At 63.8% G+C, this 56,040-nt stretch carries 52 protein-coding genes, 5 tRNA genes and 2 pseudogenes (1 of these 59 only partly in view); 29 read left to right on the top strand and 30 right to left on the bottom strand.

The genetic code is table 11. The annotated features are described in order from the left end of the window. From BLW02_RS12875 to pstS, 3 genes are all read left to right on the top strand, one after another. On the top strand, nt 1-998 hold the 3' portion of the coding sequence (locus BLW02_RS12875; protein ID WP_092699188.1) for a hypothetical protein. The gene continues 952 nt to the left of window position 1, outside the view; 998 of the gene's 1,950 nt are visible here — the last part of the coding sequence; the start codon falls outside the window, past its left edge; its stop codon occupies nt 996-998. Next, nucleotides 995-2,626, top strand: coding sequence for a PEP/pyruvate-binding domain-containing protein (locus BLW02_RS12870; protein WP_092699186.1), 1,632 nt, complete (start codon nt 995-997; stop codon nt 2,624-2,626). Before BLW02_RS12875 ends, BLW02_RS12870 begins: the two co-directional genes overlap by 4 nt. A gap of 168 nt (nt 2,627-2,794) precedes the next feature. Further along, nucleotides 2,795-3,985: a phosphate ABC transporter substrate-binding protein PstS gene (pstS, locus tag BLW02_RS12865; protein ID WP_244273689.1), complete on the top strand. Its 1,191-nt coding sequence runs from the start codon at nt 2,795-2,797 to the stop codon at nt 3,983-3,985. A gap of 248 nt (nt 3,986-4,233) precedes the next feature. Here pstS and BLW02_RS12860 read toward each other — a convergent pair. The 5 genes from BLW02_RS12860 to BLW02_RS12840 all read right to left on the bottom strand — a co-directional run bounded on the left by BLW02_RS12860 (nt 4,234) and on the right by BLW02_RS12840 (nt 8,374). Next, nucleotides 4,234-4,323 (bottom strand) — tRNA-Ser (locus BLW02_RS12860). 33 nt (nt 4,324-4,356) lie between these two features. After that, on the bottom strand, nt 4,357-5,673 hold the full coding sequence (gene serS, locus BLW02_RS12855) for a serine--tRNA ligase (protein WP_092699182.1): 1,317 nt from the start codon (nt 5,671-5,673) through the stop codon (nt 4,357-4,359). 33 nt (nt 5,674-5,706) lie between these two features. Further along, nucleotides 5,707-6,648: a threonine/serine dehydratase gene (locus BLW02_RS12850; RefSeq protein ID WP_092699180.1), complete on the bottom strand. Its 942-nt coding sequence runs from the start codon at nt 6,646-6,648 to the stop codon at nt 5,707-5,709. A gap of 262 nt (nt 6,649-6,910) precedes the next feature. Then, the gene (gene ispH, locus BLW02_RS12845) at nt 6,911-7,906 is read right to left on the bottom strand and encodes a 4-hydroxy-3-methylbut-2-enyl diphosphate reductase (RefSeq protein WP_092699178.1); all 996 of its coding nucleotides are present in this window, start codon (nt 7,904-7,906) and stop codon (nt 6,911-6,913) included. A gap of 3 nt (nt 7,907-7,909) precedes the next feature. Next, nucleotides 7,910-8,374 (bottom strand): FKBP-type peptidyl-prolyl cis-trans isomerase, encoded by a 465-nt coding sequence (locus BLW02_RS12840; RefSeq protein ID WP_092699176.1) that lies wholly within the window; start codon nt 8,372-8,374, stop codon nt 7,910-7,912. A 97-nt stretch (nt 8,375-8,471) separates the two neighbouring features. Here BLW02_RS12840 and radC point away from each other — a divergent pair, with 97 nt between their 5' ends. Further along, the gene (gene radC / locus BLW02_RS12835) at nt 8,472-9,185 is read left to right on the top strand and encodes a RadC family protein (protein ID WP_092699174.1); all 714 of its coding nucleotides are present in this window, start codon (nt 8,472-8,474) and stop codon (nt 9,183-9,185) included. A gap of 50 nt (nt 9,186-9,235) precedes the next feature. After that, on the top strand, nt 9,236-9,886 hold the full coding sequence (locus BLW02_RS12830; RefSeq protein ID WP_092699222.1) for a Smr/MutS family protein: 651 nt from the start codon (nt 9,236-9,238) through the stop codon (nt 9,884-9,886). 154 nt (nt 9,887-10,040) lie between these two features. Here BLW02_RS12830 and BLW02_RS12825 read toward each other — a convergent pair whose 3' ends face one another. Further along, complete coding sequence (locus BLW02_RS12825; protein WP_092699172.1) at nt 10,041-12,101, bottom strand: bifunctional 2',3'-cyclic-nucleotide 2'-phosphodiesterase/3'-nucleotidase; 2,061 nt, start codon at nt 12,099-12,101, stop codon at nt 10,041-10,043. A gap of 181 nt (nt 12,102-12,282) precedes the next feature. On the opposite strand from BLW02_RS12825, the gene BLW02_RS12820 reads away from it, so the two are divergent. Further along, nucleotides 12,283-12,370, top strand: a tRNA-Ser gene (locus tag BLW02_RS12820). A gap of 241 nt (nt 12,371-12,611) precedes the next feature. On the opposite strand, the gene arsB is transcribed toward BLW02_RS12820, so the two are convergent. The 4 genes and pseudogenes from arsB to BLW02_RS12800 all read right to left on the bottom strand — a co-directional run bounded on the left by arsB (nt 12,612) and on the right by BLW02_RS12800 (nt 15,213). Then, a complete protein-coding gene (gene arsB / locus BLW02_RS12815) occupies nt 12,612-13,637 on the bottom strand; it encodes an ACR3 family arsenite efflux transporter (protein ID WP_092699170.1) in 1,026 nt (341 codons plus the stop codon). A 192-nt stretch (nt 13,638-13,829) separates the two neighbouring features. Continuing rightward, nucleotides 13,830-14,315 (bottom strand): arsenate reductase ArsC, encoded by a 486-nt coding sequence (locus BLW02_RS12810; protein WP_092699220.1) that lies wholly within the window; start codon nt 14,313-14,315, stop codon nt 13,830-13,832. Between the two features lie 108 nt (nt 14,316-14,423). Next, a pseudogene (locus tag BLW02_RS12805) lies at nt 14,424-14,873 on the bottom strand (ArsI/CadI family heavy metal resistance metalloenzyme); the annotation flags it as partial. Between the two features lie 16 nt (nt 14,874-14,889). Beyond that, the gene (locus BLW02_RS12800; protein WP_092699168.1) at nt 14,890-15,213 is read right to left on the bottom strand and encodes an ArsR/SmtB family transcription factor; all 324 of its coding nucleotides are present in this window, start codon (nt 15,211-15,213) and stop codon (nt 14,890-14,892) included. A gap of 270 nt (nt 15,214-15,483) precedes the next feature. On the opposite strand from BLW02_RS12800, the gene BLW02_RS12795 reads away from it, so the two are divergent. After that, nucleotides 15,484-15,807: an I78 family peptidase inhibitor gene (locus BLW02_RS12795; protein ID WP_244273687.1), complete on the top strand. Its 324-nt coding sequence runs from the start codon at nt 15,484-15,486 to the stop codon at nt 15,805-15,807. A 125-nt stretch (nt 15,808-15,932) separates the two neighbouring features. Here the strand turns inward: BLW02_RS12795 and hemW are convergent, their stop codons facing one another. The 5 genes from hemW to BLW02_RS12770 form a co-directional block, all read right to left on the bottom strand. Beyond that, on the bottom strand, nt 15,933-17,177 hold the full coding sequence (hemW, locus tag BLW02_RS12790; protein WP_092699164.1) for a radical SAM family heme chaperone HemW: 1,245 nt from the start codon (nt 17,175-17,177) through the stop codon (nt 15,933-15,935). Nucleotides 17,178-17,336: 159 nt separating this feature from the next. Then, entirely contained in the window at nt 17,337-17,939 is a 603-nt protein-coding gene (gene rdgB, locus BLW02_RS12785; protein ID WP_092699162.1) for an RdgB/HAM1 family non-canonical purine NTP pyrophosphatase, read from the bottom strand. 45 nt (nt 17,940-17,984) lie between these two features. Beyond that, nucleotides 17,985-18,713, bottom strand: coding sequence for a ribonuclease PH (gene rph, locus BLW02_RS12780; protein WP_092699160.1), 729 nt, complete (start codon nt 18,711-18,713; stop codon nt 17,985-17,987). Nucleotides 18,714-18,908: 195 nt separating this feature from the next. Continuing rightward, entirely contained in the window at nt 18,909-19,811 is a 903-nt protein-coding gene (locus tag BLW02_RS12775; RefSeq protein WP_092699158.1) for a PP2C family protein-serine/threonine phosphatase, read from the bottom strand. After that, on the bottom strand, nt 19,808-20,824 hold the full coding sequence (locus BLW02_RS12770; protein ID WP_092699156.1) for a serine/threonine protein kinase: 1,017 nt from the start codon (nt 20,822-20,824) through the stop codon (nt 19,808-19,810). Before BLW02_RS12770 ends, BLW02_RS12775 begins: the two co-directional genes overlap by 4 nt. Before the next feature lie 75 nt (nt 20,825-20,899). Between BLW02_RS12770 and BLW02_RS12765 the strand changes: the two genes are divergently transcribed. From BLW02_RS12765 to BLW02_RS12750, 4 genes are all read left to right on the top strand, one after another. Further along, the gene (locus tag BLW02_RS12765) at nt 20,900-21,817 is read left to right on the top strand and encodes a YicC/YloC family endoribonuclease (RefSeq protein WP_208859730.1); all 918 of its coding nucleotides are present in this window, start codon (nt 20,900-20,902) and stop codon (nt 21,815-21,817) included. Between the two features lie 36 nt (nt 21,818-21,853). Beyond that, a complete protein-coding gene (gene gmk, locus BLW02_RS12760) occupies nt 21,854-22,474 on the top strand; it encodes a guanylate kinase (RefSeq protein ID WP_092699152.1) in 621 nt (206 codons plus the stop codon). Between the two features lie 16 nt (nt 22,475-22,490). After that, entirely contained in the window at nt 22,491-22,694 is a 204-nt protein-coding gene (gene rpoZ, locus BLW02_RS12755; RefSeq protein ID WP_005794722.1) for a DNA-directed RNA polymerase subunit omega, read from the top strand. Between the two features lie 94 nt (nt 22,695-22,788). Next, nucleotides 22,789-25,068, top strand: coding sequence for a RelA/SpoT family protein (locus BLW02_RS12750; protein WP_092699150.1), 2,280 nt, complete (start codon nt 22,789-22,791; stop codon nt 25,066-25,068). Between the two features lie 29 nt (nt 25,069-25,097). Here the strand turns inward: BLW02_RS12750 and greB are convergent, their stop codons facing one another. The 4 genes and pseudogenes from greB to mdeB form a co-directional block, all read right to left on the bottom strand. Beyond that, nucleotides 25,098-25,667, bottom strand: coding sequence for a transcription elongation factor GreB (gene greB / locus BLW02_RS12745; protein ID WP_092699148.1), 570 nt, complete (start codon nt 25,665-25,667; stop codon nt 25,098-25,100). Between the two features lie 79 nt (nt 25,668-25,746). Further along, nucleotides 25,747-25,823, bottom strand: a tRNA-Arg gene (locus tag BLW02_RS12740). Between the two features lie 174 nt (nt 25,824-25,997). Then, nucleotides 25,998-26,138, bottom strand: a pseudogene (locus tag BLW02_RS12735) (biotin/lipoyl-containing protein); the annotation flags it as partial. Continuing rightward, nucleotides 26,135-28,741, bottom strand: coding sequence for an alpha-ketoglutarate dehydrogenase (mdeB, locus tag BLW02_RS12730; protein ID WP_244273686.1), 2,607 nt, complete (start codon nt 28,739-28,741; stop codon nt 26,135-26,137). The pseudogene BLW02_RS12735 and the gene mdeB, both read right to left, overlap by 4 nt. A gap of 107 nt (nt 28,742-28,848) precedes the next feature. Between mdeB and BLW02_RS12725 the strand changes: the two genes are divergently transcribed. Then, entirely contained in the window at nt 28,849-29,331 is a 483-nt protein-coding gene (locus tag BLW02_RS12725; protein WP_092699144.1) for an Lrp/AsnC family transcriptional regulator, read from the top strand. A gap of 63 nt (nt 29,332-29,394) precedes the next feature. On the opposite strand, the gene BLW02_RS12720 is transcribed toward BLW02_RS12725, so the two are convergent. Then, nucleotides 29,395-29,473: transfer RNA gene (locus tag BLW02_RS12720), tRNA-Ile, on the bottom strand. Nucleotides 29,474-29,677: 204 nt separating this feature from the next. Then, nucleotides 29,678-30,682, bottom strand: coding sequence for a heat-inducible transcriptional repressor HrcA (gene hrcA, locus BLW02_RS12715; protein ID WP_092699142.1), 1,005 nt, complete (start codon nt 30,680-30,682; stop codon nt 29,678-29,680). 28 nt (nt 30,683-30,710) lie between these two features. Here hrcA and BLW02_RS12710 point away from each other — a divergent pair, with 28 nt between their 5' ends. Genes BLW02_RS12710 through rapZ form a run of 3 tightly spaced genes read left to right on the top strand, consistent with a single transcriptional unit; the run spans nt 30,711 to nt 34,143 of the window. Further along, nucleotides 30,711-31,607 carry an NAD kinase gene (locus BLW02_RS12710; RefSeq protein ID WP_026437150.1) on the top strand — a complete coding sequence of 299 codons (897 nt, stop codon included), beginning with the start codon at nt 30,711-30,713 and terminating at the stop codon, nt 31,605-31,607. 2 nt (nt 31,608-31,609) lie between these two features. Beyond that, nucleotides 31,610-33,274, top strand: a complete 1,665-nt coding sequence (recN, locus tag BLW02_RS12705; RefSeq protein WP_092699140.1) for a DNA repair protein RecN — start codon at nt 31,610-31,612, stop codon at nt 33,272-33,274. A 5-nt stretch (nt 33,275-33,279) separates the two neighbouring features. Then, entirely contained in the window at nt 33,280-34,143 is an 864-nt protein-coding gene (gene rapZ / locus BLW02_RS12700) for an RNase adapter RapZ (RefSeq protein WP_092699216.1), read from the top strand. A gap of 31 nt (nt 34,144-34,174) precedes the next feature. Here rapZ and mutY read toward each other — a convergent pair whose 3' ends face one another. From mutY to mutM, 3 genes are all read right to left on the bottom strand, one after another. Beyond that, complete coding sequence (gene mutY / locus BLW02_RS12695) at nt 34,175-35,227, bottom strand: A/G-specific adenine glycosylase (protein WP_092699139.1); 1,053 nt, start codon at nt 35,225-35,227, stop codon at nt 34,175-34,177. Then, complete coding sequence (locus BLW02_RS12690) at nt 35,224-37,185, bottom strand: dynamin family protein (RefSeq protein ID WP_092699214.1); 1,962 nt, start codon at nt 37,183-37,185, stop codon at nt 35,224-35,226. Before BLW02_RS12690 ends, mutY begins: the two co-directional genes overlap by 4 nt. Before the next feature lie 105 nt (nt 37,186-37,290). After that, nucleotides 37,291-38,106: a bifunctional DNA-formamidopyrimidine glycosylase/DNA-(apurinic or apyrimidinic site) lyase gene (gene mutM / locus BLW02_RS12685; protein ID WP_092699137.1), complete on the bottom strand. Its 816-nt coding sequence runs from the start codon at nt 38,104-38,106 to the stop codon at nt 37,291-37,293. Nucleotides 38,107-38,135: 29 nt separating this feature from the next. On the opposite strand from mutM, the gene BLW02_RS12680 reads away from it, so the two are divergent. The 7 genes from BLW02_RS12680 to pth all read left to right on the top strand — a co-directional run bounded on the left by BLW02_RS12680 (nt 38,136) and on the right by pth (nt 43,969). After that, entirely contained in the window at nt 38,136-39,914 is a 1,779-nt protein-coding gene (locus tag BLW02_RS12680) for a tetratricopeptide repeat protein (protein ID WP_092699135.1), read from the top strand. Further along, nucleotides 39,914-40,450, top strand: coding sequence for a lipoprotein insertase outer membrane protein LolB (locus tag BLW02_RS12675; protein WP_092699133.1), 537 nt, complete (start codon nt 39,914-39,916; stop codon nt 40,448-40,450). The genes BLW02_RS12680 and BLW02_RS12675 overlap by 1 nt, the downstream gene beginning before the upstream one ends. A gap of 9 nt (nt 40,451-40,459) precedes the next feature. Beyond that, entirely contained in the window at nt 40,460-41,323 is an 864-nt protein-coding gene (ispE, locus tag BLW02_RS12670; RefSeq protein ID WP_092699131.1) for a 4-(cytidine 5'-diphospho)-2-C-methyl-D-erythritol kinase, read from the top strand. A 22-nt stretch (nt 41,324-41,345) separates the two neighbouring features. Then, nucleotides 41,346-41,422: transfer RNA gene (locus tag BLW02_RS12665), tRNA-Gln, on the top strand. A gap of 46 nt (nt 41,423-41,468) precedes the next feature. Beyond that, entirely contained in the window at nt 41,469-42,443 is a 975-nt protein-coding gene (locus BLW02_RS12660) for a ribose-phosphate pyrophosphokinase (protein WP_026437159.1), read from the top strand. Nucleotides 42,444-42,622: 179 nt separating this feature from the next. Then, entirely contained in the window at nt 42,623-43,261 is a 639-nt protein-coding gene (locus BLW02_RS12655) for a 50S ribosomal protein L25/general stress protein Ctc (RefSeq protein ID WP_092699129.1), read from the top strand. A 99-nt stretch (nt 43,262-43,360) separates the two neighbouring features. Next, complete coding sequence (gene pth, locus BLW02_RS12650) at nt 43,361-43,969, top strand: aminoacyl-tRNA hydrolase (protein ID WP_092699128.1); 609 nt, start codon at nt 43,361-43,363, stop codon at nt 43,967-43,969. 84 nt (nt 43,970-44,053) lie between these two features. Here the strand turns inward: pth and BLW02_RS12645 are convergent, their stop codons facing one another. Next, the gene (locus BLW02_RS12645; protein ID WP_092699126.1) at nt 44,054-44,311 is read right to left on the bottom strand and encodes a YfhL family 4Fe-4S dicluster ferredoxin; all 258 of its coding nucleotides are present in this window, start codon (nt 44,309-44,311) and stop codon (nt 44,054-44,056) included. Between the two features lie 214 nt (nt 44,312-44,525). On the opposite strand from BLW02_RS12645, the gene BLW02_RS12640 reads away from it, so the two are divergent. From BLW02_RS12640 to BLW02_RS12610, 7 genes are all read left to right on the top strand, one after another. Further along, complete coding sequence (locus BLW02_RS12640) at nt 44,526-45,488, top strand: ABC transporter permease (RefSeq protein WP_092699212.1); 963 nt, start codon at nt 44,526-44,528, stop codon at nt 45,486-45,488. Continuing rightward, nucleotides 45,485-46,366 (top strand): ABC transporter permease, encoded by an 882-nt coding sequence (locus tag BLW02_RS12635; protein WP_092699124.1) that lies wholly within the window; start codon nt 45,485-45,487, stop codon nt 46,364-46,366. Before BLW02_RS12640 ends, BLW02_RS12635 begins: the two co-directional genes overlap by 4 nt. A gap of 29 nt (nt 46,367-46,395) precedes the next feature. Then, nucleotides 46,396-47,403, top strand: coding sequence for an ABC transporter ATP-binding protein (locus BLW02_RS12630; RefSeq protein WP_092699210.1), 1,008 nt, complete (start codon nt 46,396-46,398; stop codon nt 47,401-47,403). Beyond that, a complete protein-coding gene (locus tag BLW02_RS12625) occupies nt 47,400-48,350 on the top strand; it encodes an ATP-binding cassette domain-containing protein (protein WP_092699122.1) in 951 nt (316 codons plus the stop codon). Before BLW02_RS12630 ends, BLW02_RS12625 begins: the two co-directional genes overlap by 4 nt. Nucleotides 48,351-48,423: 73 nt before the next feature. After that, nucleotides 48,424-49,914, top strand: coding sequence for an ABC transporter substrate-binding protein (locus BLW02_RS12620; protein ID WP_092699120.1), 1,491 nt, complete (start codon nt 48,424-48,426; stop codon nt 49,912-49,914). Nucleotides 49,915-49,933: 19 nt separating this feature from the next. Continuing rightward, nucleotides 49,934-51,343, top strand: coding sequence for an amidase (locus tag BLW02_RS12615; RefSeq protein ID WP_092699118.1), 1,410 nt, complete (start codon nt 49,934-49,936; stop codon nt 51,341-51,343). 7 nt (nt 51,344-51,350) lie between these two features. Continuing rightward, on the top strand, nt 51,351-51,977 hold the full coding sequence (locus BLW02_RS12610) for a hypothetical protein (protein WP_092699116.1): 627 nt from the start codon (nt 51,351-51,353) through the stop codon (nt 51,975-51,977). Here BLW02_RS12610 and BLW02_RS12605 read toward each other — a convergent pair. The 5 genes from BLW02_RS12605 to folE all read right to left on the bottom strand — a co-directional run bounded on the left by BLW02_RS12605 (nt 51,964) and on the right by folE (nt 55,832). Then, nucleotides 51,964-52,653, bottom strand: a complete 690-nt coding sequence (locus BLW02_RS12605; protein WP_092699114.1) for a histidine phosphatase family protein — start codon at nt 52,651-52,653, stop codon at nt 51,964-51,966. The genes BLW02_RS12610 and BLW02_RS12605 overlap by 14 nt on opposite strands. Before the next feature lie 138 nt (nt 52,654-52,791). Continuing rightward, nucleotides 52,792-53,439, bottom strand: coding sequence for a LysE family translocator (locus BLW02_RS12600; protein ID WP_092699112.1), 648 nt, complete (start codon nt 53,437-53,439; stop codon nt 52,792-52,794). Nucleotides 53,440-53,621: 182 nt separating this feature from the next. Further along, the gene (locus tag BLW02_RS12595; RefSeq protein ID WP_244273685.1) at nt 53,622-54,461 is read right to left on the bottom strand and encodes a DUF429 domain-containing protein; all 840 of its coding nucleotides are present in this window, start codon (nt 54,459-54,461) and stop codon (nt 53,622-53,624) included. Nucleotides 54,462-54,682: 221 nt separating this feature from the next. Then, nucleotides 54,683-55,105 carry a BLUF domain-containing protein gene (locus BLW02_RS12590; RefSeq protein WP_005799771.1) on the bottom strand — a complete coding sequence of 141 codons (423 nt, stop codon included), beginning with the start codon at nt 55,103-55,105 and terminating at the stop codon, nt 54,683-54,685. A 1-nt stretch (nt 55,106) separates the two neighbouring features. Then, nucleotides 55,107-55,832, bottom strand: coding sequence for a GTP cyclohydrolase I (folE, locus tag BLW02_RS12585; RefSeq protein ID WP_092699110.1), 726 nt, complete (start codon nt 55,830-55,832; stop codon nt 55,107-55,109). Between the last annotated feature and the right edge of the window lie 208 nt (nt 55,833-56,040).

The following is a 56,040-nucleotide window of genomic DNA, read 5'->3' as shown; positions in this document are numbered from 1 at the left end:
GCATCGTCTTCGTGATCGACTGGAACCGGGCGCGCAAGCGCCTGCAGCATTTCGTGAACAAGCCCCGGGCGCAGCAGCTGCTCGCGCAGGCAGCGCGCAGCGACTGGGGCCACATGGCCTGGCTGCAGGCCGGGGCCGAGCGCCTGGTCTATAACGCCATGCAGGCCGTGGACAGCGAAGCCTTCCACGTCGGCGACCGGCTCGATGACGTGCTGGGTGAAGCCGCCGCCAGCGCCTACCTGCTGGAGCTGCTGCGCATTTCCAGCATGCTGCTGCGCCAGCAGCAGCCCGTGTCGCTGGTGGCCGATGAAGCCCGTCTGCTGCTGGCCCGCGTGCTGCGCCAGCGCACCTTCGAATTCGACCTGCTGGCCGAGCACGCCGCCTTCACGCACGCGCTGGCCGAGGGCCTGTGCGATGCCCTGGAAAACCCCGGCGATGCCGCCCAGACCCAGGCCCAGGTGCTGCGCGCAAAAAACTGGGAACGCCAGGCCGACCACCTGCTCATGGACGCCCGCCAGCGGGCCGAGCGCCGGCCCCGCTGGCTGCCGGTGGTGGACTGCCTGGCCCAGGCCGATGATGTGGCCGATGCGCTGGAAGAAGCCACCTTCATGCACTCGCTCACCCTCATCCATCCGGCGCCAGGCCTGCCCGCCGAAGTGCGCGCCGCACTGTGCCAGCTGGCGGCCACCACGCTGTCGGCCATCCAGGATCTGGTCAAGGCCATCGAAATCGCCCGCCAGGTCAGCCAGCGGGCCGACGGACCCGACAGCGAACTGTTCCTGCAGACGCTGTGGCGCATGCTGCGCGCCGAACGCCAGTGCGACGATCTGTTTCGCCAGGCCCGCACCACCATGGTCAAGAGCCTGCGCAGTGCCCCGGTGGACCTGATGCTGGCCAACGACCTGGCCGCCACGCTCGAAAAAGCCACCGACAAGCTGCTGCGGGTGGGCTACGCACTGCGCCAGATGGTGTTCAACAAAACCGGAATGTCGGCATGAAATCCAGCTCCAGTCTGCCAAAGCATCTGTACCTCATCGCACAGCCGGCCAGCCCGAACCTGCACAAGCCCTCGCCGGAAACCATGGGCTCCAAGGGTTTCAATCTGCACCGCATGACCCAGGCCGGGCTGAACGTGCCCGTGGCGCTGGTGATTGGCACGCACTACACCCACGCCCCGCAGGACTGCTTTCTGCCGGTGTTCTCCGTGGGCCTGCACGCGCTCGAAGAGAGCACCGGCCTGCTGTTTGGCGACGAGCGCAACCCGCTGATCCTGTCGGTGCGCTCGGGCGCACCGGTATCGATGCCGGGCATGCTCGAAACCCTGCTCAACATCGGCCTGAACGACCACACCCTGCCCGGCCTGGTGCGCCAGACCGGCAACCCCCGCATGGTCTGGGATGCCTACCGGCGCCTGGTGGCCAGCTACGGCGAGGTGGTGCAGGGACTGCCGGCCGCGCTTTTTGAAACCGAGATCGAACGCGTCACCCAGGGCCAGGACGAGCGGCTGCTCGACTTCAGCCAGCTGCGCCAGCTCACACGCAGCTTTCTCGCCCTTTATGAAACCCATGCCGGCCGGGCCTTTCCGCAGGACGCGCGGGAACAGCTCTCCGGCGCCATCGGGGCGGTGTTTGCCTCGTGGAATGCCGACAAGGCGGTGGCATACCGGCGCATCCACCAGATCGACCATGGCATGGGCACCGCCGTGATCCTGCAGCGCATGGTGTTCGGCAACACCGGCGGGCATTCTGGCGCCGGCGTGGGCTTCACGCGCGACCCCAGCACCGGAGAAAACCGCCTGTGGGTGGACTTTCTGGCCAATGCGCAAGGCGAAGACGTGGTTTCGGGCCGGCGCAACGCGCACGGCCACGCCACCCTGGCTGCCGTGGCGCCCGATGCCTGGCAGCAGCTGCAGGCCTCGGCCCAGGCACTGGAGCAGCATTTCAAGGACATGCAGGATTTCGAGTTCACCGTGCAGGACAGCGTGCTGCACCTGCTGCAAACGCGCGCGGGCAAGCGCACGCCGCTGGCCACCGTGCGCATTGCCCTGGACCTGCTGGACGAAGGCCTGATCGACAGCACCGAGGCCTTGCGCCGCACCGAATCCATTCACGAAGACGCGCTGGGCACCGTGCGCATGGTTGCCAGCGACGACACCGACAGCACGCCAACGCCCCTGGCCCTGGCCAACCCGGCCTGTTCTGGCGTGGTGTCGGGTGCCGTTGCGCTGGATGCGCAGGCGGTCGAACGCCTGGTGCAGCGCGGCGTGCCGGCCATCCTGGTCCGCCAGGACGCCGAAACCAGCGACATTGCCGCCATGCAGGGCACGCAGGGCCTGCTGACCCAGCGCGGCGCCCGCACATCGCACGCCGCCGTGGTGGCCCGGCAGATGGGAAAAACCTGCCTGGTCGGCTGCACAGCATTGCACATCAACGAAGCAGCGCGCACCCTGCACCTGGGCACCCAGACTCTGAACGAGAACGACATGATCACGCTGGACGGCAACGACGGTGCCATCTATGCAGGCCAGGCGACCAGCGCCCTGGTGCCCGACACCGCGCTGCGCGCGCGGCTGTCAGAACTGCGCAGCCAGCACGCGGGCAAGAAAGCACGCCGCCCGCAGCACTGATGGCGGCAGGCTGACGACCGCAGGCGCACCCCTCGCTGCACTGCGCCGCGATGGGCGCTGGAAACCATCTGCAGCCCCCTTGTTTCCCGGTCTCACCGGGGGAAACAGGGCGTCTGCTACGATTCGTTTGCTGGTCATTCTCATGATCAGGAATTTCAATGCCCCTCCATGCCCGCATGGCATTCCACTGCACAAGATGCAGCTGGCCTCGCATTGAAAACTGCCCCCTTCGGCTTCCGCAAAAAACTCTCTGGGTTGATTCCACTTCAATCGCAGAGAAAACCCAACGTCATGACTCGCATTTTTTTCGCATTGGTTTGTATTTTTTCCACCCTGGGTTCCATGGGTGCCATGGCCCAAAGCATTACCGGTGCCGGCTCTTCGGCCGCCGCACCCATTTACCGCAGCTGGGCCAAGGCATACAACCGTTCGACGGGGGCCATCGTTGAATACGATCCCGTGGGCTCCTCGGGCGGCATCAAGAAGATTCGCCAGAACGAGGTGGGATTCGGAGCATCGGATGTGGCGCCTTCCACCAAGGAACTCACCGAGGGTGGTCTGGTCACCTTCCCGGTGGCCATCACCGGAATATCGCCCGTATTCCACCTGGCCAAAATAGCCGACGGCCAATTGCGCCTGTCTGGCGAGGTATTGAGCCGCATTTTCATGGGCGAAATCAGCCGATGGAATGCACCAGAAATCACCGCCCTCAATCCCGGCCTGGCCCTGCCCAATGAGGCCATCAAGGTCATCGTGCGCTCGGACGGCTCCGGCACCACCTACAACTTTACGGATTATCTCGGCAAGGTGTCTGCCAAATGGAAGAGTGCCTACGGCGCCAAAACAAGCATCCAATGGCCCGAAGGCTTTATCGGGGCCAAGGGCAGCGATGGCGTTGCCAAGGCACTCCAGGAAAATCCAGGCTCCATTGCCTATATCGACCACGGTTATGTGAAGGAATATGGACTGGCCGCTGCCCAGATGAGAAATGCACAAGGCGAATTTGTCCACCCCTCGGTCAGCTCATTCAAGGCCGCACTGGCCAACAGTGAATGGGCCACCTCCGGCTCCTTCTCGGAAACGCTGACCCAAAAGCCCGGAAAAGGCTCCTGGCCCATCACCATGGGTACTTTCGTTGTCGTCCCCAAGGTAGCGAGCAACCCCGGGCAAACATTGGCAGCGCTCAAGTTCTTTGCCTGGGCATTCCTCAATGGCGATACGCTGGTGCAGGAAAACAATTTCGTCCGCCTGCCAGACCGCGTGCAGGCGGCGGCCTTCAAGGCCATTACGTCCGTCAAGGACAAGTCGGGCGCTCCCATTGGCATGGCCCTTATCTCCTCGCTGCTGGGCGGCAAATAAAACAGCGGTACGGAGAGCCCCCTGACCAGGCCGGTCCGATAAGTGACCGGTGGCGGCGCTCCCGGCGCTGCCGCAATGGCGGCCCTGCTGCCCCCCACCTTCGTGGCGTTGTAGGGCGCATCCTCCGCGAATTCCGGTGGCGTCCCCATGGACAGAATCAGCGGCCAGACCTGCCCGCTACATGCCAGGACACCAGAAAGCAAAAAAGGTTTGCTGCTATTTTCATAGCAACAAACCCTTGTGCATACTGGCGGAGAGGGTGGGATTCGAACCCACGGTAGTGTTGCCACTACGCCTGATTTCGAGTCAGGTACATTCGACCACTCTGCCACCTCTCCTGTGTGTCGAAGCCTGCGAGTATAGCAAGGTTTTCAGGGAGTGAGCACGGCCATGCCGCCCAGATAGGGGCGCAGCACCTCGGGCACCACCACGCTGCCATCGGCCTGCTGGTAGTTCTCCAGCACGGCCACCAGGGTGCGGCCCACGGCCAGGCCCGAGCCGTTGAGGGTGTGCAGCAGCTCGTTCTTGCCTTGTGCGTTCTTGAAGCGGGCCTGCAGGCGGCGGGCCTGGAAGGCTTCGCAGTTGCTCACCGAGCTGATCTCGCGGTAGGTGTTCTGCGCGGGCAGCCACACTTCCAGGTCGTAGGTCTTGGCGGCGCCAAAGCCCATGTCGCCGGTGCACAGGCTCATCACGCGGTAGGGCAGGCCCAGCTTCTGCAGCACGGCTTCTGCGTGGCGGGTCATTTCTTCCAGCGCTTCGTAGCTCTTGTCGGGGTGCACGATCTGCACCATCTCGACCTTGTCGAACTGGTGCTGGCGGATCATGCCGCGCGTGTCGCGGCCGTAGCTGCCGGCTTCGGAGCGAAAGCACGGCGTGTGGGCGGTGAGCTTGATGGGCAGCTCGGTTTCGGCCACCACCACATCGCGCACAAAGTTGGTCAGCGGCACTTCGCTGGTGGGGATGAGGTACAGGGCCGCGTTGTCGGGCACGGGCTCGCCGTCCTGGCCGCCCTTCTTGGCGGCGAACAGGTCGCCCTCGAACTTGGGCAACTGGCCGGTGCCCTTGAGCGAATCGGCATTCACGGCGTAGGGCACATAGCACTCGGTGTAGCCGTGCTCCTGCGTCTGCACGTCCAGCATGAACTGGCTGAGTGCGCGGTGCAGGCGGGCAATGGGGCCCTTCATCACGGTGAAGCGCGAGCCCGAGAGCTTGACGCCCATGTCGAAGTCCAGGCCCAGCGGAGTGCCCACGTCCACATGGTCCTTCACGTCGAAGGCGAAAGTGGCGGGAGTGCCCCAGCGGCGCACTTCCACATTGCCGGCCTCATCGCTGCCCACGGGAACCGATGCGTGCGGCAGGTTGGGTACGGCCGCCAGCATGGCCTGCAGCTCGGCCTGGATCTGGTCCAGGCGGGCGGCGGATTGTTCCAGTTCTGCCTTGCCCGCAGCCACCTGGGCCTTGACGGCTTCGGCGCCGTCCTTGTCACCCCGGCTCATCAGCATGCCGACCTGCTTGGACAGCTGGTTGCGCTGGGCCTGCAGCTCTTCGGTGCGGGTCTGCAGCGTCTTGCGCTCGGCTTCCAGAGCCTGGAAAGCGGAAACGTCCAGGAAGGCCTGGGGCTTTTTGCGGGTTTCCAGGCGCGCGATGGCGGTGTCGAGGTCTTTGCGGAGGAGAAGGATGTCAAGCATGGGCTGGATTTTAAAGGGGCGGTCGGTGCCGGCTCAGGCAAGCGTTCCAGGGTCGAAGTTGGCGCCGCACAGGATGAGGGCCACCGTTTCCTGCGGCTGGGGCCGGTAGGCGCCGGTCTGCAGCGCCGCCAGGCCCAGCGCGGCAGCGGGCTCCACGGCCAGCTTCAGCTCCTTCCACAGCCAGCGCTGGGCAGCGCGAATCGCGTCGTCGGGCAGCAGCAGCGCATCGTGCACATGCCGCTGGCTCACTTCCCAGCCGATGGCGCCGATGCGGCGGGCACCCAGCGAGTCGGCGGCCACGCCACCCACCTCTACGTCCACCGGCTGGCCCGCGGCACGCGCGGAGTGCAGTGTGGGCGCGCGTTGGGGTTCCAGCGCCACTACATCGGCGCGGCTCTCCACCCACGCAGCCACACCGCCGATCAGGCCGCCGCCGCCCACGCTGACCAGCACGCTGTCGGGCAGACGTCCGGCCTGTTCCTCCATCTCCAGCGCCAGCGTGCCAGCACCCGCCACCACCTCGGGCTGGTCGTAGGCGTGGGCCTGCAGGGCGCCGGTGACCTGCTGGCGGACCACGCAGGCTGCAAACGCCTCGGCATAGGCCGCACCCGTGACGACCACCTCCGCTCCCAGGTCGCGCAGGCGTGCACGCTTGGCCTCGGGCGAGGTCTCGGGGACGAAGACCTCGCAGCGCACGCCCAGGGCCCTGGCGGCAGCGGCCACGGCAATGCCGGCGTTGCCGCCGGATGCGATGATCACGCCGCTCTCGGGCAGGGGGTTGGCCAGCAGGCGGTAGAGCATGCCGCGCGCCTTGAAGCTGCCGCCCACCTGCAGGTGTTCCAGTTTCAGCCAGACCTCGCCGCAGCCCACCCCCAGGGATCGACCCGGCACGCGCATCAGCGGCGTGGTGCGCAGAAAATCAGGCTGGGCGGCCAGTTGGCGGCGGGCAGCGGCAATGGCGTTGCGGTCGATCATGCAGGAGCTCCGGACGGGCAAAGACAGGCAGTTTAGAGGGTGGGGCAGCGCGAAGCCGGGCAGAGCAGACCCACAAACCGGCGCCCCCAAGCTCTGCGCACGCGCAGCGCGGAAGTGAGCGGCATGCCGCCGCTGGATCTGTGGCGCGGGCCGGCAGTGCCGCTGTAGCAAGCGGGGTGCCGCATTTGAATCAACAAGACCGCCAGCGCATGTCCATCAAACGCAAGAGCTTTCAATCAAGAAGCAATCGCCAAGCAATCACTCAATGCCCCGCCGGCCCCGTCTCGGGCAGGCGCTCGGAAATTTCCAGGCCGGTGGCTGCATCGATCTTGAGGCCCTTGGGCAGCGGGAACTTGATGGTTTCCTCGATGCCCTGCATCTTGCGCACCGACACCGCGCCCAGCGCCTTGATGCGCTCGATCACCTGTTGCACCAGGATTTCGGGGGCCGAGGCACCGGCCGTGAGGCCCACGCGCGCAATCCCGTCGAACCATTCGTGGCGCAGCTCGTCCACGCTGTCCACCATGTAGGCCGTGGTGCCCAGGCGGGCCGCCAGCTCGCGCAGGCGGTTGCTGTTGGAGCTGGTGGGACTGCCCACCACGATCACCAGGTCCACCTGCGGGCTCAGCAGCTTGACGGCGTCCTGCCGGTTCTGCGTGGCATAGCAGATGTCCTGCTGCTTGGGCTCGCGCACCTTGGGAAAGCGCGCACGCACGGCGGCGGTGATCTCGGCGGCGTCGTCCACCGAGAGCGTGGTCTGCGTGACCACGGCCAGCTTGTCGGTCTGCGCGGGCTGTACCAGGGCCACATCGGCCACTTCTTCCACCAGGTGGATGCCATGGTCGAGCTGGCCCATGGTGCCTTCCACCTCGGGGTGGCCCTTGTGGCCGATCATGATGAACTCGTAGCCCTCTTTCGCGAGCTTGGCCACCTCGACATGCACCTTGGTCACCAGCGGGCAGGTGGCGTCAAAAATGCTGAAGCCGCGCGCCTGGGCCTCCTGCTGCACCGCACGGCTCACGCCGTGGGCGCTGAACACCAGCGTGGCACCGGGCGGCACGTCGGACAGCTCTTCGATGAAGATCGCGCCCTTGGCCTTGAGGTCGTTGACCACATAGGTGTTGTGCACGATTTCATGGCGCACGTAGATGGGGCGGCCAAACTTCTGCAGCGCGCGCTCGACGATCTCGATGGCGCGGTCCACGCCGGCGCAAAAGCCGCGCGGCTCGGCCAGCAGGATTTCCTGGGGTTTGTTCATGGTTCAGAGCACGCCGATGATCTGCACTTCAAACGTCACCGGCTGGCCCGCCAGCGGGTGGTTGAAGTCAAACAGCACGGCGCCGTCATCGCGCACCTGCATCACCGCGCCGGCGTAGCTGCCCTGCCCGTCGGGGGTGGGAAACTGCACCACGTCGCCCACGTTGTATTTCTCGTCCGGATCGCCCAGCTCGGTCAAAAGCTTGCGCGCCACCCATTGCTGCATGTCGGCATTGCGCTCGCCAAAGGCCTCGCCGGCGGCCAGCTCGAACGTGGCGTGCGTGCCTTCGGGCAGGCCCAGCAGGCGCTGCTCCATGGCAGGCGACAGCTCACCCGTGCCCAGCGACAAGGTGGCGGGCTTGTCCTCGAAAGTATTGATCACATCCCCGGCCGGACCGGCCAGGCGGTAGTGCAGCGTAAGGAAAGAGCCCGGCTGGACGGCGGGAAGGGGGGTGGCAGTAGTGGTCATGAAAGTCCCGATAAACTGCCCCGATTGTAGAAAACCGGGCAAACCCCTACCGGCAGCACCCACCGGTGCACAGCCCCGTACGCACTTTCCTCGCGCCATGCCCCTCAAAGACCTGCCCGCCGATGCCCAGCCCCGCGAAAAACTGCTGGCGCGCGGCCCCGCCGCACTGGCCGATGCCGAGCTGCTGGCCATCTTGCTGCGCACCGGCATCGTGGGCAAGGGCGTGCTGCAGATGGCGCAGGAGCTGCTCGATCCGCCCGGCATGGACCCGGCGACGGGCGGCATCACCGGCGGCTTCGGCGGCATAGCCGGGTTGCTGCACACCAGCGCGGCCGACCTGGAGCGCATCAAGGGCCTGGGCCCCGCTAAGCGCGCCGAACTGGTGGCTGTGCTCGAACTGGCGCGCCGCGCCCTGGCACAGCAGCTGCGCGAGCGCGAGGTGTTCGACTCACCCGACGCCGTCAAGCACTACCTGCAGCTGCACCTGGGCGCCAAGGGCCATGAGGTGTTTGGCGTGCTGTTCCTCGACAGCCAGAACCGCCTGCTGGCCATGGAAGAACTCTTCAGGGGCACGCTCACGCAGACCAGCGTGTACCCGCGCGAGGTGGTGCTGCGCGCCCTGCACCACCAGGCCGCCGCCGTGGTGCTGGCGCACAACCACCCCAGCGGCAGCGTGCAGCCCAGCCGCGCCGACGAGGCGCTGACCCAGACCCTCAAGACCACGCTGGCGCTGGTGGACGTGCGCGTGCTCGACCATGTCATCGTGGCGCCGGGCCAGGCCTTGTCGATGGCCGAGAAAGGGCTGGTGTGACGCCACCAGCCAAGGCCCAGCACACCCCGACCCGCCCGCGCCGCCCCAGCCTGCGCCTGCATGACCTGAGCGACCTGGCGGCTGTGGGCCGCCGCCTGCGCGAGGAGCAGCAGCGCGCCGCAGCCGAGGCCCAGGCCCGCCGCGAAGCCGCCGCCCGTCAAGAGGCCGAGCGCACCCTGTTCAGCCGCAGCGTCGGCCGCATCACGCCCCTGCGCCAGCCCAATCTGGCGCAGCTGCAGCCGCTGCAGCCCCCGCCCCTGCCAGTGCAGCACTGGCTGGACGAAGAGCGGGTGCTGCTCGAATCCATCAGCGATGACTTTGATGTGAGCACCTTGCTCGACACCGATGATCAGCTGAGCTTTCGCCGCCCGGGCATCGGGTTGGAGATCACCCGCCGCCTGCGCTCGGGCCACTGGAGCATCCAGCGCCAGCTGGACCTGCACGGCCTGCGCGTGGACGAAGCCCGACAGGCCCTGGGCGATTTCATCCGCCTCGCCCACAAGACAGGCCTGCGCTGCGTGCGCGTGGTGCATGGCAAGGGCCTGGGCTCGCCCGGCAAAAACCCGGTGCTCAAGGGCCGCGTGCAAAGCTGGCTGGTGCAAAAGAAAGAGGTGCTGGCCTTTGTGCAGGCCCGCCCCCTCGACGGCGGCGCAGGGGCGCTGCTGGTGCTGCTGCAGCCTGCGGCTGGGCGCAACGCCTGAAGGACGCAGGCATTCAGGCCAAAAGCGGCTCTACTGCCCGGCCAACAAGCGCAAAAAGCTATTATTTAGATGACAAAAAACACCCCGCAGATGCCCACGGGGTGGCTTGAATGACGCGGCCTGCCCGACCCATGGGGTAAGCAGGCCCGTCTGCTTACTTGGACAAGTCCACCGCGTACTTGGACGTTCCCTTGCCGCTGCCGTCGTCGGCGGCCACCAGGCTCACATTGTTCAGACCTGCGGCCTGTGCCACGGCCAGCGCGTTGGCGCCCGAGCTGAACACCACCGGCCCGGCCACGCTCACCGAGGCAAAGCGCCAGCTCTTGGCTGCGCCGTTGGCGGCGCGGGTCACGGCGGGGTTCTTGCGGATGTAGTCGATCACCACGTCGCGGTTGGCATCGGGCGAGGCCCAGATGGTGCCCGAGCCGTCGAGCTTGTCGCTGAAACTCCTGCCGCTGGTGGCGCGGTAGTTGTTGGTGGCGATCACGAACTCCTGCGCGGGATCGATGGCCTTGCCCAGGTACATGAGGTTCTTGATGCGGCTGCCCCTGGCCTGCGTCACATCAATCTCATACTGCACGTCGGCCGTGGTGAACATGTCGAAGTTGTAGCCCGGGAAGGTGCTGATGAGCGCCTGCTCGGTGGTCTTGGCCGGGTCGATCTGGTTGAAGCGCTGGGCTGCGGCCTCCAGCCAGTTCTTGATGTCGGCGCCGTTCACCTTCACCGCATACACGGTGTTGGGGTACAGGTACAGGTCGGCCGCGTTGTTGATGGCCAGGGGACCCACGGCCACATCGGTGTAATCCGACCCGCCCTGGAAGCCCGACTTGAACGGCGCGCTCACCGACAGCACGGGAAGCTGCGCGTACTGCGGCAGGCTGGCCTGGATGTAGGCCGCCACGTAGGTCTGCTGGGCCTGGTTCACGATCTGGATGGCACCGGGGTCGCCCACGTCGGCAAACAGCGTGCTCATGCGAAAGTCGGTCTGCCCGATGGGCGTCTTCACATACTGGATGGCGGCCTGGTGCTGCGTCTCGATCAGCGGCGCCACGGTGGCATCGGGGTCGACATAAACCGTGGTGCCGGCAGCGTTCTTGCTCTGGATGTTGCGCAGCTCGCTCTTGCTGGCCGCCTTGTTGACGGCCCACTTGGTGCCGTCCCACTGCAGCGACAGCTGGATCACGCCCAGCGCCTTGCCCCAGGAACTGGCCATGACGGCGGGCACGCCATTGATGGTGCCGGCGTTGTTGTCCACCCCAGCCTGGCTATAGGCGGGCTTGGCCGCCGTGTCGGGGAACACGCTGTGCTGGTGGCCCATCACCATGGCATCGATGCCCGCCACCTTCGACAGGTACAGGCCGGGGTTCTCCATGGTGGGCGAGTAGGCCGAGCTGTCCAGCCCGCCGTGCAGCAGAGCCACCACGATGTCGGCGCCCTTGGCGCGCAACTCGGGCACATACTTGCTGGCGGCCTCCACAGCGCCTTCGGTATAGACCTTGCCTTCGAGGTAGCGCTTGTCCCAGTTCATGATGCCGGGGGTGGTGAAGCCGATCACACCCACCTTGATGGGCAGCTTCACTTCCTTGCCATCGGTGCCCTTGGCAATGAGGGAGCGCTCCAGCAGCATGTAGGGCTGCACCAGCGGCTTTTGGGTCTTGCTGCTGTACACATTGGCCAGCGCCATGGGATAGCCGGCGCCCGCGCATTTCTTGCTGGCGTCCACGCCCTCCACGTCCAGCCCACCGCCCAGCACCTGGTTCAGGAAAGGCAGGCCGTAGTTGAACTCGTGGTTGCCCAGCGTGCCCGCATCAAAGCCCAGCGCGCCCATGGCCTTGTACATCGACAGCTGCTGCGTGCAGGGGATGGGGCTGATCGTGGCCTCGTAATCGGCCAGCGCCGTGCCCTGGATGGTGTCGCCGTTGTCCACCAGCAAGGTGTTGGCAAATTCCTTGCGGGCGGCGCGCACCAGCGTGGCGGTGCGCTCAAAACCGTAGGTCTTGTCTTCGGCCAGCTTGAAATAGTCGTAGCTGCGCACATTGAAGTGCAGGTCGGTCGTCTCCAGCACGGCCAGCGTGGCGGTGGCACCAGCATTGGAGGAACCGTCACCGCCGCAGGCGGTCAGGAAGGCCGCCGCGGCGACCACGCCGAGGGTGGCCACACGGCGCGAAATACGGAACGGGTCGCGGAAAGAGGGTTCCAGCATGAAAAGGCCCATGGGTTGAAGAAGGGCCTGAGTGTCTGGACACTGTTTGACAGGGCTGTGACCTGCGCAAACGCAGGCGCCGAAATGCCCCTGCCCCCGGTGCCCGCCAGCGACACCAACGCACTGCTCGGGTCACTGGGCATGCCACGCCAATGGACTGCGGCGGGCGGGCTAGAATACGCGGCTTCCAACTGGAGACTTGGGTGAGTGGTTTAAACCAGCAGTCTTGAAAACTGCCGACGGGCAACCGTCCGTGAGTTCGAATCTCACAGTCTCCGCCAGACAGCAAACAAAGAATCCCACCAAGGCTGAGCGTCGATCACCAGTCAAGTCGACGAGGACACACCGCACCCGGTTTTATATCTGCGGAGAGTTCGCACCACTTGGTAGAGCGCAACACAGAGCGCCGATCCGCCGGTCAAGGCGATGGTGTTGTGCGTGGATGAGCAGAGCCAGATCCAGGCGCTGGATCGCACTCGGTTTTCGAAGCGATGAAACGCGTCAGCCCAAGCACTCGCCAACTCATGCGCGAGGCGTGTGAACACGGGGCCGCCAGGCATTGACGATCGCCACCAGCGAGAGCATCACAGGCACCTCGACCAATACCCCGACCACCGTGGCAAGGGCAGCGCCCGAGTTGAGGCCGAAAAGCGAAATCGCCACTGCCACTGCCAGCTCAAAGAAGTTGGAGGTACCAATCAGGCAGGCAGGGCCGGCGACATCGTGGGGCAGCTTGAGCAGCTTGGCGCCCCACCAGCTGATGAAGAAGATGCCGTAGGTCTGCAGCACCAGGGGAATGGCGATCAAGCCGATGACCGCTGGTTTTTCAATGATGGTTCCCGCCTGGAAGCCGAACAGCAGCACTACGGTGGCAATGAGACCCACGATGGACCAGGGCTTGAGCTTCGCCACCAAGGCGCCTACCGCCAGGGGAGATCTCCTGGCCAGCAGGTGGCGGGTCGCCATGCCGGCGGCCAAGGGCAGCACCACATACAGCACGGTGGACAGAACCAGGGTTTCCCAAGGCACGGTGACGTTGGTCACACCCAGCAAGAACGCGGCAATGGGCGCAAACGCCACCACCATCACCAGATCGTTCACCGACACCTGGACCAGCGTGTAGTTCGCGTCGCCTTTGACGAGCTGGCTCCACACGAACACCATGGCGGTGCAAGGCGCAACGCCCAGCAAGATCATGCCGGCGATGTATTCGCTGGCCGATTGGGGGTCCACCCAGGGGGCGAAAAGGTGCTGAAAGAAAAGCACGCCCAGTGCAGCCATGGTGAACGGCTTGATGAGCCAATTGACCACCAGTGTCAGCAGCAGGCCTTGCGGTTTCTTGCCCACATCCTTGATGGCGGCCCAGTCAATCTGGATCATCATCGGATAAATCATCACCCAGATGAACACCGCCACCACAAGATTGACCTGCGCCAGCTCCAGACCCGCGACGGCCTGAAAAAAATCTGGAAGAACCAGTCCCAGCGCCACGCCGGCGGCAATGCCCAGCGCGACCCAGATCGTCAAATACCGCTCAAACAGCCCCATGGTGACCCTCTTCCTCATTCAATCCAAAAAACTGAACCCTGCACGGCGTTGAACACCTGGTTCACTGCCGCCCCATCCGATTACTCCGCAACGGGAGCTCAACGTCCCCAGCGCACGCCGGCATTGCGCAGCTCCACACAGCCTGTGCGCAGAAAACCAAGCCAGCCCACGCGATCACGGTGCCGCACGGGGTCAGTGCACGGCGAGCGCACGCGCGGCGCCTTGCAGAGCGGCTTTCTCCAGCTTGTCACCGGGCAGGTGGATCAACAGCTCCAGACGCTGATGGAGCATGTGCATCGTCTTGCGGAAAGCTTCCATTTTTTGGGCTTCAGGCGCATCACCCTCGGACGGGTCGGGGTAGCCCCAGTGGGCAGAGGCGGGATGCCCCGGCCAAACGGGGCACACCTCGCCGGCTGCGTTGTCGCAGACGGTGATGATCAGGTCCATGTGCGGCGCATCGGGCCGGGTGAACTCGTCCCAGCTTTTGCTGCGCAACCCTTCAATGGAGATGCCCGCTTTCTGCAACAACTGCAGGCCCAGGGGATGGGGCTGCTGGTTCTGACGGGGGCTGCTGCCTGCCGAATAGGCCTTGAAACGGCCCTGCGCCATCGAATTGAGCAATGCCTCGGCCAGGATGCTTCGCGCCGAATTGTGCGTGCATAGAAACAGCACATTCAGGGGTTTGCGGGTGGGCTCCGTGGAGGGGGTCGGGGCACAGCAAGCAGGCTTTTCTGCCTTGACGGCAGGCGTGCAGCAGGCAGAACCGGCATCGCCGGCCTCAGGAGAGCAGCACGCGGATGCCACCGTCTCGAGGCCCGACGCCGGGGTGCAACAGGCACCCGTGGCCACAGCAGTGCCGGCCTCGTTGAACACCGGGATATTGCCCAGCGTGTGGAAATGCTCCCATGCAATGCCCTGCGGGTCGGTGATCCAGTGCTTCTCGCTGCGGGCATAGCAGCAGCTGGTGGCACCCTCGTCCAGCAGCGCCATGTCGGCCGATTCCGCCTGGGCCTTCAGTTGCGCCAGCTCGGCGGTGTCGTCCACCTGGAAACCCAGGTGATCCAGCCCGGGCTGGTTGCCCCGGGTGGAGATGGCAAAGTTCACGCGCGGGTCGTCCAGCATCCACTTGGCGTAATCGGCTTCAACGCGTGCGGGCTCGGCCGCAAAGAGCCTGGAATAGAACGCAATGCTCTTGGCGAGGTCATCGACATGGATGTGGACGTGGAATCTTTTCATGGGGTTTCCTTGATTTTCAGCAAGCGCAGGACCTTGCCTGGGGCGCCAGGCAGTCCGCGCCCTGGCAGCAGTTTTCGGTGAGAAATCCCAGCAACTCGTTCATGGTGGTGATCGAGGCGCGGTAAATCAGGTTGCGGCCCTGGCGCTCCTGGCTGACCAGGCCCGCATGGGTGAGCTCCTTGAGATGGAACGACAAGGTATTGGGTGCCACCTCCAGCAACTCCGCCAACGCACCGGGTGTCAGCCCCTCATTGCCGGCAACGACCAGCGCACGAAACACCCGCAGGCGCACTTCCTGGGCCAGGGCTGCGAGGGAACGGACAGCATCGATTTCGTTCATTCGACAAATATACAACAATTATCGAATTATTGAACAATTATGGGTATTCCCCCCCTGCACACCTCGCGTCTCGGCCGGCCCCGCATCCCAGTGCGCGCGACCACGGCCCCGGAACCACAACGTCTTGGCCAGAACTGCGCACCGTCGGAGCAAGGGAGGCGAAAATCCAGACCGCACCGGTTACCCATGGTGACAGCCACAGGCTCTGGCGCAAGATAAGGTGTCCCCTCACCCGGCGTGCCACGCCCCAGATTCCCACCGGAGAAAACCATGCCAATGCGCCGAACCTTCACCCTGACCACCTGCCTGTGCGCCGCCTTGCTGGCGGGCTGCTCGGGCTTGCCAGGCGGGGCGACGCCTCCGGCCTCGGTGGGCCCTGGGCCACGGGGTGGCGTGTGCAATGCGGCGCCCGCCCAGGGGGTGATCGGCAAGCAGGGCACGCCCTCGGTGATCGAACAGGCCCGGGTGGCTTCGGGCGCCGCCATGGCACGCCTGCTGCACCCACGCCAGCCGGTGACGCAGGAGTTCAACGCCGAACGCCTGAACCTGGTGGTGGACAGCAATGGGCGCATCACGGCGGTGCGCTGCGGCTGAACAACGCTCTGCCTCCAGAGGTACCACGGGGGCCATCGCCCTTTTGCTCCCGTTGAAATGGCCTAAAGCGCTTTAGGCCATTTCATGCCAACACCTCTCACAGAATGGGACGGTGTACCAGGCGGTCAGTCGGCCAGAAACAGCGCCTGCAGATCGTTCAGAAAATCAAACCCACGCTCGGTGGGGCGCACATGGGCCATGTCGCGGGTGATCAGGCCCTTGCGCTCGGCTTCCTCCAGCGCCTTGGCAATGGCGGTCAGGGGCAGGCCCGTGCGTTCCACAAAATCCTGCAGCGCAAAGCCCTCGCGCAGCCGCAGTGCATTGAGCATGAACTCGAACGGCAGATCGGCGCGGCGCACCTCCTCGTCCTGCGCCAGGGCGTGGCCCGCCAGTGCGTTGTCCATGTACAGGCGCGGGTCGCGAAAGCGCGTCTGGCGCACCACGCGGTGGGCAAAGCTGAGCTTGCTGTGTGCGCCCGCGCCCAGCCCCAAGTAGTCGCCAAACTGCCAGTAGTTGGTGTTGTGAAAACACGCATGGCCCGGCCGGGCGTAGGCCGAAATCTCGTAGCGTGCCAGCCCGGCTTGCGCCGTCATCTCGGTGATGCGGTCCAGCATGGCGTAGGCGTCATCGTCCGCAGGAATGGCGGGCGGAAACTTGGCGAAGTAGGTGTTGGGCTCGATGGTCAGGTGGTAGATGGAGATGTGCTGCGGCGCCAGCGCCAGCGCCGTGGCCATGTCCTGCTCCAGTTCGGGCAGCGTCTGGCCCGGCAGCGCGTACATGATGTCGAGGTTGAAGGTGTCGAAAGCGCTGGCCGCCTCCTGCACGGCGGCCAGGGCCTGGGCGCGGTCGTGCACCCGGCCCAGGGCCTGCAGGTGCCTATCGTTGAAGCTTTGCACGCCCACCGACAGGCGCGTGACACCCGCCGCGCGAAAGGCGCGGAACCGGTCTTTTTCGAAGGTACCGGGGTTGGCCTCCAGGGTGATCTCGCAATCGGCGGCCAGCGGCAGGCGCGCGCGGATGTCACCGATCAGCCGGTCGATGGACCGGGGTGAAAACAGGCTGGGCGTGCCACCGCCGATGAAGATGCTGTGCACGCTGCGCCCCCACACCAGGGGCAGCGCCGCCTCCAGGTCGGCCACCAGGGCATCCAGGTAGCGGGCCTCGGGCAACGCGCCCGCAGTGCCCGTCTCGCGCCACTCGTGCGAGTTGAAGTCGCAGTAGGGGCATTTCTTCAGACACCAGGGCAGGTGCACATACAGGGCCAGCGGCGGCAGGCTGGTGAGCTGCAGCAGCCCCGGTCGCATGTAGTGCTGGATGTCGCGCACCACGGCGGGGGCGGCATCCGTTGCAGGAAGGATGGGAATAGCCATTGAAAGCATCAAAAGTTCAGAGCACTCACGCCGCAGCCGCCGCTTGTAGCGCGAGCGGCCCTACGCGCGACCGCCGCACAAGGGCCGCCAATGCATCGGCGTACATGCGCTGGCGGTGTCCCCCTGGGGGGAAGGCGCGAAGCGACTCAGAGGGGTACTTCATACACACCAGCGCTCGCGCATCAACGCCAGCATCTGCTGTGCCGCACGGCCGCGGTGGCTGTGGGCGTTCTTGACTTCGGTGGGCAGCTCGGCAAAGGTCTGGCCAAACTCAGGGATGAACATCACGGGGTCGAAGCCGAAGCCATTGCTGCCGCGCGGCGCGCGCGTGATCTCGCCCACCACGCGGCCCACGGCAATCAGGGGCTCGGGGTCTTGCGGGCTGCGCACGGCCACCAGGGTGCTGACCATGGCTGCGCGGCGGTTGTCCTGGCCCTGCATCTGCTCCAGCAGGGCGCGCACGTTGGTGTCGTCGCCCTTCTCGTAGCCGAACTGGGTGGCGTAATAAGCCGTGTCCACACCGGGCAGGCCGCCAAAGGCGTCCACGCACAGGCCGGCGTCGTCGGCCAGCGCGGGCAGGCCGGTGTGCGCGCTGGCAAACCGCGCCTTGGCCAACGCGTTCTCGACGAAGGTGCGGTGCGGCTCTTCGGCCTCACCCACGCCCAGGTCGGCCTGGCGCACCAGCTCAATGCCCAGCGGCGCCAGCATGGCCTGCAGTTCGACCAGTTTGCCGCGGTTGTTGGAGGCAAGAACGAGTTTCATAGTAAAAATGGTCTGTAGCGCTTGTGCATGAATCGCAATTAGCTATTATTTTAATAGCGATTGTTGTTGCAGACTCACCAGTTCGGCAACACCCTTGTCGGCCAGTGCCAGCAGCTGGTCCATCTCGGCCCGGGTAAAGGCCACACCCTCTGCCGTTCCCTGCACTTCCACGAAGTGGCCCGCCCCCGTCATGACCACGTTCATGTCGGTGTCGCAGCCCACATCCTCCACATATTCCAGATCCAGCAGCGGCGTGCCCTGCACGATGCCCACCGAGATGGCGGCCACCGGCCCCAGGATGGGGCTCGCCGCGATCTTGCCGCTGGCCAGCAGCTGGCTCACGGCGTCCTGCGCCGCCACCCAGGCGCCGGTGATGGCGGCGGTGCGCGTGCCCCCGTCGGCCTGGATCACATCGCAGTCGAGCTGAATGGTGCGCTCGCCCAGCAGCCTCAGATCAAATACCGCCCGCAGCGAGCGGCCAATCAGGCGCTGTATCTCCTGTGTACGACCGCTCTGCTTGCCCTTGGCCGCCTCGCGGTCGCTGCGCCGGTGCGTGGCGCGGGGCAACATGCCGTATTCGGCGGTCACCCAGCCCTCGCCCGTGCCGCGCTGGTGCGGCGGCACTTTGTCTTCCACCGAGGCCGTGCACAGCACCTTGGTATTGCCAAACTCGATCAGCACCGAGCCCTCGGCATGCATGGTGTAGTGGCGCGTGATGCGCACGGGGCGCAGCTGGTTGGCGGCGCGGCCGTCGGTGCGGTTGAAAGTGGTCATGTGGTTTCCGGTGTCAAAAATGGGCAGAACTCCTGCATGGCCCCCAAGGCCCATGTCAACGAGCCCGTCCGTCAGACCAGGCCCCTGCAATGCACGCGGCCCAGGCCTGCAACCGCCGCGCTGGCGGTGCCCCCTATCCCGAACGGCCCCGCAAATCGGGAGAAGGGGGAAGGTGCGCAGCGACTCAGGGAGTTGTCATGCTTTGCGTGCAGCGGACTGGCGGATGGCTTCGTTGATCTCGGCAATGGATCGCTCAATGGCATCATCGTCGAGATCATCCACCAGCCCATCGAGCGGGCCGGCCTGGATGGTCGAGGCAAAAACATCGTCGCTGATGCTGTCGGTCGACACACCTTGCGTGGACTCGAAGGTGTCAGGGGTTTCCCACTCGAACGCGACCACGGTGACGTTGTCACTGCCCTCGCCTGCCTTGCGCAAAGCGTTCTCGACCAGATCGGGCACCGCATGCGACACCGTCTGCTGGCTGAGCTGGGTGGCAATGTCCTCATCGCTGAGCGAACCCCACAGGCCGTCCGAGCACAGCAAGATGCGATCACCCTGCTCCAGGTAAACGGGGCCGGTGACGTCGTAAATGGGCTTGGTGGGCGAGCCCAGGCAGGTGAACAGCACGTTGCGATTGATGCGGTCCAGCCCCGGCGGCGGGGCATTGCGCAATTCGAGGTAGGAGTGGTCGCGCGTGCGGCTCAGCAACTCTCCACCGCGCACCATGTACAGGCGCGAGTCGCCGCAATGGATCCACGAGGTGGCGCCGGCCTGCACCACGGCAGCCACCAGCGTGGTGCGCGGCGTGTCGAGCATGCCTTTGTCGGAGGCATAGCGCAGGATCTGGTGGTGGGCCGCCAGCAGGGCGGACGACAGGAACTCCTGCACATTGTCGAGCTGCGGCTTGGCTTGGCGCTGGAACAAGGACGAAATGGTTTGCAGCGCTATCTGCGCAGCCACCTCGCCCTCGGGGTGCCCGCCCATGCCGTCGGCCAGCACGAACAGGCCCGCTTCGCGCGTGTAGCAGTAACCCATGCGGTCTTCGTTCTTCTCGCGTCCCCCGCGGCGGCTGATCTGGAATACAGAGAATTTCATTTGGGTTTGGCCCCGATTCCCGTGGCTTCACCCACTTTTTGCACATTTTTCTTGGTGTCGGACACCAGGGTGTCGAGCTGCAGACGCATTTTCTCGGTCACAGAAAGCTTGGTATAGCGACGTTCACCTTCACGGCTGAGCTCTTTTTGCAGCGCAAACACCGACTGCGGGCGCGACAGCGGATCGAGCGCCATGCACCATTCCACCACCTCGATGAGGTTGTCCGAATACACGCCACGCAGCTTGGTCAGCGCCAGCGACAGGCGGTCTTTCTCGATGCGCTGGGGCGCCTCGTTGGGCGGAAAGCCCTGCATGCAGGCGTAGATGCAGGCGCCAATCGCATAAATATCGGTCCAGGGGCCCATGGACGAATCGCGCCTATACATCTCGGGCGCGGCAAAGCCGGGGGTGTACATGGGGCGGATGAAGTTGCCCTCTTTGGACAGCACCTCGCGCGCGGCGCCGAAGTCGATCATCACGGCCTTGTTGTCGTCGGTGATGAAGATGTTGGCGGGCTTGATATCCAGGTGCAGCATCTTGTGCTGGTGCACGATGCGCAGGCCGCGCAGCACCTCGTCAAACAGCGAGCGGATGGTGGACTCGCGAAACACCTTCTGCGTCTTGAGGTCGCGCGCGGTGATGATGAAATCCTGCAGGGTGGCCCCTTCCAGGTAGTTCATCACCATGTAAACGGTTTCGTTTTCACGGAAGAAGTTGAGCACGCTGACCACCGAGGCGTGCGAGATCTGAGCCAGCGCGCGGCCTTCTTCAAAGAAACTCTTGAGACCCAGGCGGTAGAGCGACAGCTTTTCGGGTGGCACCTTGGGCAGCAACTCCCCCGGGGCACGGGTGGCCAGGGAGGATGGCAGATACTCCTTGATGGCGATCTGCTGGCCTTCGGCATCCAGCGCCAGATAAACCACGCCAAAACCGCCGGAGGACAACCGGCGGACCACACGGTAGCCCCCAATGGTGGTGTCGGGAGGCAAGGGCGCCGGCTTGATTTTTGACATATTTTGCGAAGATGACGCGGGTGTAGAGCGGAACCCGGATAATCGCCGGATCGCAAGCAACCATCAAAAAGTCCAATGCCAGTTTACAGCATGACCGGATACGCCAGCGCTCAGCATGGCGCCTCTGCCACTGGCGCTGATACCGACACCCGCGCCCCCCACGGCCGCCGGCTGGGGCTTGAAATCCGATCGGTCAACAGCCGCTTTCTGGACCTGTCATTCCGGCTTCCCGACGAACTGCGCGCCCTGGAACCCGTCTTGCGCAGTCTGCTGACCGCGCAGCTCAAGCGAGGCAAGGTGGAAGTGCGTGCCGCGCTGGAAAACGACGATGGCAGCAGCCTCCAGGATCCGGCGCCGCGCCTGCTGCAACGCATCAACTCGCTGCAGGATGCCGTGAAATCCTGGCTGCCCCAGGCCGCGCCCCTGACTGTCGCGGATGCGCTGCGCCTGTGCGCCAATGCCGGCGCCGGCCCCGAGGACTGGAGTGAGGCCGTGCCCCCTCTGGCGGAAGAGGTACTCGCACAATTGCTGGCGGCACGCGCACGCGAAGGCGAGCGCCTGGCCGCCATGCTGCACGACCGGCTCGGCCAGCTGCGCAGCCTGGCGCAACAGGCGGGCCCCATGGTGCCCCTGCTGGTCGAGCAGCAACGCCAGCGTTTCATGGAACGCTGGAAAGAAGCCATGGCCCTGACCGACGGCTCCACCCTGCCAGAAGCGGCACGCGACCGCGCGCTCACCGAGGCCACGGCCTTTGCCATCCGCATCGACGTCGCAGAAGAAATCACGCGCCTGAACTCGCACCTGGACGAAATCGAGCGCTTGCTCCAAAAAGGCGGCGAAGTCGGCAAACGCCTGGATTTTCTGATCCAGGAACTGCACCGCGAAGCCAACACCCTGGGCTCCAAATCGGCAGCCCTGGACCTCACCCGCATCAGTGTCGACATGAAGGTGTTGATCGAGCAGATGCGCGAGCAAGTGCAGAATATCGAGTGATACTCATTTTTTGATAGCACCCAGCGAACATCAACCATGGATTACCCTGGAAATCTCTTTGTAGTGGCTGCTCCCAGCGGTGCTGGCAAATCCAGCCTGGTCAAGGCACTTCTCGAACTCGACTCCCACGTTCACCCATCCATTTCGCACACCACCCGTGCACCGCGCGGGCAGGAAAAACATGGCCGCGAGTACTTTTTTGCGTCAGAACCGGAGTTCGACGCCATGGTGCAGGGCAACGCCTTTGTGGAATGGGCCAGGGTGCATGGCAACCGCTATGGCACCTCCAAGAAGGCCATCGAGGAGCGCATCGCACAGGGCTCGGACGTGATCCTGGAAATCGACTTTCAGGGGGCGCTGCAGATCAAGAAAGCTTTTGCCAACGCCATCCTTGTCTTCATCCTGCCGCCCAGCTGGGAAGAGTTGCGCTCGCGCCTGGAACGGCGGGGTGAAGATTCGGCGGATGTCATTGAAGTTCGCCTCAAGAACGCAGCCATAGAGATGGCCCAAGTGAGCAAATTCGACTTCGTTATAATCAACGAGTTGTTTGAGCGCGCGCTTTTCGACCTGAAAGCCGTAGTTCACGCCCAGCGACTCAAGTACGCCGCCCAGCGCCGCGCCCGTGCTGACACCTTCCAGTCGCTCAATATCACCTGATTCCCGGAGAACACCGATGGCACGCATCACCGTAGAAGACTGTCTGGAAAAGATTCCCAATCGCTTCCAGCTCGTGCTCGCCGCCACATACCGCGCGCGCATGCTGAGCCAGGGCCATGCCCCGCGCATCGAAAGCCGCAACAAACCCGCCGTGACGGCCCTGCGCGAAATCGCCGAAGGCAAGGTTGGCCTGGAAATGCTGAAGAAGGTTCCCGGTTGATTGTTCAACCGGCACCTTGGACAAAAAGCACCGCACAGCGGTGCTTTTTTTTGCGCTATGGGCGTCTCCCGCACTGCCGCGCTACATTTAAGGCATGAACGCGGTGCTCAATTCATTTTCCGCAACGCAAATTCGGCCCGACGACAACCCCGTTTCGGGCACGGTCAGTGCGTCAGCGGCAGCCGCCAATGCAGCGGCGGCCAGTTTTGCCGCGCTCACAGACCGCCTTGATTACCTGGACCCCGCCAGCATCGAACTGGTGCGACAGGCCTACCGCTTTGCCGACGAAGCACACCTGGGCCAACTGCGCAACAGCGGCGAACCCTATATCACCCACCCGATCGCCGTGGCTGCGTTATGCGCCAGCTGGAAGCTGGACGCCCAGGCATTGATGGCGGCACTGCTGCACGACGCCATGGAAGATTGCGGCGTGACCAAGGCCGATCTGATTGACCGCTTTGGTGCCCCTGTGGCCGAACTCGTGGATGGACTCACCAAGCTCGACAAGCTTCAGTTCAATACGCGCGAGGAAAACCAGGCCGAGTCCTTCCGCAAGATGCTGCTGGCCATGGCGCGCGACGTTCGCGTGATTTTGATCAAGCTGGCAGATCGCACGCACAACATGCGCACGCTGTCCGACATGCCGCGCACCAAATGGAGCCGGATTTCCTCTGAAACGCTGGAGATCTATGCACCGATTGCCCACCGGCTGGGATTGAACCAGACGTATCGCGAGTTGCAGGACCTGGCCTTCCGGCATTTGCATCCATGGCGTTATCACACCCTCTCCAAGGCGATCAACAAGTCGCGCAACCGGCGCCGTGATCTGGTGCAGAAGGTGCAGGCGGAAGTGGATGCTGCATTTTCCCGCATTGGCATGTCGGTTCGCCTGGCAGGGCGCGAGAAAACGCTGTATGCCATCTACCAGAAGATGGATCTCAAGCATCTGAGCTTTGCACAGGTTACGGACATCTATGGCTTTCGGGTGATTGTCCCCAACGTCACGGACTGCTACACGGCCCTGGGCATCCTGCACCAGATGTACAAGCCGGTGCCCGGAAAGTTCAAAGACCACATTGCCATTCCCAAGCTCAATGGCTACCAGTCACTGCACACCACCCTGGTGGGCCCTTCGGGCGTGAACATCGAGTTCCAGATGCGCACGGACGAAATGCACGTGGTTGCGGAGGCAGGCGTTGCGGCACACTGGCTTTACAAGGCCCAGGACAGCGACGGCAACGCGGCCGAGCGCCTGGGCACGAAGTGGCTTCAATCGCTGCTGGATATTCAGAATGAAACCCGTGATGCCGCCGAGTTCTGGGATCACGTCAAGGTCGACCTGTTCCCGGATGCCGTGTATGTCTTCACGCCCAAAAGCCAGATCATGGCCATGCCACGGGGCGCGACCGTTGTCGATTTCGCTTATGCCATCCATAGCAACGTGGGTGACCGCACCACTGCGGGCAAGATCAACAATGAATTGGTGCCGCTGCGCACCGAGCTGAAAAATGGCGATGTGGTGGAAATCATCACGGCCCCCGTCTCTACACCCAATCCGGCATGGCTCGGATTTGTACGAACGGGCCGTGCACGCTCCAAGATACGTCACTATCTCAAGACCCTGGCGCAGACAGAATCGGAAAGCCTGGGCGAGAAGTTGCTGACCCAGGCCCTGCGTGCCGAAGGCCTGGTGAGCCTCCCACCCATGGATGCCGAAACCCAGCCCATGTGGGACAAGTTGCTGCGCTTCACCGGAAACCGTACGCGCAATGAGCTGATGACAGACCTGGGCCTCGGCAAGCGCATCGCCAGCATTGTGGCCAAGCGCCTCATGGTTCTGATGTCGGAGCATGGACACCGGCCCGATGCGCTGCTCATGACCCGCGAACGCTATACATCCCATGAAACATTGTCTCAGGGTGCGGTGACGCTGGATGGCAGCGAAAATGCTTCAGTCCAGTACGCACACTGTTGCCGCCCCGTCCCCGGGGACAGCATTGTCGGATACCTCGGCCGCGGAGAGGGTCTGGTGGTTCACAATGCGCATTGCAGCGTAGCCAAACGGCTGCAGCACAAGGACAGCGAACGCTTTATCGCCGTGGACTGGTCAGACGAACCCGCTCGCATGTTTGAGACGGGAGTGGTGGTTACTGTAAGCAACGGCAAAGGTGTGCTGGCACGCGTGGCCGCAGAACTCGCCAATTCGGAAGCCGATATCACCCACGTGGACATGGACGACGAGGCAGCGCTGGACACCACAGATCTGCGCTTCGTGGTGGCGGTGCGGGATCAAGCCCATCTCGAAACAGCATTGCGGGGCCTGCGGCGCACACAGGCCGTGATTCGAGCGTCTCGCGTCATCCCGCAGGCCTGATGAAACAACGGAACATCGGCAATACAGTGTCAGATCCCCTTTTGCACTGGTTTGCCGGGGTACCGAACGTCCAGCACTTCCAGGCGATGCAAGCCGCTCGGTGCGGCCAGTGAAATTTCGTCACCCACCCTGGACTTCAGGAGCGCACGCGCTACCGGGGATATCCAGCTGACCTGACCACGTTTGCCATCGGCCTCATCAATCCCCAGGATGGTGACAGTACGCTCCACACTGCCATCTTCCAGGTACGTAACGGTTGCACCAAAAAACACCTGGTCGCCTCCTTGGTGGATGGCTGGATCCACGATCTCAGCGATCTCCAGGCGTTTGGTCAGAAACCTGATACGCCGGTCAATTTCGCGCAACCGCTTCTTGCCATAGAGATAGTCCCCGTTCTCGGAACGATCGCCATTGCTGGCAGCCCAGTGAACGATGTCCACGATCTTGGGGCGCTCGGTGTCGATCAACGCCAAGAGCTCCGACCGCAGTCGAGCGTAACCTTGCGGGGTGATGTAGTTTTTTCCACCGACCGGAAGCGGTGGTGAAGTCAGATCACCATCGTCGTCGGCATCCGCTTCCTTGGTAAAGGCTTTGCTCATGGCTGCATCTTGCCCGAAAGAAGAAAAGCAATCGGCAAATGAAAAAGCCTGCAACTTTTCAGTTGCAGGCTTTAAACATTGGTGCGGCTGGCAGGAATCGAACCCACGACCCCTTGGTTCGTAGCCAAGTACTCTATCCAGCTGAGCTACAGCCGCTAAGCTTTGAATTATAGCATGAAAATCAGATTTATCTGAACTTCACACTATTTTTGACAACCACTCACAGCATCATCTGCTGTCAGTGTTCGCTCATTCAAATCACAGCTGCGATTGTAATGCAACCGGAAGGGTCCCTCCCCCAGATTCATGAACTTTCTCATACAAGAAAGCTTGGGTCGAGGCCTTGCCAGACTCCACGGTGATCAGACTTTGCCCGGCCTTGATGGTGTCGCCGGGTTGAACCAGCACTTCGATGATGGCCACTTCGTCGATGTCGCCAATGTCCGGGACCCTCACTTCTACGATGCTCATGCTTTCACTCCCATGTCGGCCAGGGCGCGCGCCACGATGCTTTCCGCATCGACCTTGAAGAAAGAGCGCAAGGCCGCGCGCGTGTCGCTACGGCCAAAGCCGTCGGTGCCCAGCGTGCTGTAGCGCCGGCCCTGCGGCATGAAGGCGCGCACGCTCTCGGGCACGGCGCGCACGTAGTCGGTGGCGGCCACAATGGAGCCTGCGCTGGCGGCCAGCAATTGCGCCACATAGGCATCAGCTCCGTGGGCCTCCTGCGCCATGCCGTCGCGCGCCAGCTCGCTCCAGCTGGTGATGCTGAACACGTCCACGCCAATGTTGTGGTCAGCCAGCTGCTGGGCGGCCTGAACCACTTCGGTGACGATGGCACCCGAGCCCAGCAAGGTGACGCGCTCGCCACCCTGTGGCCCGTAGCTGCCGAAGTGGTAGCCACCGCGCAGCACGCCCCCGGCCGCGCCTTCTGGCAGGTCGGGGTTGGCGTAGTTCTCGTTCATGAGCGTGACGTAATAGAACACGTCCTGCTGCTCGACCAGCATCTCGCGCATGCCCGCGTCGATGATCACGGCCAGCTCTCCCGCAAACGCCGGGTCGTAGGCCTTGCAGTTGGGAATGGTGGCAGCCACCAGGTGGCTGCTGCCGTCCTGGTGCTGCAGACCTTCGCCGCTTAACGTGGTGCGGCCCGATGTGGCCCCCAGCAGGAAGCCGCGTGCGCGCTGGTCGGCAGCGGCCCAGATGGCGTCGCCCACGCGCTGGAAGCCGAACATGGAGTAGTAGATGTAAAACGGCAGCATGGCCAGGCCGTGCACGCTGTAGCTGGTGGCTGCAGCCGTCCAGCTGGCGATGGCACCGGCCTCGCTGATGCCTTCTTCCAGGATCTGGCCTTCCAGCGCCTCGCGGTACGAGAGCACCGAGCCGATATCTTCGGGCGCGTAGCGCTGGCCGACGCTGCTGTAGATGCCAACCTGCTTGAACAGGTTGGCCATGCCGAAGGTGCGCGCCTCGTCGGCCACGATGGGCACGATGCGCGGGCCCAGCTCCTGCTCCTTGAGCAGAGTGCCGAGCATGCGCACGAAGGCCATGGTGGTGCTCATCTCCTTGCCATCTGCCTTGAGCGCGAACTGCGCGTAGCGGTCGATCGCGGGTACCGGCACCACGGTGCACGCGGTCTCGCGCTGCGGCAGGGCACCGCCCAGCGCCGCGCGGTGCTCGCGCAGGTAGTGCATTTCGGGGCTGTCATCCGCGGGCTTGAAGAATTCCAGCCCCTTGGCCTGCTCGTCGGTAAGTGGCAGATTGAAGCGGTTGCGAAATTCGATCAGATCGGTCTCGTCCAGCTTTTTCTGGCTGTGCGTGGTCATCTTGCCCTGGCCCGCGCTGCCCATGCCGTAGCCTTTTTTGGTTTGCGCCAGGATGACGGTGGGCTGGCCGGTGTGGGCCGAAGCAGCCGCATAGGCGGCGTGGATCTTCACCAGGTCGTGACCGCCGCGCTTGAGACGATCGATCTGCTCGTCGGTCATGCCCTGGGCCAGCGCTGCCAGCTCGGGGTTCTGGCCAAAGAAGTTGTCGCGGTTGAAGCGGCCATCCTTGGCGGCAAAGGTCTGCATCTGTCCGTCCACCGTATTGGCAAAGGCGCGCACCAGGGCTCCGGTGGTGTCGCGTGCGAACAGGCCGTCCCAGTCGCTGCCCCAGACCAGCTTGATCACATCCCAGCCCGCGCCGGCAAAGAGCTTTTCCAGCTCGTCGATGATGCGGCCGTTGCCCCGCACCGGACCGTCCAGGCGCTGCAGGTTGCAGTTGACCACCCAGACCAGGTTGTCGAGCTTCTCGCGCGCGGCCAGCGTGAGCGCGCTCATGCTCTCGGGCTCGTCCATCTCGCCGTCGCCGAAAACGCCCCAGACTTTGCGTGCACCGCAATCGAGCAACTGGCGGTGCGTGAGGTAGCGCATGAAGCGCGCGTGGTAGATGGAGCTGATCGGACCGATGCCCATGGAGCCGGTGGGGAACTGCCAGAAGTCGGGCATCAGCCACGGGTGCGGGTAGCTGGAGAGGCCGCGCGCACCGCTCTCAGGCGCGGTGATCTCCTGGCGGTAGTGCATCAGATCGGCCTCGCTCAGACGGCCTTCGAGGTACGCGCGGGCGTACACACCGGGCGCGCTGTGCGGCTGGAAGAACACGAGGTCACCGCCGTGCGTGGCGTTGCGCGCATGGAAGAAGTGGTTGAAACCGGTCTCGAACAGATCGGCCGCGCTGGCGTAGCTGGCGATGTGGCCGCCGAGTTCGCCGTAGGCCTGGTTGGCGCGCACCACCATGGCCAGCGCGTTCCAGCGCATCAGCGAGGCCAGGCGCTCCTCGATGGCAAGGTCGCCGGGGAACACCGGCTGCTGCTCAACCCCGATGGTGTTGATGTAAGGCGTGTTCAGCTCGGGCTGCCAGCCTATGCGCTGCGTGCGTGCCAGGCGGGCCAGTTCATCCAGGATCTGTCGCACGCGTGCCGAACCTTCGGTGGCGGCCAGCGACAGCAAGGCATCGCGCCACTCCTGGGTTTCTGTTGGATTGGTGTCCGCCGCAGTCAGCTGGGTGAAATGGCTCTGCTGGGTCATGTCGTTCATGGCAAGGGTCTCCCGAGAAGATCAAGACTGTAGGGATCAATGGCAGGCAGTTGATGTTGAACTGCGATCTATAAAATCAAAAAAAGGCACAAAACACTGCCAGTACCATGAATCAAAGCACAAATCACTTCGATGCTACCGATCTGAAGATTCTGTCCGAGCTTCAGGCTGACGCCAGCCTGTCCAATGTCGAGTTGGCCCGCCGGGTTCACTTGTCGCCCTCTCCCTGTCTGGCCCGCGTGCGGGCGCTGGAAGCACGGGGGTTGATCCGGCAATACGTGGCGTTGCTCGACGCGCAACAGCTGGGGCTGCATCTGAACGTGTTCATCTCCATCAGCCTCAAGCAGCAGAGCCGCCAGACTCTGCAGGAATTTGAAGAACGCATCACCATCCGTGATGAGGTAATGGAGTGCTACCTCATGACGGGGGATGCCGACTACCTGTTGCGTGTGGCCGTGCCTGACATGCCTACGCTGGAGAGCTTCATCCTGGAACAGCTCTCGCCCATTGCCCAGGTAGAGAAAATCCGCTCCAGTTTTGCACTCAAGCAGGTACGCTACAAAACTGCGTTGCCACTGCACAATTTGTAGCCGGGGGCTTCGCGGGGTGCCATAACGAAAAAACCCCAGATGGTGAGGGCTGGGGTTTTGTTTTGGTAGGACGCCCGTGAGTCGAACACGGCACCAATAGATTATGAGTCTACTGCTCTAACCAAGCATGAGCTAGCGTCCCGAAATTTTTGGCTTTGTTACTTGGCTATTACACGGTGGCTTCGCTTTCGCAACACCCCCGTGCAAGCTGTTGATTTTATTGAGCTTATTGCCCCACCTCAACATCTTGAACGATGTATTATGAGACCCCTGCTCGAACCAACTGAGCTAACGCCCCTCGCGCCAACGCTGAAGCAGACGGGGCACTGCAAGTATTGTAGGGTGTTTATTTGCGGTAGCTGAGCGCGTTGGACACCAGCTTGGAAGTGATGTCCACGATCTGAATCATCCGGTCATAGGGCATGCGGGTGGGGCCAATCACCCCCAGCGTACCCACCACTCTGCCATCCACTTCGTAAGGTGCGCTAACAATCGAAAGCTCTTCGAACGGCACAACCTGGCTCTCTCCGCCGATGTAGATACGGACGCCCTCTGCCTGGCTGGAGATGTCCAGAAGGCGAAGTATCTGGGTTTTCTGCTCGAACAAATCGAAGGCCCTGCGAAGATTGCCCATGTCGCTAGAGAAATCGCTCACTGCCAGCAGGTTTCTTTCGCCAGAAATGACGACTTCATCCTGGGCTTCGGAAAGGGCTTCCGAACTGATGTTGACCGCAGCCTGCATCAATGAAGCGATCTCCCCTCGCAGCATGTCCACCTCCGATTTGAGCTTTTCACGGACTTGCTCCATGGCCAAACCGGCATAGTGGGCATTCAGGAAGTTGGCGGCCTCGATCAACTGCGACTGTGAATAGTCCACCTCGGTGAAGATGACACGGTTTTGCACATCGCCCTCCGGTGAAACAATGATCACCAGCAACCGGCGCTCCGAAAGTCGAAGAAATTCGATATGGCGGAACACGGAGGTGCGCCGCGGCGCCATCACGACGCCCACAAACTGGGAGAGGTTCGACAAAAGGTGCGCCGCATTGGCAATCACTTTTTGCGGCTGCTCTGGCGCCAGTTGTGGCGGCGTCAGGGGGTCCCGCTGCACCGTCAGCATGGTGTCCACAAACAGGCGGTAGCCACGCGCCGTGGGGATCCTTCCAGCGGACGTATGGGGGCTTGCGATCAACCCCAGTTCCTCCAGATCCGCCATGACATTGCGTATCGTTGCCGGGGACAGCTCCAACCCGGAAGCGCGCGACAGGGTGCGAGAACCCACAGGCTGCCCATCGGCGATGTAGCGCTCGACCAGCGCTTTCAGCAACAACTTGGCACGGTCATCGAGCATGGAATGATTTTAATGATGTAATTTCGCGATGACGTCCAATTTCCGCCATGTTGCGCTTATCGGCAAGTATCAGGCAACTGCTGCAGGCGCCATGGCCGATAGCTCGCGCCACGCCCTCGAAGAGATAGCTCAGTTTCTGGTTCGCCAGGGATGTCAGGTGGTGCTTGAAAAAGAAACCGCCATCAATACCAAACTGACCGCCTATCCCGCCATGGACGTGGACACCATTGGTGCCCAATGCGAGCTGGGGCTCGTCGTTGGCGGAGATGGCACCATGCTCGGCATCGGTCGACAGCTCGCGCGCTATGGCACCCCGCTGATCGGAATCAATCAGGGACGCCTGGGCTTCATCACCGACATCCCCTTCGGCAGCTTTCAGGCGGCGCTCACTCCCATGCTTTGCGGAGAGTACGAAGAGGATTTGCGCCCCCTGATGCGCGCACGCGTGGTTCGTGGGCAGGCCACGGTTTTCGAAGCCCTTGCCATGAACGATGTCGTGGTGAACCGCGGAGCCACATCCGGCATGGTGGAGCTTCGCGTGGAAGTGGGCGGGCAATTCGTGGCCAACCAGAGGGCTGACGGGCTCATCATTGCTTCACCCACCGGATCAACAGCCTACGCACTTTCCGCGGGCGGCCCCATGCTCCATCCGTCCATCCCAGGGTGGGTACTGGTTCCGATTGCACCCCATACCCTTTCAAACCGCCCTATCGTTCTATCGGACGCCACCGAAGTGGCCGTCGAGATAGTGAGTGGCAGGGACGTCAGCGCCAATTTCGACATGCAGTCTCTGGCGTCACTGCTGCACGGTGACCGGATTCTTGTTCAGCGCTCCGAGCACAGCGTCCGGTTCTTGCACCCGCTCGGCTGGAACTATTTCGCGACACTGCGCAAGAAGTTACGCTGGAACGAAGGGGGCTCCTGATCATGGCGCTCAGGCGAATCACCCTGCGGGACTTCGTGATTGTTCGAGAACTTGCTCTGGATCTACAGACAGGCTTCACCGTGTTGACCGGGGAAACCGGGGCCGGCAAATCGATTCTGGTGGATGCGCTGCAACTGGCACTGGGCGCTCGCGCGGATGCAGGGTACGTGCGTGAAGGTGCCCGCCATGCCGATGTGTGCGCGGAATTCGATTCCCCCCACCACTTGCAGCCATGGCTCGAAGAAGCGGGGATAGAGGCCAACGATATCTTGCTACTGCGCAGAACCGTGGACACCCAGGGGAAAAGCCGAGCGTGGATCAATGGCACGCCGGCGACCGCAACACAACTGCGCTATCTCGGGGATCAACTATTGGACATTCATGGCCAGCACGCATGGCAGAGTCTGACCCGCCCGGATTCCGTGCGCGGCTTGCTGGACGCTTATGCGGGTATTTCGCTGCAGGAATTGGCCGCAAGCTGGACCCAATGGCGTGTCGCCCAGAAGATCCTGGAGGAAGCACGTGCGGCCCAATCATCTCTTCAGCAAGAGCGCGAGCGGCTGCAATGGCAAATTGCTGAAATCAGCAAACTGGCCCCCGGAGACGATGAGTGGGTGGACCTGGAAATCCAGCACCAGCGTCTCTCGCACGCCCACACGCTGCTGGAAGCCGCTCAGGATGCACTGGCAACCCTTGACGAGGAGGAGTCGGGCGCACATTCCAGACTGACGCGCGCGGTCTCACGACTGCAAAACCACGAACAGCTTGAACCGGCATTTGGCGACCTGGCAAATATCCTCTCGTCCAGCCTGGCGCAAACCAGCGATGTCATCCGCTCGCTGCAAGCCTATCTGAGACGTACCGACCTGGACCCGGAACGTCTTGCAGATCTCGACCTGCGCGTGTCGCAATGGATGACTCTGGCGAGGCGCTACAAGCGTCAACCTTCAGAATTGCCCGCCTTGCTGCAAGCTTGGAAAACAGAACTGTTGCGTCTGGACGCTGCAGCCGACCTCGCCAGCCTCGAATCAACCCAGGCGAGCACCGCCAAAGCCTACCAAACCATCGCACGCGCCATTTCGCGCGGTAGGACAAAGGCTGCTCCCCAGCTGTCCGCAGCCATCACACAGGCGATGCAGGGCCTGGGAATGACGGGAGGCGTGTTTGAGGTTTCGGTGACAAAGGCCTCTGAACCCGCACTGCATGGATTGGACGACGTTGCCTTTCTCGTGGCAGGCCACCCTGGCATGACGCCGCGCCCCATCGGCAAGGTCGCATCTGGCGGAGAGCTGTCACGGCTTTCCCTGGCCATCTCCGTGACCACCAGCGAACTGGGTACGGCACCCACCCTCGTTTTTGACGAAGTGGATTCCGGCGTCGGAGGGGCCGTGGCAGAAACAGTGGGTCGATTGATGCGGCAACTGGGGCGCGACCGGCAGGTGCTGGCAGTCACCCACTTGCCGCAGGTGGCAGCCTATGCAGACCACCACCTCATGGTGTCCAAGCGTCGCGATGCGGCCGGAACCACCAGCACTGTCGCGCCGCTTTCGGGCGAGCAGCGGATTGCAGAAGTGGCCCGCATGCTCGGCGGTGAACACCCCACTGGAACCACCCTGGCGCATGCCAGCGAAATGCTGGGCCTTGCCGCTACCCCGATAAAGAGTTGATGACCATGTCCCTGGAAATTGTGCTGATCACCGGGATGTCTGGCTCGGGAAAATCCGTGGCGTTGCATGCGATGGAGGATTCCGGCTATTACTGCGTTGACAACCTGCCCCCTGAATTGCTCCCCGCCTTTGTTGCACTGGAACACAAGCACCACGGGAACCGCGTGGCAATCGCCATGGATGTGCGCAGCGCCACGTCACTACCGCAAGTACCCCGGGAACTGGACCGTCTGCGCAAACAGGGGGTGATTGTTCAGTCCATCTTCCTGGATGCCACCACAGAAACACTGGTTCGCCGTTTTTCTGAAACACGGCGTCGCCATCCTTTGTCGCATGATGATGTTCCAGATGGCCGTCGAGCACTCACGCAGGTGATTGAACTGGAGCGCGAGTTGCTGGCCGATCTGCGGGAGCAGGCACATGTCATAGACACCAGCACGATAAGGGCATCCCAGCTCCAGAGCTATGTCAAAGACCTGATGCCATCGGCGCCGGGGCAGCTCACACTGGTTTTCCAGTCGTTCGCATTCAAGCGGGGAATTCCCGTGGATGCCGACTATGTGTTCGACGTCCGGATGTTGCCCAACCCCCATTACGAACCCGCGCTGCGCGACCTGACAGGACTGGATGCCCCCGTCGCGGACTTTCTACGCCAGCAGGTGGATGTGGGGCTGATGGGCCAGCACATCGAGAAATTTCTCTCCTATTGGCTGGACATGCTGGACCGAAACCACCGAAGCTATGTGACGGTAGCCGTCGGATGCACGGGCGGTCAGCACAGATCCGTCTATCTCGTGGAGCAATTGGCCCAGGTATTCAGCGACCGATGGACCGTTCTACGACGCCATCGCGAGCTGGATGGCCGCTAAAAACGGGTATCACAGCGACATCCTGCCGAAATTACAGCCCGGCCAGTAGCTTGCGAACGGGGGCAGGAAGGCCCATGCCAGCGATCTGTTCCGCAGTAAACCAGCCTCCGCCATCGTCTGGCGTTGTCTCCCCATATTGCCGCACGATCACAGGATGCAAGTACAGATCACGATGGGTCAGCACATGAAGGAAGGGGGGCCTCTCCTCCATGGTTTTTGCCGAGGGGCGCCCTGCTGCATCGAAAAATGCCGACACATCCGACCGAAGAGGAAAGATTGGCACGCAATACAGGCCAGCCCATATGCCTGCCGACGGGCGACGAGACAACCAAAATTTCCCCGCAGGATCCTCCAGAACCATGAGCCACCACGATTCTGAGCGGCGCTTGAGCTTGCGTGTTCTCACGGGATACCGTTCGGGCTCCCCGGCGCGATGTGCAACGCACAAAGTCTGCAAAGGGCATTGCGGACAAGCGGGATTGCGAGGCATGCACAAGCTGGCCCCCAAATCCATCAAACCCTGGGTATAGCGCGGCATCGCCGCATCGATGTCCGCCGATGGCAACAAGGCCTGCGCATGTGCCCACAATGTCCGCTCATTCCGGGCGACTGCCAGATCCTCATCAAAACCCAGCACGCGTGTCAGCACCCTTCGCACGTTGGCGTCCAGGATGGGCGTGCGCTCCGCAAAACAGAAAGCCGCAATCGCGCCGGCCGTTGAGCGCCCAATTCCGGGCAGCGTAGCCAGCACCTGCGCACTGCGGGGAAAAACCCCACCGTGCTCGCTGACAACGGTCTGCGCACAGCGGTGGAGATTGCGTGCCCGGCTGTAGTACCCGAGGCCACTCCACAGAGCCATGACCTCATCCAGCGACGCGCTGGCCAATGCGCTCACATCGGGAAACCGCTCCAGAAACCGTGCGTAATAGCCCAGCACCGTGCTGACCTGGGTTTGTTGCAGCATGATTTCAGACAGCCAGACCCGATAGGGATCGCGTGTCTGCTGCCAAGGCAGGTGGTTGCGTCCATGGATTGCCTGCCAACGAACCACCCGCGTGGCGACATCTGTTTCCGAAAGAATCATGCAGGCATAAGCCCGGGGCGTTCTGCGGCCTCTGCCAGGACGGGCAACGCTATCAACTGGGCTGTCAATTCGGTCAAGCGTCGTTCCAGCTGAATGAGTTCCTCTTCACCCGCCTCGATCTCTGAAATTCGCTCCACCAAGCCAGTCGCGGCATGCTGAATCCGGTCAACCGCCTCTATGCGTCTGGTAAAACTCCGACGGCGCTCACGCAACTGGGCGTCCAGTTGAGCCGTAGCAGACTTGCTCCACAACTCCAGATCATTGGCCGCCGACTCGTACACCGTGCGCAAACGCATGGCCAAGGCACGAACCAGGCGCTCGGCGAATTCAGGCTGCGCCAGCTTCAGGACATTGCCGACCCCAAGGTATTGCAGATGGCTCTGCTCAATCTGCGAGAGTTCCTGGACAAAGTGTTCGAGTTTCGGAGGGGGGGGCACCTGCAAAGAAAACCCGAATTCCGCATTCAACTGGCGAAACGTGCCCCCTAGCATCGCCTGTATTTCAATACTGGATGCTTGCGCTTTATCCATCGTTCCCCTGAGTTTTTCAAAGGTCTGGATGTAGATCTTGCGCACACCGAGCTTCAGCCCTTTTTGCTGGAGCATTTGCGCCAACTCGGTCAACTCCAGCTTGAGGGACTTCGCCCCCAACTGATGAAAAACCTCCCGCAACAGCTTGAGATGCACCACACGAACCGCCTGAATCTTGGCAGCGCTCATATCAAACTCGCGCTGTTCCTGCTCAACACGGTGGCGCATCGATGCGATCACCGAGGCATTTTTGCCCCTGAGACTTCGCAGTTCGGCCATCTGATCATCCAAATCCCTGCGACGAATGTTGATGACACGCGCAGTTTCAGCACGCAAACCCGCCACCCCCGTTGCCACGGCAGCACGCAGGATGGCTTGGCGACGGCCCATGATCCCCCTGGCAAGCGCCCCTTCCAATGAAGGCAGGCCGCTGGATTCGAGAAGAAGATCGTCACAGGTGATCTTTGCCAGCAGTCCCTTTTGTGCAGAAACAGGCACCACCTGCGCCAGCGGCACACCCAGCATTTCCGCAGAGATCGCGCATTGCCGATTCATCTGCGCAACGATTTCGTGCGGCGAATTGAGGGTGTCCCACAAGGTGTCAATCTTGTTGAGAACCACCAGCCGTGCTTCCAGGCTTTCAGCAGACGTCGCCAGGTGCTCTCGCCAGATCGCCAGGTCCGAACGGGTAACTCCCGTGTCTGCACTCAAGATGAATACCACCGCATGGGCCTGCGGAATGAGATTGACGGTCAACTCGGGCTCGGCGCCCACCGCATTCAATCCCGGGGTGTCCAGAATCACCAAACCTTGCTTCAGCAAGGGATGGGGGATATTGATGATGGCATGGCGCCACATCGGCACTTCCACCAAGCCATCCGCATCAGGCACCGGGTTGTCATCTGCCAGCTCGTCGTGCCAGAACCCAAGCGCCCGTGCGTTATCCAGCGTAACTTTTCGAACCTCGGCCACCTTCTCCAGCGCTTTGGCGATCTGGTCGGCATTGTTGACATCCAGCGGAATTTCCACCCAGCGATCGGGTTTCAACCGCCATTCGGCAAGGCCCTGCAGCTGCAACCGGGTATCGATTGGCAGCAGCCGAAGGCAGGGTGCCACCGAAGCGTCATAGCCTAATTCCGTGGGGCACATCGTCGTGCGGCCGGCGCTGGCAGGCATGATGCGACGGCCATAGCCGGCAAAGAAGATGGCGTTGATCAGCTCTGATTTGCCACGCGAGAACTCCGCAACAAAAGCCACCGTCACCTTATCGCTGCGCACCTGTGCTTCCAGGCGATTCAGCCGCTCCTGAACCGCAGCATCCATGAGCTCGTGATCAGACATCCACTCGGACAGACGGCGAATCTGGTGCGCAAACTCACGCCGCCAGAGGCCGTGCTCGTCGAACTGCTCGTTGAATGATGGTCCCACTTTGCTCCCGGAGTGCAATGCACGGTCTATGCGTAGATATTCGCAAAATATAGCATTGACGGTGTCTTGGATGCGCTCTATGTGCCGACTGTCAGCACCGCCCCGTTACGCGCGTTGGCATCGAGGACAAAAATAGCTGCTGCGCTGCCCCTGGCGAAGCAGCTGGATGGCGCTGCCACAGTGGTGGCAGGGAGCGCCATCCCGCCCATACACATTCGCTTCGTGCTGGAAATGCCCGGCCATCCCGTCGGCGCTGGAAAAGTCCTTCAGCGTACTGCCGCCAAGTTCCACCGCACGCGCCAACACCGTCCGGATGGCGTCAAAAAGCCTGCGCGCCCTCTGCGGACCTATGCGCTGCGCGGCCACGGTGGGACGAATGCCCGCCAGGTACAACACCTCGGACGCATAGATATTGCCCACACCCACGACCAGACGCCCCGCCAGCAACACCTGCTTGATGGGCGCACGACTCGCCTTGAGCCCTGCCTCGAAGGCGGGGTAGGTAAAGACGTCAGACAGCGGCTCCATCCCCAGTCCGCCCAACAATTTCTGTGCAACTGCAGCCTGCTCGTCTGCCGCATACACCACGGCACCAAAACGCCTGGGATCATGCAAGCGCAGCGTCCCCTGGGAGGTCATCACGTCGAAATGATCGTGCGCGCCCGGCGGGGGCAGATCAGGGCTGAAGCGCAGGCTTCCAGACATGCCCAGATGCAGCAGCAGCAGGCCGGAATCCAGATCCACCAGCAAATATTTGCCCCTTCGGCGTATCGAAAGCACCTTGCGCCCCACCAGCGATTGCGGCGCACACCCCAACGGCCACCGCAATGGCTTGCCCACCCGAACCGACTCGATCCGAGCCCCGGCAATGGCCTGCGCAAAACTGCGGCGGGTGACTTCCACCTCGGGTAACTCAGGCATGCCGCCGCCTTGCAAACAGGTTGAAGAGCATGGATTATTATGACCCGATGGTGCCCTCTCATCGCTTTCGAACAGCCCTCCTCACCGCCGCTCTGCTGGCAACAGCCACCACGGGATGGACGCAGTCCGGGGGACAACCGAGCAGCGCTGATGTTGCCCCCCCGCACATTCCCAGCGCACAGCTCGATGCCGAGCTTTTCTATGAAATTTTTCTGGGCGAGCTGACCACCCAGTCCGGAGATCCCGGAGCGGGTTACTCGCTGATGCTGGAAGCGGCGCGGCGCAGCGGAGACAGCGCCTTGTATCGGCGTGCCGCCGATATTGCCCTGCAAGCCCGGTCTGGCGACTACGCCTTGGCAGCGGCACGGGCATGGAAAGAGGCGCAGCCCCAATCGCGAGAAGCCAACCGCTACACGTTGCAGATTCTCATTGCACTCAACCGCATCGGCGAGACCCCGGAACTGCTGCGACAGGAGTTGGCGCAAATGCCCGCCGCCTCCAAAGCCGAGGCCCTGTCCGCCCTGCCCCAGATGTATGGCCGCGCCAGCGACAAGTCACTGGCGGCAAATGTAGTGGAGCGGGCGCTCACCGATGAACTTCTGCACCCCGCCACAGGTCCTGCAGCGTGGACCGCACTGGGCCGCATGCGCCTGGCGGCCGGCAACAAGGCGAGCGCCCTGGATGCGGCTCGCCAGGCACTGACGCTCGACGGAGCCAACACGGTTGCCATGCCGCTGGTCCTGGAGCTGATGGAAGAGGGAGTGACAGAAGCAGAGTTGCTGGTCACCACCCACCTTGCCAAACACCCCGACCCGGACCTGCGCACGGCATATGCCCGCGTCCTGCTGGGCCAGCAACGCTACCCAGCCGCACGCCAACAACTGGAGACAGTGACGCGCGACAAACCGGATCTGCGGGAAGCATGGCTTGCCCTTGCCACGCTGCAATTTCAGGACAACCGGCTACGCAATGCGGAAAAATCACTGCAACGCTACATGGAGCTGACAAATGCCGCCACTTCAGACCCGGATCTGCAGCGGCGTGGGCTGACCCAGGCCTACCTTCTCTCGGCACAAATTGCCGAGAAGAACAAAGACTACGCCGCGGCCGAATCCTGGCTCGGGCGCATCGAAAACTCGGAAGAGATGCTCAGCGCACAACGCCGCCGCGCATCCCTGCTTGCACAACAGGGCAAACTTCCTCAGGCACGCGCCCTGCTGCGCGGTCTGCCAGGAAATACCCCCAGCCATGCCCGCATGAAACTGCAGGCAGAGGTGCAGCTGCTACAGGAAATGCGCTTGTACAAGGAGGCTTTGGCCGTCCAGGTGGAACTGGTAGCCCAGGACCCGGAAGACAATGAACTGGTTTACGACCAGGCCATGCTGGCCGAAAAATCAGGCGATCCGGCCATGATGGAGCAGTTGCTGCGACAGCTGATTGAACGGAAGCCCGATTACCACCACGCCTACAACGCCTTGGGATACTCCCTCGCAGAACGGGGCTTGCGCCTGGAAGAAGCCAAAGGCCTGATCTCCAAGGCACTGGAATACGCGCCTGGCGATCCCTTCATCACAGACAGCCTGGGCTGGGTCGAATTTCGCCTCGGCAACAGCGCCGAGGCCTTGCGCCTGTTATCGATCGCCTTCAAGGCCCGGCCCGATGCTGAAATTGCAGCGCACCTTGGTGAAGTCCTCTGGAGCACCGGAAACCGGGCACAGGCCTCCAGTGTCTGGCGCGAAGGCTTGCGCCTGAACCCAGACAACGAAACACTCAAAGACACCCTGAAACGACTGGGAGCCATGCCCTGATGCCGCATGCCACGCCACAGGGTCTGCAGCCGCAAGGCGCAACCCAAAGGCTGCCCCACTGGTTTGCTTCCTTGCTCGCGGTTTTTGTTCTGCTGCTGGCCGGCTGCGCCCATCCGCCGGCCACACCAGAAAGCCCCTATCGCGCCCCGTGGACAGGACGCCTGGCATTGCAAGTGGAAGAAACGGCGTCGCAGTCTTTTTCTGCATCTTTTGAGCTCTCCGGATCGGCGCAGCAAGGCCAATTCGTCTTGTTCAACCCTCTTGGCAACACCCTCGCACGGATCCAGTGGAATGCCAGCCACGCAGAGATCACCACGGGCCAAAACACCCGGGAGTCCGAATCATTGGATGCCCTGCTGCGGGATGTGCTGGGCACGGATATTCCGGTCGCGGCACTGTTCAACTGGCTCGAAGGCACCCATGTGGATGCCGTTGGCTGGCAGGTCGATCTGTCGGCCATCTCCGCCGGGCGGTTGGTGGCGCAACGCCACACGCCGACGCCACAGGCCACATTGCGAATCATCCTGACCCGCTGATACCACTTCATGCTCGCCCTGTACGACGTGCCGGCTCCGGCCAAGCTCAACCTCTTCCTGCATATCACGGGCCGACGAACTGACGGCTACCACCTGATGCAGTCCGTCTTCATGTTGATCGACTGGTGCGATACCCTGCATTTCGAGTTGCGCAATGATGGCCGCATCACCCGCGAGGACCTTGGCCCTCCGCTTCCCGACATCGACCTGACCGTACGCGCAGCACAGGCCCTGCAAACAGCCACCACCTGCCCCCTGGGTATTCACATCGGTGTGCAGAAAAGAGTCCCTGCGCAGGCGGGCATGGGTGGCGGCTCGTCAGACGCGGCCTCCACGCTGCTGGCCCTCAACCGCCTCTGGAAACTCAACCTGCCCCTCACCGCGCTGGAAGCGATCGGATTGAAACTGGGCGCCGACGTGCCATTTTTTTTGCGCGGCCGCAACGCCTGGGTAGAGGGAATTGGTGAGATAATCACGCCGCTTGAGAAGGCAAGTCAACTACCGCAAGCGAGCTTTGCAGTAGTGAAGCCCGAGGCGGGTCTGGAAACGAAATCAATTTTTTCTGCTCCCGATCTGAAACGTGATTCAGATAGTGCTACAATCTTAGGCTTTGCTGCAGCACACTACAATTTCGGTTGTAATGACTTGCAACCAGTTGCCCAGGCCTTGTGCCCCGAAGTGACCCAAGCCCTCCAGTGGCTCGAATCACGCGGTTTGCAAGGGCGAATGACCGGTTCAGGCAGTGCAGTGTTTGCACAAATATCGCATGCTGTTGATCTGCAAAACGCCCCCAGTGGCTGGCAGGTCAGGACATGTGAAAATCTGATGGTTCATCCTCTGGCAGGATGGGCTTCAGGCAAGAATGAAGGTTGACTGCTTTGCAGTGGACCTGTGTAGGGGAGTCGCCAAGCTGGTTAAGGCACCGGATTTTGATTCCGGCATGCAAAGGTTCGAATCCTTTCTCCCCTGCCAAATTTCTTTTCGCGTACGGGCTCTTTTTTCAGACTGCTGGGACGCTATGCAAGCCAACCAACCCGACTTCATGGTTTTCACCGGCAATGCCAATCCTGGCATGGCAGCTGAAATTGCCCAACACCTTGGCACCACTCTGGGTGCTGCGGATGTGGGTCGCTTCTCCGACGGCGAAGTCACCGTCGAAATCAAACAGAACGTGCGGGCCCGCGACGTTTTCGTGGTGCAGTCCACCTGCGCACCCACCAACGAAAACCTCATGGAGCTGCTGATCATGGTGGATGCGCTCAAACGCGCCTCCGCAGAGCGCATCAGCGCCGTGATCCCCTACTTCGGCTATGCCCGCCAGGATCGCCGTCCCCGCTCCAGCCGGGTTCCGATCTCTGCCAAGGTGGTCGCCAACATGCTGCAGGCCGTAGGCGTGGCCCGTGTGCTGACCATGGACCTGCATGCCGACCAGATCCAGGGCTTCTTCGACATTCCCGTCGACAACATCTACGCGTCGCCCGTTCTGCTGGGCGATCTGCGCCAGAAGAACTACGAAGACCTGATCGTCGTTTCGCCCGATGTGGGCGGAGTGGTGCGCGCCCGGGCCCTTGCCAAGCAGCTCGGCTGCGACCTGGCCATCATCGACAAGCGTCGCCCCAAGGCCAACGTGTCCGAAGTGATGCATGTGATCGGCGAGATCGAAGGCCGCAACTGCGTGATCATGGATGACATGATCGACACCGCCGGCACCTTGGTGAAGGCCGCCGAGGTACTCAAGGAGCGTGGTGCCAAGAAGGTGTATGCCTACTGCACCCATCCCATTTTCTCGGGCCCCGCCATTGAACGCATCGCCCAGGGCTCTGCCCTCGACGAAGTGGTGGTGACCAATACCATCCCTTTGAACGATAACGCCAAGGGATGCACCAAAATCCGCCAGCTCTCCGTGGCTCCGCTGATCGCCGAGACGATCCAGCGCATCGCCAAGGGTGAGTCGGTGATGAGTTTGTTCTCGGACCAAGAGAATCTTTTCTGAGCGTCGGCCCCGCCTCTCGCGAGGCATGGTGGTTGTCGCCGGTTCAGATGCTTGCAAGCCTCCCTCGGGAGGCTTGCCTGTTCGGGGGCATTGTTGTGGGCTTGCCGCCATCCGGGCGCAACAAGCCTTTTTTCAACAGGGAATGACTGGTCGCGGTCGTCCCTTTTCAGGAGCTAACTATGAACTTCGTCGCTTTTGAGCGCGCCAAGCAGGGTACGGGTGCGAGCCGCCGTCTGCGCAATTCGGGCAAGACGCCTGGCATCGTGTATGGCGGTTCCGCCGAACCTCAACTCATCGAGATCGACCACAACGCACTGTGGCACGCCCTCAAGAAGGAAGCCTTCCACTCCAGCGTGCTGGACATGGAACTGGCCGGCACCACCTCCAAGGTGCTGCTGCGTGACGTGCAATACCACCCCTACAAGCAACTGGTGCTGCACATCGACTTCCAGCGCGTGGACGAAAAGACCAAGCTGCACATGAAGGTGCCACTGCACTACAGCGGCGCCGAAGAATCCGACGCAGTCAAGGTGGACAAGTGCCTGGTGAACCCCATCGTGAACGAACTCGACGTGACCTGCATGCCTTCGGACCTGCCAGAGTTCATTGCCGTGGACCTGAGCACGCTGAAGAAGGGTGTTTCCCTGCACCTCAAGGACATCAAGCTGCCCAAGGGCGTGAACGCCGTGATCCGTGGCGGCCAGAACAACAACCCCGTGCTGGTTTCCGTGGCCAACCCCGTGGTGGAAGTGGCTGCACCTGCTGCCGACGCAGCACCTGCCGCCGATGCCAAGGGCAAGGGCAAGGGCAAGAAATAAGACCGGCGCACCGGTCTCTGCGGCCTGCCTCGGCAGCGCCGCATCCAACGGCCCACCTGTGTGGGCCGTTTTCATTGGTAGCTACCGATAATTGCGCACATGATCAAACTGTTTGTGGGCCTGGGCAACCCGGGGCCCGACTACGAGGCCACCCGCCACAACGCGGGGTTCTGGTGGATAGATGCACTGGCGCGCGAACTCAAGGCCACGCTGGTGCCCGAGCGCAGCTACCACGGCCTGGTGGCCCGCACCAGCGTGCATGGCCAGAGTGTCTGGCTGTTGCAGCCCCAGACCTTCATGAACCTGTCAGGGAAATCGGTGGCCTCGCTGGCGCGGTTCTTCAAGATCCAGCCCGAGGAAATCCTGGTGGCGCACGATGAACTGGACATTGCGCCCGGCCAGGTGAAGCTCAAGCGCGGTGGCAGCCATGCCGGGCACAACGGACTGCGGGACATCCATGCCCAACTCGGTTCACCCGATTACTGGCGCCTGCGCATCGGCATCGGCCATCCAGGCGTCAAGGCCGAAGTGGCCAACTGGGTGCTGAAAAAACCCTCGCCCGACCAGCGCACCCTGATCGAGGACAGCATCCAGCATTCGCTCAAGGCCCATGCCGCCATGCTGGCGGGCGACATGGAAAAAGCCACGCTGCTGGTCCATACCACCAAACCCCCGCGTCCCAAGCCGCCGCGCCCCGAAGGCCAGTGACATTCCGCAGCGGCTGCACCCTCGGGAACTACTATTTTTATAGCGCCTGGCACTGAATGGACAAGTGCCAGAGGCACTAAACCCTCAAACCTTGGTGGCCGCCTGCAGCCTCTGGAACTTCTGCCACAGTGTTTCCCGGCTCTCCACATGCCGGGGGTCCACCGGGATGCACGCCACCGGGCACAGCTGCACGCACTGGGGCTCGTCGAAGTGGCCCACGCATTCCGTGCACTTGTCGGGGTCGATCTCGTAGATTTCCTCGCCCACAGAGATGGCCTGATTCGGGCACTCGGGCTCGCACACATCGCAGTTGATGCACTCGTCGGTGATCCTCAGCGCCATGCGGACCTCCCTGCGGAAAGCGGGCAGGCCGGATGCGGATACGGAGAGTTCAAGAAGACGGTCATGCCTTGGATTATCCCGCGCCCCTGCCCTGCACCGCCTGGACCTGCGGCACAACACACCACTGCGATCATGGGTGCTTTGCCGGTATGCTGCGCAGGCCGCCTTCTCCAACCGGCTGAAGCACACGGACAAGCACCACCCGCACCAACCCATGGGTTTCTTTCTTTTCAAGCGATTCCTGACCCTTCTGGCCACGCTGCTCGGTGCATCGGTGGTCGTGTTCCTGGTGCTGGACATCCTGCCGGGCAATGCCGCCCAGGTGCTCATGGGGCCCGATGCCTCGCCCGACGCGGTGGCCGCCCTTGCCACCCAGCTGGGGCTGGACCAGCCCGCTGCGCAGCGCTACTGGCAATGGATGAGCGGCCTGCTGGTGGGCGAGATGGGCGACAGCTACACCTATGGCAGCCCGGTGCTGGAACTGGTGCTGGAGCGCCTGGCGCTGACGGTACCGCTGGCGCTGATGGCCATGGTGCTCAGCACGGTGCTGGCGCTCGCGGCCGGCCTTTACGCCGCCGCGCGCCACAACCGCTGGGGCGATGTGGGCACGATGGGCCTGGCCCAGCTGGGCATTGCCATCCCCAACTTCTGGTTCGCCATCCTGCTGATTTTGCTGTTCTCGGTGAAGCTGCAGTGGTTTGCCGCCGGCGGGTTCCCGGGTTGGACCGAAGACAGCGGTGGCAGCCCGCTGGCAGCCCTGAAGGCGCTGCTGCTGCCGGCCATCGCCCTGGCCGTGGTGCAGGCGGCCATTCTGGCGCGCATCACGCGCTCGGCCGTGCTGGATGTGCTGCGCGAGGATTTCGTGCGCACCGCGCGCGCCAAGGGCCTTTCGCGGCGGGCGGCGCTGTGGGGCCATGTGCTGCGCAACGCCATGATCCCGGTCATCACCGTGATGGGCCTGCAGTTCGCCAACCTGCTGGCCGGCACCATCGTGGTGGAGAACGTGTTTTATCTGCCAGGCCTGGGCCGGCTGATCTTCCAGTCGATCGCCAACCGCGACCTGATCGTGGTGCGCAACTGCGTGATGCTGCTGGCGGCCATGGTGGTGGTGGTGAACTTTGTGGTGGACCTGCTGTACGCAGTGATTGACCCCCGGGTAAAGGCCAGCGACATATGAATCAGTCCGCCGCCACCAGCACCCCGCCCGCCCCGGCCCTGACTGCGGGCTGGCTGCGTCGCGCCCTGCGCCACCGCAGCTTTGTTGCCGGTGCGGTGCTGGTGTTGCTGCTGCTGGCCGCCGCGGCCCTGTCGCTGGTCTGGACGCCCTGGTCGCCCTACGACATGGACCTGCCGGCCAAGCTGCAGCGGCCCAGCAGCCAGCACTGGCTGGGCACCGATGCCTTTGGCCGCGACGTGGCCTCGCTGCTGCTGGTGGGCGCGCGCAACTCGCTCCTGGTGGGCGTGATCGCGGTGGGCATTGGCATGGGCCTGGGCGTGGCACTCGGGCTGCTTGCCGCCGCGCGGCGTGGCTGGGTGGAAGAAGCCATCATGCGCCTGGCCGACTTCACCTTCGCCTTTCCGGCCATCCTGTCGGCCATCATGATGACGGCGGTGTTTGGCGCGGGCACCATCAACTCGATCATCGCCATCGGCATCTTCAACATTCCCACCTTTGCGCGGGTGACGCGGGCTTCGGCCAACGCCGTGGGGTCGCGCGATTTCATCCTGGCGGCACGGGCCTGCGGCAAGGGCAGTGTGCGCATCACGCTCGAGCATGTGCTGCCCAACATCGCCTCGGTGCTGATCGTGCAGGCCACGGTGCAGTTCGCCATTGCCATCCTGGCCGAGGCGGCGCTGTCGTACCTGGGCCTGGGCACGCAGCCGCCGCAGCCGTCCTGGGGCCGCATGCTCAGCGACGCCCAGACCCTGATGTTCCAGGCGCCGCTGCTGGCCGTGTGGCCCGGCGTGGCCATTGCCCTGGCCGTGCTGGGCCTGAACCTGCTGGGCGACGGCCTGCGCGACCTGCTCGACCCCCGCCTGACCCGCCAACGCTGATGCCGACCGACCACCCACCCACCGCACCCATGCCCTTGCTGCAGGTCACCCAGCTGTGCATTCGCCTGCACACCCACCGGGGCACCGCCGATGCAGTGCGCGGCATCGACTTCACGCTGCGTCGCGGCGAAACCCTGGGCCTGGTGGGCGAATCGGGCTGCGGCAAGTCGCTCACCGCCCTGGCGCTCATGGGCCTGCTGCCCGAAGCCGCACAGGCCAGCGGCAGCATTCTTCTGGATGGGCAGGAACTGGTAGGGCTGGACGACGCCGCGCTGTGCCGCCTGCGCGGCAACCGCATCGGCATGGTTTTCCAGGAGCCCATGACGGCGCTGAACCCCGTGCACCGCATTGGCGACCAGGTGGCCGAGCCGCTGCGGCTGCACCGCGGCCTGGGCCGCACAGCCGCACGCCGCGAGGCCCTGGCCCTGCTGGAGCGCGTGGGCATTGCCGACGCCGCCCGGCGCCTGGACGACTACCCGCACCAGTTTTCGGGCGGGCAGCGCCAGCGCATCACCATTGCCATGGCGCTGGCCTGCGGGCCCGATCTGCTGATTGCCGACGAGCCCACCACGGCGCTCGACGTGACCGTGCAGCAGCAGATCCTTCAGCTCGTCGGCGACCTGGTGGCCGAGCGTGGCATGGCGCTGATCCTGATCTCGCACGACCTGGGCGTGATTGCGCAGAACGCGGACCGCATGCTGGTGATGTATGGCGGCAGCGTGGTGGAGAGCGGCCCCACGGAGGCAGTTTTTTCGGCCATGGCCCACCCCTACACGCGCGGCCTGCTGGCGGCGCGCCCGCAGCTGGTGCCGCGCCGCGCCGGCGAACGCCCGCGCCTGTCCACCATCGCGGGCACCGTGCCCGAGCTGGCCCACCTGCCCGCCGGCTGCCCCTTTGCCGGGCGCTGCGGTTTCACCGTGGCCGCCTGCCACAGCACCGCACCGCCGCCCGTGCCGCTGGCGGCTGGGGGTGCGGGGCACCTGGCACGCTGCATCCGGCTGGATGCGGTGGCCGCCGCGCAAGAGGCCAGCGCATGAATTCCGCAAACACTGCTGAATCGATAGCTTCTGGCGCGCACTCCATAAACGCCACAGAGCCATCTGACTCAAAAATTCCCGCCACTTCGCAGCCCCCCCTGCTGCAGGTCACGCAACTGGTGCGCCACTACCCGCTGCCGCGCACGCACCTGTGTCAAACGCCGCAGCAGGTGCAGGCCCTGCAGGGCGTGGACTTGCGCGTGGAGTCGGGCCGCAGCCTGGGCATCGTGGGCGAATCAGGCTCGGGCAAGTCCACGCTGGCCCGGCTGGTGATGGCGCTCGACACCCCCACCGCCGGCACGGTGCACCTGCTCGGCCGCGATCTGCACCGCCTGCCCGCCGCCGAGCTGCGGCATGCGCGGCGCGACTTCCAGATGGTGTTCCAGGACCCCTATGGCTCGCTGGACCCGCACCAGAAGGTGGAGCGCATCGTCACCGAGCCGCTGCAGGCCCAGGGCCGCACCAGCCGTGCCGAACAGCGCGAGCAGGCCGCGCAGGTGCTGGCGCAGGTGGGCCTGCGCAGCACCGACCTGGGCAAATACCCGCACGAGTTCTCGGGCGGCCAGCGCCAGCGCATCGCGATTGCGCGTGCGCTCATCACCCACCCCCGCCTCATCGTGGCCGACGAGCCCGTGAGCGCGCTCGATGTCTCGGTGCAGGCGCAGGTGCTCAACCTGATGCTGGATTTGCAGCAGCAGTTCGGCATCACCTACCTGCTCATCAGCCACGACCTGGCCGTGGTGAACCACCTGTGCGACGAGGTGGTGGTGCTATACCAGGGGCGCATCGTGGAGCGCGGCACGCCCGAGGAACTGCTGTTCAATGCGCAGCACCCCTACACCCGTGCCCTGGTCAGCGCCGTGCCGCGCATCGAGCCGGGGCGCGCCCGGGCACTCCGGGCAGAAATGGCACAAGGGGCCGGCGAAGCCCTGCGCCCCATGGTGTAAAAAGAATCCTTTCTGACCAAGGGCGCCCCTGCAAGCGGGCCCCATCGACCTGTTTCGCCTGGAGAACCCGAACATGCTGAACCGCCGCTCCGTCCTGGCCACTGGCGCCATCGCTGCCGCCCCCCTGGCTGCGCCCTGGGGCGCCCTGGCCAAAACCAGCAAGGACAGCGTGGTGCTGGCCATGACGCTGGAGCCACCAGGGCTGGACCCCACGGCCGGCGCCGCCTCGGCCATTGCCGAGATCGTGCACTACAACATCTTCGAGACGCTCACCAAGATCAACGCCGACGGCAGCGTGTCGCCGCTGCTGGCGGAGAGCTGGGAGGTGTCGCCCGATCTGCGAACCTACACCCTGCGCCTGCGCCGGGGGGTGAAGTTCAGCAATGGCGTGCCGTTCACTGCCAGCGCGGTCAAGTTTTCGTTCGACCGTGCGGGCAGCGACAAGAGCACCAACAAGGACAAGCGCACCTTTGCCAACCTCACCACCCAGGTGGTGGACGACCACACCGTGGTCATCATCAACAAAGACATCGACCCCGACTTCCTGTTCGTGCTGGGCCAGGCCACGGCCATCATCGCCGAGCCCCAAAGCGCCGCCACCAACGCCACCCGGCCCGTAGGCACCGGCCCCTACGTGCTGGGCGCCTGGAACCGGGGTGCGTCCATCACGCTGAACGCGTGGCCAGGTTTTCGGGCACCCGGCAGCATCCGGATGCGCCGGGCCACATTCCGCTTCATCTCCGACCCCGCCGCCCAGGTGGCGGCGCTGCTGGCGGGCGATGTGGACCTGTTCGCCCGCGTCACGCCGCGCAGCGTGGCCCAGTTCAAGGCCAATCCGCGCTTTCAGGTGGTGGTGAGCGGCTCGCGCGCCAAGACCATCCTGGCCATCAACAACAACCGAAAGCCCCTGAACGACGTGCGCGTGCGCCGCGCCATCGCCGCCGCCATCGACCGCAAGGCCGTCATCGAAGGTGCAGGCGACGGCTTTGGCGTGCCCATTGGCAGCCACTATGTGCCGGGCGCGTTTGGCTATGTGGACACCACGGGCATCAACCCCTTTGACATCGACAAGGCCAGGAAACTGCTGGCCGAGGCCGGCGTCAAGACCCCGCTGGAGCTTACGCTCACCCTGCCTCCGCCGCCCTACGCCCGCCAGGGCGGCGAGGTGATCGCGGCGCAGCTGGCCAAGATCGGCATCGTGTGCAAGCTCCAGAACGTGGAATGGGCCCAGTGGCTCAGCGGCACCTACGGCAACAAGAACTACGACCTCACGCTCATCTCGCATGTCGAGCCCTTCGACCTGGGCAACTTTGCCAAGCCCGACTACTACTGGGGCTACAACTCGCCGCAGTTCAACACGCTGTTCGACAAGATCAAGAACACCCCCCGCCCGGCCGACCGTGCCCGCCTGCTGGGCGACGCGCAGCGCCTGCTGGCCGAAGAGGCCGTGCACGGTTTCCTCTACCAGCCGCAATGGGTGACGGTGGCGAACAAGAACCTCCGGGGGCTGTGGAAAGACATGCCCATCTTCGTGAACGATCTCTCGGCCCTTTCCTGGTCCTGACACCGGCGCCACCCGCACCATGAGCGCCCTGCACGACCTGCCCGCCCACGCCCTGCTCGCGGCCTATCGCCAGCGCACCCTGTCCCCGGTCGATGTGGTCGCCGATGTGCTGGCCCACATCGGGCGCTGGGAGCCCCACATCCAGGCCACCTACCTGCTGCGCCCCGACGCCGCCCTGGCGCAGGCCAGGGCATCCGAGGCCCGCTGGCTGCGCGGCGCACCCCTGGGTGCGCTCGATGGCGTGCCCGCCACCATCAAGGAAAACATCGCTACGCGCGGCGACCCCATGCCCCTGGGCACCGCGGCCACCGCGCTGCTGTCCGCGGCCGCCGACGCCCCGCCCGCCGCGCGCCTGCGCGAAGCCGGCGCCGTGGTCGTGGCCAAGACCACCATGCCCGACTACGGCATGCTGTCTTCGGGACTGTCGAGCTTTCACCCGCTGGCGCGCAACCCCTGGGACCTCTCCAAAGGCCCCGGTGGCTCCAGCGCCGGGGCGGGCGCTGCCGCTGCCGCCGGCTATGGCCCGCTGCACATCGGCACCGACATCGGCGGCTCGCTGCGCCTGCCGGCCAGCTGGTGCGGCATCTTCAGCCTGAAACCCAGCCTGGGCCGCATTCCCATCGACCCGCCCTACACCGGCCGCGCCGCCGGCCCCATGACGCGCACGGTGGCGGACGCCGCACTGATGATGCAGGTGCTGAGCCAGAGCGACGCGCGCGACAGCATGGCCCTGCCCGCGCAGGACATCGCCTGGGGCCGGTTCGACCAGGGTGTCGAACACCTTCGTGGTCTGCGCATCGGCCTGCTGCTGGAGGCGGGCTGCGGCCTCGCCGTCGAGCCCGAGGTGCGCGCCGCCATCGAGCAGGCGGCCCGCTGGCTAGAGCAGGCCGGCGCCCACATCGTGCCCATGCAGCCCTTCATGACCCAGGCCATGCTCGACGGCATGGACCATTTCTGGCGCATGCGCTCGTACATCGACCTGCAGGCCCTGCCCGCCGCGCAGCAGGGCAAGGTGCTGCCCTACATCCGCGCCTGGGCCGACAGCGCCGCGGGCCTGAGCGGCACCGCAGTGTTCCACGCCAGCCAGCAGTTCCACCTGACCCGCCTGGCCACTGTGCGTGCCTGCAACGCCTTCGACTACGTGATATCGCCCGTGGCGCCCATGCCGGCATTTGCGGCCGAGCTGCCCTCGCCCACCGACGACCCGCTGCGTCCGCTGGAGCACATCGGCTTCACCGTGCCCTTCAACATGTCGGAGCAGCCCGCTGCGTCGGTGAACTGCGGCTACACCACGGGCCTGCATCCCTTGCCCATTGGCCTGCAGATCGCCGGGCGGCGCTTTGACGACCTGGGCGTGCTGCAACTGGCCCACGCGTTCGAGCAGATCCGCCCACCGCAACGCGCCTGGCCCCAGCCGCCGGGGATATAAACAGGCCATGGACATTCTCACCCTCGCCCTCCTGATCGCCATCGGCAGCTACATCCTCAACCACCAGCAGCAACGCAAGCGCATTGCCCTGCTGGCCAGCCACCTGGGCCATTACCAGATCGAAAAGCTCATGGAGACCCTGACCGAGGGCTATCTGCGCGCGCTGGGCGAGAGCACGCCCGAGCGGCGCGACCAGATCTGGAGCCTGCTGGGCAGCACCGAGTCGCAGCTGAGCGAGCAGTTCAACCGATTCGCCGCCGAGTTCTCCCAGGTGAACGAGGCCGACGCCCGCGTCAGCCGCTTCGCCATGGCGGTTCCATTTGCCAGCCAGCTGTTTCCCGCCACCACCTTCGACATGCGCCAGGCCCTGGCGATCCACGCCCGGGGCATCGAGAACATGGTCCGCAACGCGGCGCACCTGGCCCCGCGCGACAAGGCCTTCACGATGTCGGCCGAGCTGTTCCTGATGCAGCACACCTGCCACTGGTTCTGCAAGTCCAAGACCATCGCCACGGCGCGCATGCTGGCGCGGCACAAGACGCCGTATGAGCAGCTGGTGAATTCCGTGTCGGCGCAGACCCGCAGCGCCTATCTGGCACTGGTAAGGGGCGACAAGGGCGTCAAGCGGCCCTGACGCCTTCGGCGCGCTGCAGCCGGGTCTGGTCGTACACGGGCTGGGCCGGCATGCCGGCCAGGTGCTGCGTGTCAGCCCAACGCACGATCTCTATGGCATCGCCCTGCAGGCGCACGTGGTTCAGGCCCGCGTTGGGAATATCGCTCTGGCGCGGACCGCCCAGTCCCAGGCCGCGCGCGGTGCGCCACACCATGTCGAGCACGCCACCGTGCGTGACCACGATGACGGTCTGCCCCGCATGCTGGTGGGCCAGGCCGCGCAGCGCCTCCATCACCCGTGCGTGGAACTGCCGCGCGGTCTCGCCGCCGGGCATGCTGCCATCGGCATCGAAGCGCAGCCACTGCGCCCAGGCCGATGCGTGCTGCACCTTGATGTCGTCCACGCGCAGGCCATCCACCACGCCAAAATGCTGCTCGCGCAGGCGCGGGTCGGTCAGGGCGTCGAGCGACAGCTGCGGCAGCAACGCCGCCAGCGCGGGCTGTGCCGTCTGCCGGGTGCGGATGAGGTCGCTGCACACCAGATGATCGACCGCCAGGTTCTCCGCCACCAGGCGCTGCGCCAGGCGGTGCGCCTGCGCGTGCCCGGTGGCGTTCAGCGGCACATCCACCTGGCCCTGGAAGCGCAACTCGCGGTTCCAGTCGGTTTCACCATGGCGGATGAGGAGGAGTTCGGTCATACGCCCATTATCAAACCCGCACATGACAATTCAAGCATTTTTTGATTTTAGCGCTTATGCAACAAGCGCCAGCAGCTATTGATTTGATAGTCTGCTGATGGTGCGATCTGCCGCTTAGCGGCGGGGCCGTTGCAGGCTTCAGCGCTCGGCCGTGGCCAGCCGCACCGCCAGGCCCAGAAACACCAGGCCAGCCACGCGGTTGAGCACGGTCTGCGCGCGCGCCGAGCGTTGCAGCAGTGCCCCGAAGCCCCCGGAAAAGCAGGCGATGGCCCCGAACACCAGCAGCGTGGCCAGCATGAACACCACCCCCAGCAGCATGAGCTGCAGCGCCACGCTGCCGCGCGCAGGGTCGGCGAACTGCGGCAAAAAGGCCAGGAAGAACACCAGCACCTTGGGGTTGGTGAGGTTCATGACCATGCCGCGCCCCACCATGCGCCCCAGGCTGGGGCCACCCTGCTTGCCCTGGCCCGTGGCGACGGCGGACTCCTGGGCCGTGGCGGCGGGCGCCCGCAGGGCCTGCCACGCCAGATAGGCCAGATAGGCCGCGCCGCAGTACTTGAGCACGGTGAACGCCATGGCCGATGCGGCAAACACGGCCGCCAGCCCCAGGGCCACCGCTGCGGTGTGCACCACGAGGCCGGCGCACAGGCCCACCACCACCGCCATGCCGGCGCGCCAGCCGCGCTGGGCCGATTGCAGCAGCACAAACAGATTGTCAGGGCCGGGCGTCAGGCCCAGCAGCACCGACACGCCAAAGAAAGTGAGCAGGGTTTCGAAAGCAGGCATGGCCAGGAGAATCTACAAATGCGGAGTTGTCCATTGTGCCAACGTCGCGGCACAAACCCTCCGCAAGCTGCCACCGCATCGGCCGATGCGTCACGCGTCCAGCCCTTGCCGGGCGAGGTCTGCGCGCAGATGCGGTGGCTGTCCACCGGGCTGCGCCCGCAATACCAGGGCGGCGGCGCAGGTCAGGCCGTGACAATCCAGCCCTCCAGGCCATCCAGCCCCTGGGGCAAGCCATAGAGCGCATCGCCCGCCGCATGGCGCTGCTGCGCCCAGGCCGCCTGCAAGAGGCACAGCACGGCGTCCAGGCGGTCGCCGCTGGCATCATCCACCAGCGCATCGCGCTGGGCATGGCTGAGCTTGAGCCGCAGGCCCAGGCGGGTCTGGCCCATCTCGAGTGCATGCACCAGGTCCTTGCGCGCGATCAGCCGGTCGGGCGTCTGTTTGGCGCGGTCATCGCTCTTGTAGCTGCGGCGCGCCAGGATTTCGCGGGCCAGCAGGCCGGGATAGGCTTCCAGCGCCACGCGCTGCGGGTCGCCGGGGTGCAGGCCGGGCAGGTGCACGCCCGCATCCAGCAGCAACGGCACGCCGGCGTGCAGCATGTAGGCCACGGGCGGGTTGACCCATTTCATGGAGGGGCTGGAGCCCGCGGGAGCGTCGGTGGCCCGGTGGGCAAACTTGCCGCCCACGGGGCGCGCGTCACAGAACGCAGCGAACTGGTCGCGGATCTGCGCCCGCGTGAGCCTGCGGTAGTGCTGCATGCACGCATGCCACTGCAGCGGCCAGCCCAGCGCCTGCACCAGCGCGCGCGGCAGGCCAAAGGGTAGATCAAAACCACCCACCCAGGCACGCGGCTGGGCCAGCCGGCGCGCAAAGCCATCGAGGGTGTCGAAAGTTTCCAGCCCCCGCAGCTGCACCCGCGTTGCCACGCGCTGGCCCAGCGCCAGCACGATGGGCTTGCGCCGGCTGGGGCTGCTGGAAAAATCGCAGCCCAGCAGCATGGGGGTGGCCAGGTCGGTCGTCATGGGCACAGGTCACAGATCGCAGAAGCAGGAATGCAAAAGGCCGCAGCACGCTGTTAGCGGCTGCGGCCAAGGAATGGATTGGCACCCATCAACCATTAAAAGCGGGGTTGACTTGCGTAGCGAGCCAGCCTAGTCTGGGTCGATGCGCGCAGCCGTACTCCCGTACGGCGAGCACAGCAGGCCCGGAATCGGCTGGCGCAGTAGCAAAGCAAGCCCGCTTTTCAGGCGCGGCCGATGATGCTCGCCGTCGCCATCAGCTCTTCGAGCAGCGCAAACGACACCTTGCCCGACACCGCATACGGGTCGAGTTCGGGTTTTTCGGAATATTTGAGCAGGATGGAGTGGTTGATCTTGGACAGGTTCACCTGCCCCATGGTCCAGCCGCCAAAGCGCCGCTCGGCGATCTCTTCGTAGTGCAGCAGCTCCACGTTCTGGTGGCGCGGGTCGCGCTGGATGTGGCCATAGAGTTCGTTGACGGCCGAGCGCCCGCCCTCGATGGCCTGCAGGAAGACCCCGCCGCCATAGCACAGGATGCCGGTGATGCCGCAGCCCGGGTTGTGCTGGCGCGACTGGGTGAGGATGGCCTCGATGGCGGCAGGCGAAGTGTCCACCGCACGGCTGGCATAGAGCAGGCGTACGAGCATGTCAGTTCCTTCCTGGAATGAGCGAGAGGAATTCGCGGCGCAGGGCGCTGTCCTTGAGGAACACGCCGCGCATCACGGAGTTGATCATCTTGCTGTCCATGTCGCGCACACCGCGCCAGGACATGCAGAAGTGGCTGGCCTCCATCACGATGGCCAGGCCGTCGGGCTGGGTTTTTTCCATGATGAGATCGGCCAGCTGCACCACGGCCTCTTCCTGAATCTGCGGACGACCCATGACCCAGTCGACGATGCGGGCGTATTTGGACAGACCGATCACGTTGGTGTGCTCGTTGGGCATGATGCCTATCCAGATCTTGCCCATGACGGGGCAGAAATGGTGGCTGCAGGCACTGCGCACCGTGAGCGGCCCCACGATCATGAGTTCGTTGAGGTGCTCGGCGTTGGGAAACTCGGTAATGGGTGGCGCCTGCACATAGCGGCCCTTGAACACCTCGTTGAGGTACATCTTGGCCACGCGGCGCGCGGTGTTGTTGGTGTTGTGGTCGTCCTGGGTGTTGATGACCAGGCTGTCGAGCACGCCCTGCATCTTCACCTCGACCTCGTCGAGCAGCCGCTCCAGCTCGCCGGGCTCGATGAATTCGGCAATGTTGTCGTTGGCGTTGAAGCGCTTGCGCGCCGCGGCGATGCGCTCGCGGATCTTCACGGAAACAGGCGTGCCTTCATCCGGCGGAATGGGCGTCATATCGGCAACTGGTTGACTGGACATGGCTGCATCCTACCAGTGAATGCCAGCCTGCCGGCTTCAAGGGTTTTATCCCTCTAGCTCTTATAAAACAAGCGTCAACAGCTACTTATTCAATAGCAAACCAATACGTATGCCAGGGCAATCGCATCTAAATAGTGATACCCAAGACGCGCTCCAGATAGCCCAGATTCCACCCCGCACGCTTGCGCTTGGCCTGCACGCCAATCTT

It is taken from the genome of Acidovorax soli (assembly GCF_900107605.1).
In the GTDB taxonomy this organism is placed as follows: domain Bacteria; phylum Pseudomonadota; class Gammaproteobacteria; order Burkholderiales; family Burkholderiaceae_C; genus Acidovorax; species Acidovorax soli.
Note: the sequence above shows the minus strand (reverse complement) of the source record. Positions and strands in the feature narration are given on the sequence as shown.

Coding starts and splice junctions, on each gene's coding strand:
- pstS (WP_244273689.1), top strand. CDS start 2,795: ATGCCCGCATGGCATTCCACTGCACAAGATGCAGCTGGCCTCGCATTG.
- BLW02_RS12630 (WP_092699210.1), top strand. CDS start 46,396: ATGCCCTTGCTGCAGGTCACCCAGCTGTGCATTCGCCTGCACACCCAC.
- gmk (WP_092699152.1), top strand. CDS start 21,854: ATGGATTACCCTGGAAATCTCTTTGTAGTGGCTGCTCCCAGCGGTGCT.
- serS (WP_092699182.1), bottom strand. CDS start 5,673: ATGCTTGACATCCTTCTCCTCCGCAAAGACCTCGACACCGCCATCGCG.
- BLW02_RS12635 (WP_092699124.1), top strand. CDS start 45,485: ATGAATCAGTCCGCCGCCACCAGCACCCCGCCCGCCCCGGCCCTGACT.
- rpoZ (WP_005794722.1), top strand. CDS start 22,491: ATGGCACGCATCACCGTAGAAGACTGTCTGGAAAAGATTCCCAATCGC.
- BLW02_RS12620 (WP_092699120.1), top strand. CDS start 48,424: ATGCTGAACCGCCGCTCCGTCCTGGCCACTGGCGCCATCGCTGCCGCC.
- rph (WP_092699160.1), bottom strand. CDS start 18,713: ATGACCACTTTCAACCGCACCGACGGCCGCGCCGCCAACCAGCTGCGC.
- BLW02_RS12640 (WP_092699212.1), top strand. CDS start 44,526: ATGGGTTTCTTTCTTTTCAAGCGATTCCTGACCCTTCTGGCCACGCTG.
- BLW02_RS12825 (WP_092699172.1), bottom strand. CDS start 12,101: ATGGGCCTTTTCATGCTGGAACCCTCTTTCCGCGACCCGTTCCGTATT.
- BLW02_RS12775 (WP_092699158.1), bottom strand. CDS start 19,811: ATGAAATTCTCTGTATTCCAGATCAGCCGCCGCGGGGGACGCGAGAAG.
- arsB (WP_092699170.1), bottom strand. CDS start 13,637: ATGGGGCTGTTTGAGCGGTATTTGACGATCTGGGTCGCGCTGGGCATT.
- pth (WP_092699128.1), top strand. CDS start 43,361: ATGATCAAACTGTTTGTGGGCCTGGGCAACCCGGGGCCCGACTACGAG.
- BLW02_RS12655 (WP_092699129.1), top strand. CDS start 42,623: ATGAACTTCGTCGCTTTTGAGCGCGCCAAGCAGGGTACGGGTGCGAGC.
- mutM (WP_092699137.1), bottom strand. CDS start 38,106: ATGCCTGAGTTACCCGAGGTGGAAGTCACCCGCCGCAGTTTTGCGCAG.
- BLW02_RS12710 (WP_026437150.1), top strand. CDS start 30,711: ATGACGTCCAATTTCCGCCATGTTGCGCTTATCGGCAAGTATCAGGCA.
- BLW02_RS12660 (WP_026437159.1), top strand. CDS start 41,469: ATGCAAGCCAACCAACCCGACTTCATGGTTTTCACCGGCAATGCCAAT.
- radC (WP_092699174.1), top strand. CDS start 8,472: ATGCCCCTCAAAGACCTGCCCGCCGATGCCCAGCCCCGCGAAAAACTG.
- BLW02_RS12680 (WP_092699135.1), top strand. CDS start 38,136: ATGGATTATTATGACCCGATGGTGCCCTCTCATCGCTTTCGAACAGCC.
- greB (WP_092699148.1), bottom strand. CDS start 25,667: ATGAGCAAAGCCTTTACCAAGGAAGCGGATGCCGACGACGATGGTGAT.
- BLW02_RS12595 (WP_244273685.1), bottom strand. CDS start 54,461: ATGACGACCGACCTGGCCACCCCCATGCTGCTGGGCTGCGATTTTTCC.
- BLW02_RS12590 (WP_005799771.1), bottom strand. CDS start 55,105: ATGCTCGTACGCCTGCTCTATGCCAGCCGTGCGGTGGACACTTCGCCT.
- ispE (WP_092699131.1), top strand. CDS start 40,460: ATGCTCGCCCTGTACGACGTGCCGGCTCCGGCCAAGCTCAACCTCTTC.
- BLW02_RS12765 (WP_208859730.1), top strand. CDS start 20,900: ATGCCAGTTTACAGCATGACCGGATACGCCAGCGCTCAGCATGGCGCC.
- BLW02_RS12770 (WP_092699156.1), bottom strand. CDS start 20,824: ATGTCAAAAATCAAGCCGGCGCCCTTGCCTCCCGACACCACCATTGGG.
- BLW02_RS12610 (WP_092699116.1), top strand. CDS start 51,351: ATGGACATTCTCACCCTCGCCCTCCTGATCGCCATCGGCAGCTACATC.
- BLW02_RS12850 (WP_092699180.1), bottom strand. CDS start 6,648: ATGATCGACCGCAACGCCATTGCCGCTGCCCGCCGCCAACTGGCCGCC.
- BLW02_RS12750 (WP_092699150.1), top strand. CDS start 22,789: ATGAACGCGGTGCTCAATTCATTTTCCGCAACGCAAATTCGGCCCGAC.
- folE (WP_092699110.1), bottom strand. CDS start 55,832: ATGTCCAGTCAACCAGTTGCCGATATGACGCCCATTCCGCCGGATGAA.
- BLW02_RS12725 (WP_092699144.1), top strand. CDS start 28,849: ATGAATCAAAGCACAAATCACTTCGATGCTACCGATCTGAAGATTCTG.
- rapZ (WP_092699216.1), top strand. CDS start 33,280: ATGTCCCTGGAAATTGTGCTGATCACCGGGATGTCTGGCTCGGGAAAA.
- recN (WP_092699140.1), top strand. CDS start 31,610: ATGGCGCTCAGGCGAATCACCCTGCGGGACTTCGTGATTGTTCGAGAA.
- BLW02_RS12605 (WP_092699114.1), bottom strand. CDS start 52,653: ATGACCGAACTCCTCCTCATCCGCCATGGTGAAACCGACTGGAACCGC.
- hemW (WP_092699164.1), bottom strand. CDS start 17,177: ATGGCTATTCCCATCCTTCCTGCAACGGATGCCGCCCCCGCCGTGGTG.
- BLW02_RS12675 (WP_092699133.1), top strand. CDS start 39,914: ATGCCGCATGCCACGCCACAGGGTCTGCAGCCGCAAGGCGCAACCCAA.
- mutY (WP_092699139.1), bottom strand. CDS start 35,227: ATGATTCTTTCGGAAACAGATGTCGCCACGCGGGTGGTTCGTTGGCAG.
- BLW02_RS12840 (WP_092699176.1), bottom strand. CDS start 8,374: ATGACCACTACTGCCACCCCCCTTCCCGCCGTCCAGCCGGGCTCTTTC.
- BLW02_RS12615 (WP_092699118.1), top strand. CDS start 49,934: ATGAGCGCCCTGCACGACCTGCCCGCCCACGCCCTGCTCGCGGCCTAT.
- mdeB (WP_244273686.1), bottom strand. CDS start 28,741: ATGAACGACATGACCCAGCAGAGCCATTTCACCCAGCTGACTGCGGCG.
- rdgB (WP_092699162.1), bottom strand. CDS start 17,939: ATGAAACTCGTTCTTGCCTCCAACAACCGCGGCAAACTGGTCGAACTG.
- BLW02_RS12600 (WP_092699112.1), bottom strand. CDS start 53,439: ATGCCTGCTTTCGAAACCCTGCTCACTTTCTTTGGCGTGTCGGTGCTG.
- hrcA (WP_092699142.1), bottom strand. CDS start 30,682: ATGCTCGATGACCGTGCCAAGTTGTTGCTGAAAGCGCTGGTCGAGCGC.
- BLW02_RS12800 (WP_092699168.1), bottom strand. CDS start 15,213: ATGAACGAAATCGATGCTGTCCGTTCCCTCGCAGCCCTGGCCCAGGAA.
- BLW02_RS12645 (WP_092699126.1), bottom strand. CDS start 44,311: ATGGCGCTGAGGATCACCGACGAGTGCATCAACTGCGATGTGTGCGAG.
- BLW02_RS12795 (WP_244273687.1), top strand. CDS start 15,484: ATGCCAATGCGCCGAACCTTCACCCTGACCACCTGCCTGTGCGCCGCC.
- BLW02_RS12625 (WP_092699122.1), top strand. CDS start 47,400: ATGAATTCCGCAAACACTGCTGAATCGATAGCTTCTGGCGCGCACTCC.
- ispH (WP_092699178.1), bottom strand. CDS start 7,906: ATGAACAAACCCCAGGAAATCCTGCTGGCCGAGCCGCGCGGCTTTTGC.
- BLW02_RS12870 (WP_092699186.1), top strand. CDS start 995: ATGAAATCCAGCTCCAGTCTGCCAAAGCATCTGTACCTCATCGCACAG.